This window comes from Streptomyces sp. NPDC007872, from assembly GCF_042868165.1.
Lineage (GTDB): Bacteria > Actinomycetota > Actinomycetes > Streptomycetales > Streptomycetaceae > Streptomyces.
Map to the genome: position 1 here is coordinate 1 of NZ_JBIAEA010000005.1, position 57,092 is coordinate 57,092.

General features: G+C 73.0%; 43 protein-coding genes, 8 tRNA genes and 1 riboswitch. Of the genes, 20 read left to right on the forward strand and 31 right to left on the reverse strand.

Features of this window, described 5'->3' with window-relative positions; translation table 11 throughout:
• Positions 1-320: 320 nt before the first annotated feature.
• Positions 321-887 carry a MarR family transcriptional regulator gene (locus tag ACFYNX_RS18590; protein WP_356549087.1) on the reverse strand — a complete coding sequence of 189 codons (567 nt, stop codon included), beginning with the start codon at positions 885-887 and terminating at the stop codon, positions 321-323.
• Between the two features lie 154 nt (positions 888-1,041).
• Here ACFYNX_RS18590 and ACFYNX_RS18595 point away from each other — a divergent pair, with 154 nt between their 5' ends.
• A complete protein-coding gene (locus ACFYNX_RS18595) occupies positions 1,042-2,328 on the forward strand; it encodes an MFS transporter (RefSeq protein WP_365544334.1) in 1,287 nt (428 codons plus the stop codon).
• Here ACFYNX_RS18595 and ACFYNX_RS18600 read toward each other — a convergent pair.
• On the reverse strand, positions 2,325-3,956 hold the full coding sequence (locus ACFYNX_RS18600) for a SpoIIE family protein phosphatase (protein WP_388662598.1): 1,632 nt from the start codon (positions 3,954-3,956) through the stop codon (positions 2,325-2,327). The two genes, ACFYNX_RS18595 and ACFYNX_RS18600, sit on opposite strands and share 4 nt — an antisense overlap.
• Before the next feature lie 106 nt (positions 3,957-4,062).
• Positions 4,063-5,427, reverse strand: coding sequence for an NAD(P)/FAD-dependent oxidoreductase (locus ACFYNX_RS18605; protein WP_365544338.1), 1,365 nt, complete (start codon positions 5,425-5,427; stop codon positions 4,063-4,065).
• Between the two features lie 353 nt (positions 5,428-5,780).
• Here ACFYNX_RS18605 and ACFYNX_RS18610 point away from each other — a divergent pair, with 353 nt between their 5' ends.
• A complete protein-coding gene (locus ACFYNX_RS18610) occupies positions 5,781-6,569 on the forward strand; it encodes a TetR/AcrR family transcriptional regulator (protein WP_388662600.1) in 789 nt (262 codons plus the stop codon).
• Positions 6,570-6,775: 206 nt separating this feature from the next.
• Positions 6,776-9,085, forward strand: coding sequence for a sigma-70 family RNA polymerase sigma factor (locus ACFYNX_RS18615; RefSeq protein WP_388662602.1), 2,310 nt, complete (start codon positions 6,776-6,778; stop codon positions 9,083-9,085).
• Here the strand turns inward: ACFYNX_RS18615 and ACFYNX_RS18620 are convergent.
• Together ACFYNX_RS18620 and ACFYNX_RS18625 are read right to left on the reverse strand one after the other, a co-directional pair.
• The gene (locus tag ACFYNX_RS18620) at positions 9,072-12,485 is read right to left on the reverse strand and encodes an ATP-binding protein (RefSeq protein ID WP_388662604.1); all 3,414 of its coding nucleotides are present in this window, start codon (positions 12,483-12,485) and stop codon (positions 9,072-9,074) included. The two genes, ACFYNX_RS18615 and ACFYNX_RS18620, sit on opposite strands and share 14 nt — an antisense overlap.
• 180 nt (positions 12,486-12,665) lie before the next feature.
• Positions 12,666-14,852: an asparagine synthase-related protein gene (locus ACFYNX_RS18625; RefSeq protein ID WP_388663384.1), complete on the reverse strand. Its 2,187-nt coding sequence runs from the start codon at positions 14,850-14,852 to the stop codon at positions 12,666-12,668.
• Positions 14,853-15,421: 569 nt separating this feature from the next.
• Here ACFYNX_RS18625 and ACFYNX_RS18630 point away from each other — a divergent pair.
• From ACFYNX_RS18630 to ACFYNX_RS18645, 4 genes are all read left to right on the forward strand, one after another.
• A complete protein-coding gene (locus tag ACFYNX_RS18630; RefSeq protein ID WP_388662606.1) occupies positions 15,422-16,864 on the forward strand; it encodes an MFS transporter in 1,443 nt (480 codons plus the stop codon).
• Positions 16,865-17,037: 173 nt separating this feature from the next.
• Entirely contained in the window at positions 17,038-18,222 is a 1,185-nt protein-coding gene (gene lhgO, locus ACFYNX_RS18635; protein WP_388662608.1) for an L-2-hydroxyglutarate oxidase, read from the forward strand.
• A 204-nt stretch (positions 18,223-18,426) separates the two neighbouring features.
• A complete protein-coding gene (gene trmB, locus ACFYNX_RS18640; RefSeq protein ID WP_388662610.1) occupies positions 18,427-19,224 on the forward strand; it encodes a tRNA (guanosine(46)-N7)-methyltransferase TrmB in 798 nt (265 codons plus the stop codon).
• 67 nt (positions 19,225-19,291) lie between these two features.
• Positions 19,292-20,728, forward strand: coding sequence for a PrsW family glutamic-type intramembrane protease (locus tag ACFYNX_RS18645; protein WP_388662612.1), 1,437 nt, complete (start codon positions 19,292-19,294; stop codon positions 20,726-20,728).
• 178 nt (positions 20,729-20,906) lie between these two features.
• Here ACFYNX_RS18645 and ACFYNX_RS18650 read toward each other — a convergent pair whose 3' ends face one another.
• The 6 genes from ACFYNX_RS18650 to ACFYNX_RS18675 all read right to left on the reverse strand — a co-directional run bounded on the left by ACFYNX_RS18650 (position 20,907) and on the right by ACFYNX_RS18675 (position 26,413).
• On the reverse strand, positions 20,907-21,860 hold the full coding sequence (locus ACFYNX_RS18650) for an aldo/keto reductase (RefSeq protein ID WP_388662614.1): 954 nt from the start codon (positions 21,858-21,860) through the stop codon (positions 20,907-20,909).
• Between the two features lie 87 nt (positions 21,861-21,947).
• Positions 21,948-23,093 carry a M23 family metallopeptidase gene (locus tag ACFYNX_RS18655; RefSeq protein WP_365544360.1) on the reverse strand — a complete coding sequence of 382 codons (1,146 nt, stop codon included), beginning with the start codon at positions 23,091-23,093 and terminating at the stop codon, positions 21,948-21,950.
• Positions 23,094-23,104: 11 nt separating this feature from the next.
• Positions 23,105-23,255: riboswitch (cyclic di-AMP (ydaO/yuaA leader) on the reverse strand.
• Positions 23,256-23,564: 309 nt separating this feature from the next.
• A complete protein-coding gene (locus tag ACFYNX_RS18660) occupies positions 23,565-24,749 on the reverse strand; it encodes a PP2C family protein-serine/threonine phosphatase (protein WP_388662616.1) in 1,185 nt (394 codons plus the stop codon).
• A 170-nt stretch (positions 24,750-24,919) separates the two neighbouring features.
• Positions 24,920-25,660: a MerR family transcriptional regulator gene (locus tag ACFYNX_RS18665; RefSeq protein ID WP_388662618.1), complete on the reverse strand. Its 741-nt coding sequence runs from the start codon at positions 25,658-25,660 to the stop codon at positions 24,920-24,922.
• Between the two features lie 111 nt (positions 25,661-25,771).
• Positions 25,772-25,845 (reverse strand) — tRNA-Met (locus ACFYNX_RS18670).
• 76 nt (positions 25,846-25,921) lie between these two features.
• The gene (locus ACFYNX_RS18675) at positions 25,922-26,413 is read right to left on the reverse strand and encodes a rhodanese-like domain-containing protein (protein ID WP_388662620.1); all 492 of its coding nucleotides are present in this window, start codon (positions 26,411-26,413) and stop codon (positions 25,922-25,924) included.
• A gap of 255 nt (positions 26,414-26,668) precedes the next feature.
• Between ACFYNX_RS18675 and ACFYNX_RS18680 the strand changes: the two genes are divergently transcribed.
• Positions 26,669-27,631, forward strand: coding sequence for a sigma-70 family RNA polymerase sigma factor (locus tag ACFYNX_RS18680; RefSeq protein WP_388663386.1), 963 nt, complete (start codon positions 26,669-26,671; stop codon positions 27,629-27,631).
• A 36-nt stretch (positions 27,632-27,667) separates the two neighbouring features.
• On the opposite strand, the gene ACFYNX_RS18685 is transcribed toward ACFYNX_RS18680, so the two are convergent.
• Positions 27,668-28,252, reverse strand: a complete 585-nt coding sequence (locus ACFYNX_RS18685; RefSeq protein WP_125661897.1) for a phosphatase PAP2 family protein — start codon at positions 28,250-28,252, stop codon at positions 27,668-27,670.
• Positions 28,249-29,616, reverse strand: coding sequence for a diacylglycerol/lipid kinase family protein (locus tag ACFYNX_RS18690; protein WP_388662622.1), 1,368 nt, complete (start codon positions 29,614-29,616; stop codon positions 28,249-28,251). The genes ACFYNX_RS18685 and ACFYNX_RS18690 overlap by 4 nt, the downstream gene beginning before the upstream one ends.
• 363 nt (positions 29,617-29,979) lie before the next feature.
• Between ACFYNX_RS18690 and ACFYNX_RS18695 the strand changes: the two genes are divergently transcribed.
• Positions 29,980-30,576, forward strand: a complete 597-nt coding sequence (locus ACFYNX_RS18695) for a dihydrofolate reductase family protein (RefSeq protein WP_388662624.1) — start codon at positions 29,980-29,982, stop codon at positions 30,574-30,576.
• A 140-nt stretch (positions 30,577-30,716) separates the two neighbouring features.
• Here the strand turns inward: ACFYNX_RS18695 and ACFYNX_RS18700 are convergent.
• The 4 genes from ACFYNX_RS18700 to ACFYNX_RS18715 all read right to left on the reverse strand — a co-directional run bounded on the left by ACFYNX_RS18700 (position 30,717) and on the right by ACFYNX_RS18715 (position 34,826).
• A tRNA-Lys gene (locus ACFYNX_RS18700) sits at positions 30,717-30,790 on the reverse strand.
• A gap of 213 nt (positions 30,791-31,003) precedes the next feature.
• Entirely contained in the window at positions 31,004-33,334 is a 2,331-nt protein-coding gene (locus ACFYNX_RS18705) for a DEAD/DEAH box helicase (protein ID WP_388662626.1), read from the reverse strand.
• Positions 33,335-33,533: 199 nt separating this feature from the next.
• Entirely contained in the window at positions 33,534-34,247 is a 714-nt protein-coding gene (locus ACFYNX_RS18710) for a hypothetical protein (protein ID WP_388662627.1), read from the reverse strand.
• A 228-nt stretch (positions 34,248-34,475) separates the two neighbouring features.
• A complete protein-coding gene (locus ACFYNX_RS18715; RefSeq protein ID WP_053648331.1) occupies positions 34,476-34,826 on the reverse strand; it encodes a metallopeptidase family protein in 351 nt (116 codons plus the stop codon).
• A gap of 105 nt (positions 34,827-34,931) precedes the next feature.
• Here ACFYNX_RS18715 and ACFYNX_RS18720 point away from each other — a divergent pair.
• The 3 genes from ACFYNX_RS18720 to ACFYNX_RS18730 all read left to right on the forward strand — a co-directional run bounded on the left by ACFYNX_RS18720 (position 34,932) and on the right by ACFYNX_RS18730 (position 35,214).
• Positions 34,932-35,004 (forward strand) — tRNA-Glu (locus ACFYNX_RS18720).
• A gap of 40 nt (positions 35,005-35,044) precedes the next feature.
• A tRNA-Asp gene (locus ACFYNX_RS18725) sits at positions 35,045-35,118 on the forward strand.
• A 22-nt stretch (positions 35,119-35,140) separates the two neighbouring features.
• Positions 35,141-35,214: transfer RNA gene (locus tag ACFYNX_RS18730), tRNA-Phe, on the forward strand.
• Between the two features lie 135 nt (positions 35,215-35,349).
• Here ACFYNX_RS18730 and ACFYNX_RS18735 read toward each other — a convergent pair.
• From ACFYNX_RS18735 to ACFYNX_RS18745, 3 genes are all read right to left on the reverse strand, one after another.
• Positions 35,350-36,192, reverse strand: a complete 843-nt coding sequence (locus ACFYNX_RS18735) for a cytochrome c biogenesis CcdA family protein (protein WP_388662629.1) — start codon at positions 36,190-36,192, stop codon at positions 35,350-35,352.
• Positions 36,189-37,118 carry a DsbA family protein gene (locus tag ACFYNX_RS18740; RefSeq protein WP_388662631.1) on the reverse strand — a complete coding sequence of 310 codons (930 nt, stop codon included), beginning with the start codon at positions 37,116-37,118 and terminating at the stop codon, positions 36,189-36,191. The genes ACFYNX_RS18735 and ACFYNX_RS18740 overlap by 4 nt, the downstream gene beginning before the upstream one ends.
• Positions 37,119-37,182: 64 nt before the next feature.
• Complete coding sequence (locus ACFYNX_RS18745) at positions 37,183-37,569, reverse strand: hypothetical protein (protein WP_388662633.1); 387 nt, start codon at positions 37,567-37,569, stop codon at positions 37,183-37,185.
• Between the two features lie 175 nt (positions 37,570-37,744).
• Here ACFYNX_RS18745 and hrpA point away from each other — a divergent pair, with 175 nt between their 5' ends.
• The 3 genes from hrpA (at position 37,745) to ACFYNX_RS18760 (ending at position 42,272) form a co-directional block, all read left to right on the forward strand.
• On the forward strand, positions 37,745-41,683 hold the full coding sequence (hrpA, locus tag ACFYNX_RS18750; protein WP_388662635.1) for an ATP-dependent RNA helicase HrpA: 3,939 nt from the start codon (positions 37,745-37,747) through the stop codon (positions 41,681-41,683).
• 144 nt (positions 41,684-41,827) lie between these two features.
• Positions 41,828-41,901, forward strand: a tRNA-Asp gene (locus tag ACFYNX_RS18755).
• Positions 41,902-42,029: 128 nt separating this feature from the next.
• The gene (locus ACFYNX_RS18760) at positions 42,030-42,272 is read left to right on the forward strand and encodes a DUF6274 family protein (protein WP_388662637.1); all 243 of its coding nucleotides are present in this window, start codon (positions 42,030-42,032) and stop codon (positions 42,270-42,272) included.
• Positions 42,273-42,601: 329 nt separating this feature from the next.
• Here the strand turns inward: ACFYNX_RS18760 and bldC are convergent, their stop codons facing one another.
• Both bldC and ACFYNX_RS18770 read right to left on the reverse strand, forming a co-directional pair.
• A complete protein-coding gene (gene bldC, locus ACFYNX_RS18765) occupies positions 42,602-42,808 on the reverse strand; it encodes a developmental transcriptional regulator BldC (RefSeq protein WP_003949541.1) in 207 nt (68 codons plus the stop codon).
• Positions 42,809-43,520: 712 nt separating this feature from the next.
• Positions 43,521-44,414 (reverse strand): hypothetical protein, encoded by an 894-nt coding sequence (locus ACFYNX_RS18770; protein ID WP_388662639.1) that lies wholly within the window; start codon positions 44,412-44,414, stop codon positions 43,521-43,523.
• 155 nt (positions 44,415-44,569) lie between these two features.
• Here ACFYNX_RS18770 and ACFYNX_RS18775 point away from each other — a divergent pair, with 155 nt between their 5' ends.
• Both ACFYNX_RS18775 and ACFYNX_RS18780 read left to right on the forward strand, forming a co-directional pair.
• A complete protein-coding gene (locus ACFYNX_RS18775) occupies positions 44,570-45,670 on the forward strand; it encodes a Leu/Phe/Val dehydrogenase (protein WP_388662641.1) in 1,101 nt (366 codons plus the stop codon).
• A 288-nt stretch (positions 45,671-45,958) separates the two neighbouring features.
• Positions 45,959-46,213 carry a DUF3073 domain-containing protein gene (locus ACFYNX_RS18780; protein ID WP_053648317.1) on the forward strand — a complete coding sequence of 85 codons (255 nt, stop codon included), beginning with the start codon at positions 45,959-45,961 and terminating at the stop codon, positions 46,211-46,213.
• A 147-nt stretch (positions 46,214-46,360) separates the two neighbouring features.
• Here the strand turns inward: ACFYNX_RS18780 and purM are convergent, their stop codons facing one another.
• The 9 genes from purM to purS all read right to left on the reverse strand — a co-directional run bounded on the left by purM (position 46,361) and on the right by purS (position 55,805).
• Positions 46,361-47,440 (reverse strand): phosphoribosylformylglycinamidine cyclo-ligase, encoded by a 1,080-nt coding sequence (gene purM / locus ACFYNX_RS18785; RefSeq protein WP_125660834.1) that lies wholly within the window; start codon positions 47,438-47,440, stop codon positions 46,361-46,363.
• 59 nt (positions 47,441-47,499) lie between these two features.
• A complete protein-coding gene (gene purF, locus ACFYNX_RS18790) occupies positions 47,500-49,026 on the reverse strand; it encodes an amidophosphoribosyltransferase (RefSeq protein WP_356548641.1) in 1,527 nt (508 codons plus the stop codon).
• A 230-nt stretch (positions 49,027-49,256) separates the two neighbouring features.
• Complete coding sequence (locus tag ACFYNX_RS18795; protein ID WP_388662644.1) at positions 49,257-50,084, reverse strand: META domain-containing protein; 828 nt, start codon at positions 50,082-50,084, stop codon at positions 49,257-49,259.
• A gap of 120 nt (positions 50,085-50,204) precedes the next feature.
• Positions 50,205-50,993, reverse strand: a complete 789-nt coding sequence (locus tag ACFYNX_RS18800; protein ID WP_365544409.1) for a sterol carrier family protein — start codon at positions 50,991-50,993, stop codon at positions 50,205-50,207.
• 41 nt (positions 50,994-51,034) lie between these two features.
• Positions 51,035-51,874, reverse strand: a complete 840-nt coding sequence (locus ACFYNX_RS18805; protein ID WP_388662646.1) for a M23 family metallopeptidase — start codon at positions 51,872-51,874, stop codon at positions 51,035-51,037.
• A 66-nt stretch (positions 51,875-51,940) separates the two neighbouring features.
• Entirely contained in the window at positions 51,941-52,450 is a 510-nt protein-coding gene (locus tag ACFYNX_RS18810; protein WP_388662648.1) for an ArsR/SmtB family transcription factor, read from the reverse strand.
• A 147-nt stretch (positions 52,451-52,597) separates the two neighbouring features.
• Positions 52,598-54,883, reverse strand: coding sequence for a phosphoribosylformylglycinamidine synthase subunit PurL (gene purL, locus ACFYNX_RS18815; RefSeq protein WP_388662650.1), 2,286 nt, complete (start codon positions 54,881-54,883; stop codon positions 52,598-52,600).
• Positions 54,883-55,563, reverse strand: a complete 681-nt coding sequence (gene purQ, locus ACFYNX_RS18820) for a phosphoribosylformylglycinamidine synthase subunit PurQ (protein ID WP_125660856.1) — start codon at positions 55,561-55,563, stop codon at positions 54,883-54,885. The genes purL and purQ overlap by 1 nt, the downstream gene beginning before the upstream one ends.
• Positions 55,560-55,805 carry a phosphoribosylformylglycinamidine synthase subunit PurS gene (gene purS, locus ACFYNX_RS18825; RefSeq protein WP_015035032.1) on the reverse strand — a complete coding sequence of 82 codons (246 nt, stop codon included), beginning with the start codon at positions 55,803-55,805 and terminating at the stop codon, positions 55,560-55,562. Before purS ends, purQ begins: the two co-directional genes overlap by 4 nt.
• 356 nt (positions 55,806-56,161) lie before the next feature.
• Between purS and ACFYNX_RS18830 the strand changes: the two genes are divergently transcribed.
• The 3 genes from ACFYNX_RS18830 (at position 56,162) to ACFYNX_RS18840 (ending at position 57,047) form a co-directional block, all read left to right on the forward strand.
• Positions 56,162-56,536, forward strand: coding sequence for an Lsr2 family protein (locus ACFYNX_RS18830; protein ID WP_388662652.1), 375 nt, complete (start codon positions 56,162-56,164; stop codon positions 56,534-56,536).
• A gap of 286 nt (positions 56,537-56,822) precedes the next feature.
• Positions 56,823-56,894 (forward strand) — tRNA-Gly (locus ACFYNX_RS18835).
• Positions 56,895-56,974: 80 nt separating this feature from the next.
• A tRNA-Gly gene (locus ACFYNX_RS18840) sits at positions 56,975-57,047 on the forward strand.
• Positions 57,048-57,092: the final 45 nt, after the last annotated feature.

The following is a 57,092-nucleotide window of genomic DNA, read 5'->3' on the forward strand; positions in this document are numbered from 1 at the left end:
GGGCCCTTCCGGCGGTTCCGACTCTATCAGATCCTTTCGGCGTCTGATTCCCGGTCAGCGGGAGTTGTCTTTCCGGCTGTTGGGCCGTTCCGACGTCTCAAACTCTAGCGGATTTCCCCGGCGGCTCATAATCGAGTCTTTCGAAATGAATTTCGGCATGCCGAAATTCTTCCCGGGAGGGAGATCGTGCTGAGTAGAGGTGCCGCATCAGCGGCGGGAGTGGCTGTCGCAGAACCGTTCCGGCTCCGTGACAACTCGGAGAACACTACGCATCCGGGAAGGGTGTGTCAACCCCCTCCCGTACCCCCGGCCCCACGGCCTCAATCGAGGTCCGTCAGCCGGCCGCCGGCGTCGGGCTGGGTGTGCTCCACGCGGCGGAGGAGGCGGATGAGCACGTCGCCGAGGACGCCCTTCTCCTCCGTGCTGAGGTCCTGGAGGAGGTCCTCCTCGAAGGCCGTGGCCATGCGCATGGCCTCCAGCCACTTCGTGCGGCCCTCGTCGGTGAGCTCGACGATCACGCGGACCCGGTTGTTCTCGTCGCGGTCGCGGGTGACCAGGCCCTCTCCCGCCATGCGGTCGATGCGGTGGGTCATCGCGGCCGGGGTGAGGCCCAGGCGCTTGGCCAGCTCGCCGGGGCCGAGCCGGTAGGGCTCCCCGGAGAGGACCAGCGTCTTGAGGACCTCCCACTCGGCGTTGCTGATGCCGAGGTCGGCGAGCTGGCGTCCGTACGCCACGTTCATCCGGCGGTTCAGCCGGCCGAGGGCGGAGACGACCTTCTCGACCTGGGGGTCGAGGTCACGGAACTCGCGCTGGTAGGCGGCGATCTGCTCGTCGAGGCTCGGCTCCTGGAGGGCCTGCGGGCCGGATCGCTCGGGTTTCTCGGACATGCGGCGAGTATCCCACGGGCTCCGTTGGCGTTGAAGTCCTTCCATGTGTACTGTTGAGACGTTAACTTTAGCTTTTAAGTCTTCAGGGTTCAGGGCTACAGGCCTGAACCCGCGACCGAAGTGGGTGAGTGTGACCAAGGCGAGGGGCGCGGAGATGCGCCGGATTCAGGCAGGCAGCGCGCTGAGCGCGTTCGGACTCGGCTTCACCGTGCCGTACCTCTATGTGTACGTGGCGCAGGTGCGGGATCTGGGCGCGGCGACGGCGGGCATCGTCCTCGCCGTCTTCGCCATGGCCGCGCTCGTGGTGCTGCCCTTCAGCGGGCGGGCCATCGACCGGCGCGGGCCCGTGCCCGTGCTGCTCGTGGCCTCGGTCGTCGCCGCCGTGGGCGCGGTGGGGATGGGCTTCGCCTCCAGCGTGCCGGCGGCCGTGGGGGCCGCGGCGCTGCTCGGCGCCGGTACGGCCGTCCTCCAGCCGGCCCTCGCCACGATGATCGTCTGGTGCTCGACGCCCGTCGGGCGCACCCGGGCGTTCGCCATGCAGTTCTTCCTGCAGAACCTGGGCCTCGGCGTCGGCGGTCTGATCGGCGGCCAGCTCGTCGACACCAGCCGGCCGGGCAGCTTCATCCTGCTGTTCTCGATCGAGGCCGCGATGTTCCTGGTGCTCGCCGGGATCGTCGGGACCGTCCGGATGCCGGGCTCCCCCGCGCTCCAGGACGCCCGCCCGTCCGGCGCCGGCAAGGGCGGCGGCGTGCGCGCGCTGCTCGGGCACAAGGCGATGGTGCAGCTCTGCGTCCTCGGCTTCGTCCTCTTCTTCGCCTGCTACGGACAGTTCGAGTCGGGCCTCGCCGCGTACGGCACCGAGGCCGCCGGCATCCAGCCGTCCGCGCTCGGCCTCGCGCTCGCCGCCAACACGGCGGTGATCGTGCTGGCCCAGTTCCTGGTCCTCAAGTTCGTCGAGCGCCGCCGGCGGACCCGGGTCATCGCGGCCGTGGGCCTGATCTGGACCCTGGCGTGGATCATCGCCGGGTACGCGGGCCTCGGGCACGGCAGCCAGACCATGGCGACGGCGGCCTTCGTCTCCACGTACGCCCTCTTCGGGCTCGGCGAGGCGATGCTGTCGCCGACCGTGGCCCCGCTGGTGGCCGACCTGGCGCCGGAGTCGATGGTCGGCTCGTACAACTCGGCCTTCGCCCTGGTGAAGCAGCTCGCGCTGGCCGTCGGTCCGGCCGTGGGCGGGCCCATGGGGGCCGCGCTGCACGGGCCGTACATCGTGACCTTCGTCCTCTTCTCGCTCGGGATCACCTTCCTCGCCGTCCGGCTCGGCAGGCAGCTCACACCCGAGCAGAACCAGCCCTCCCTGGCCCTCCGGCCGTCGAAGGTCGTCGTCCGGCACGAGCCGGCCGAACCGGTCGAGCAGGACGTGCCGGTCAGGGCGTCCTAGTCCCTCAGGGCGAACTCGCACCAGACCGCTTTGCCGCCGCCCGGTGTGCGGCGGCTCCCCCAGGACGAGGCGATCGTCGCGATGATCGAGATCCCGCGACCCGCCTCGTCCTCCGTCTCCGCCCTGCGGCGGCGCGGCAGGTGGTCGTCCCCGTCGGTCACCTCGATGATCAGGCGCCGGTCGGTGCGGCGCAGCCGCAGGCGCATGGGCGGGGTGCCGTGCTGGAGGGAGTTCCCCACCAGTTCGCTGGTGGCCAGGACCCCCAGGTCGCGCAGTTCGACCGGGAAGCGCCAACTGGAGAGGACGCCGGAGGCGAAGGCACGCGCGCGGGGGGCCGCCTCGACCCCGCCGAGCAGTTCCAGGGCGGCGTTGTGGAACAGCTCCGCGTCCGTCCCCTCCCGGGAGGGGTGCTGGACGACCAGGACTGCGACGTCGTCGTCGTGGTCGGCGGTCACCCCCAGGGAGCGCAGGAGCCGGTCGCAGACCACCTGCGGGGTGCCGCTGGCGCCGGAGAGGGCGCGGGCCAGCGCGGCGACGCCCTCGTCGATGTCCTCGCGGCGCCGCTCCACCAGGCCGTCGGTGTAGAGGACGGCGGTGGAACCGGGCGGCAGGGCGATGGTTCCCGAGGTGTGGAGCCAGCCGCCGGTGCCGAGCGGCGGGCCCGTGGGGTCGTCGGCCTGGCGGACGGTGCCGTCCTCGTCCCGTACGAGGATCGGGAGGTGGCCGGCGGAGGCGTAGACCAGCTTGCCCTCGTTGGGGTCGTGGATCGCGTACACGCAGGTGGCGATCTGGCTGGCGTCGATCTCGGCGGCGAGGCCGTCGAGGAGCTGGAGGACCTCGTGCGGGGGCAGGTCCAGGCGCGCGTACGCCCGGACGGCGGTGCGGAGCTGGCCCATGACGGCGGCGGCGCGGACGCCGCGGCCCATCACGTCGCCGATGACGAGCGCGGTGCGGCCGGCGCCGAGGGTGATCACGTCGTACCAGTCTCCGCCGACGGCCGCGTCGGTGCCGCCGGGCTGGTAGGTGGCGGCGATCCGCAGGTCGTCGGGCTGCTCCAGCTCCTGCGGGAGCAGGGAGCGCTGGAGGGTGACGGCGGTCTGGCGGTGCTTGCGCTCGCTGGCGCGGAGCCGCTCGGCGGCCTCGGCGTGGTCGGTGACGTCCGCGGCGTGGACGAGGACGGCGCCGCCGTCGAGGCGGGGGCTGCCGACGGGCAGGCAGGTGACCGTGTACGAGCCGCCGCCCCGGGTGCGGCGGGACTTGACCGTACGTGGCTTGCCGCTGCGCAGGACCTGGTCCATGAGGGGCAGCAGGCCCAGCTCCTCGGCCTCCGGGCAGGTGTCGGCGACGGTGGCGCCGGGGGTGCGGGGACCGAAGGCGGCGGCGTACGCCTCGTTCACGTACGCGATGCGGTGCTCCGGGCCGTACACGAGCGCGGCCAGGCCGGGGAGGCGGCCGAGGAGCTCCCGTACGGAGAAGTCCTCCAGGGAGGGGACGTCCTCGGCGACGTCGGCCGGCCGCTCCGGCTGCTGCCCGTGCTCACCGCGGGCGGCGGGCACGGAGCCTTCGGTGCCCCGCGCCGTGCGGCGCTGTGTGCCGGGGAGCCGGGCGCTCCAACGGGTGAAGTTCACGGATCTGTATGCCTCGTGGTGTCGGTGCCGTGCAGAGTCACGCTGTGCAGGTGTGAGTCCACCTATGGTCACACGTCCGGTGCGGACGTGTGCACTGACAGTGATGTCAGGACGACGGCTTGTCGTCGTCGCCGGGTGGCGGGGAGGCGGCGAGTTCGAATTCGGCGCGGGGGTGCTCCAGGGAGCCGAGGGAGACGATCTCCCGTTTGAACAGGCCGGACAAGGTCCATTCGGCCAGGACGCGGGCCTTCCGGTTGAAGGTGGGGACCCGGCTCAGATGGTAGGCCCGGTGCATGAACCACGCCGGGTATCCCTTGAGTTTGCGTCCGTAGACGTGGGCGACGCCCTTGTGGAGGCCGAGGGAGGCGACGGATCCCGCGTACGCGTGCGCGTACTCCTTGAGCGGCTGCCCGCGCAGGGAGGCGGTGATGTTCTCTGCGAGGACCCGGGCCTGGCGGACGGCGTGCTGGGCGTTGGGCGCGCACTCCCCGCCGGGTTCGCCGGAGGTGACGTCGGGGACGGCGGCGGCGTCGCCGGCGGCCCAGGCGTGTGCGACCCCCTCGACGGAGAGCCGGGCGGTGCAGCGGATCCGGCCGCGCGCGTCCAGCGGCAGGTCGGTGGCGGCGAGGAGGGGGGCGGGCCGCACCCCGGCGGTCCAGACGACGGTGCGGGTGGGGAGCCGGGTGCCGTCGCTGAGCACGGCGACCCGGTCCTCGCAGGAGTCGAGGCGGGTCCCCAGGCGCACGTCGACGTTCCGGGCGCGCAGCTCGCGGACGGCGTACCGGCCCATCGTCCCGCCGACCTCGGGGAGGATCCGGTCGGCGGCCTCGACGAGGACCCAGCGCAGGTCGGCGGGTTTGATGTTGTGGTAGTACCGCGCGGTGTAGCGGGCCATGTCCTCCAGCTCGGCGAGGGCCTCCACGCCCGCGTAGCCGCCGCCGACGAAGACGAAGGTGAGGGCGGCGTCGCGGATCGCGGGGTCGCGGGTGGAGGAGGCGATGTCCATCTGCTCGATGACGTGGTTGCGCAGGCCGATGGCCTCCTCGACGGTCTTGAAGCCGATGCCGTGCTCGGCCAGGCCGGGGACCGGGAGGGTGCGGGAGACGGAGCCGGGCGCGATGACCAGCTCGTCGTAGGCGAGCTCGACGGGGCCCGTGCCCTCCTCGTCGGTGGCGAGGGTGGAGAGGGTCGCGGTCCGCCGGGCGTGGTCGACGGACCGGACCTCGCCGATGAGGATCCGGCAGCGGTCGAGGACGCGGCGCAGCGGTACGACGACGTGGCGCGGGGAGATGGAGCCGGCCGCGGCCTCGGGCAGGAACGGCTGGTACGTCATGTACGGCTCGGGGGTGACCACGACGATCTCGGCGGCGCCGGATCGGAGTTCCGCCCTGAGCTGCCGCTGGAGGCGCAGCGCGGTGTACATGCCGACGTATCCACCGCCGACCACGAGAATGCGCGCAGGTTCGGTCACTGTCCCATGACGCACTCCCGCCCGTTGTTTGTCCACAGGCTCGACGAATTGTGTGACCGGAGGGGTGTGGAGGCGCGGGGTGACGCGCGCGGGCGGCGGGCCGTGATCCGCCCAGGTCACGGAGGCCGGGCCGGGTGCGGCGGGGGGTGGGAAAGGGGAGTGAACCGGGCCTTGCTCCGATCGGGGGGCGCACCGTGCGGAACACCCCCTTCTGAATTGACTCCGACTCAACTATGTTCGTACTTCGTCGGGGTGTCGGGTGGGAGCGCGTGGACCGAAGCGCTCGTCGGCCGGAACCCCCGTGTCAGGGCGGGGAGTCTCCGGGGGGAGACATCATGAGCGGGGGAACGCTTATGCAGATGCAGGATTCACACTGGCAGCCGGGCGCCGGGGCGCTGGCCGTCGACGACGCGCGGGCCGCGGGAGCCGTGGGCTCCGAGCGCGGCGGCGCGCTGTCGGCGGGCGGCAGGTCCGCGCCGCTGCGGGTGGACGCGCAGCGCAATCTGGAGCACGTCCTGCGGGCCGCGCGCGAGGTGTTCGGCGAGCTCGGCTACGGGGCTCCGATGGAGGACGTCGCGCGCCGCGCGCGCGTGGGGGTCGGCACCGTCTACCGGCGCTTCCCCAGCAAGGACGTGCTGGTGCGCCGGATAGCCGAGGAGGAGACCGCCCGGCTGACCGAGCAGGCGCGGACCGCGCTCGGCCAGGAGGACGAGCCGTGGTCGGCGCTCTCCCGGTTCCTGCGGACCTCGGTGGCCTCGGGCGCGGGGCGGCTCCTGCCGCCGCAGGTGCTGCGGGTGGGCGTGGACGACTCCGTGCTGCCGGCCGTCGCCGGGGACGCGGACGACGCGGCCCGGGTGCCGTACCAGCGGGGCGTCGACGGGCAGGCGGACGCGCGGGTGGTCGCGCCGCGCGGCGTGCCGGCGGACGAGCGGGACGACGCGGGGGCCGCCGAGCTCCTGGAGGTCGTCGGGCGTCTGGTCGACCGGGCGCGGGAGGCGGGCGAGCTGCGGACGGACGTGACCGTGGCGGACGTCCTCCTCGTCATCGCCACCGCCGCGCCGGCCCTGCCGGACGCGGTGCAGCAGGCGGCGGCTTCGGCGCGGCTCCTGGACATCCTCCTGGAGGGCCTGCGGTCCCGGTAGGGACGGCCGCTCCTTCTCCTTCGCCGACGCGTGCCCGGTGGTCCGGGCGGACCGTCGAGCATGCCACGAACGCGTGAGCGGTTGCGCCCGGATACGGGAAGTCGCCCCGGACGAGTGGTAAGTGGACGGGCCGCTTCGGCGTGCCCGCGCTCTGTGGCAGGCTTGGCCGGTGTTCGGTTCTGAGCATGCGTACGGGGGCTTCCGCGATGAGCGGTGAGGGTCGGGACGAGCCACTGGGAAACGGCGGCACCGCGGAGGCCGGGGGTCTGCCCGCCCGGCAGGTGCCGAGCCAGGGCGGACCGGTGGGTTCCTCCGGTGCGGGCGGTGTCTCTTCGGCCGGGCCACCGGGGGCGCCGGGTTCTTCCGGGTACGGCGAGTCGCCCGGACACGGCGGTCCGCCCAGGTACGGCGATTCACCCGGGTACGGCGAGTCGCTCGACGCGGGCGTTCCGCAGCAGCGTGAAGGGAAGTCCGCCGGGGCGGGGGCCGGGGAAGGCGTCGGGACCGTCGCGGGGGCGGGCACCGGGGCCGGAGCGGCCGGGACCGGGCAAGGCGGAGCCGGCTTCGCGGAGGGCGACGGCTTCACGGAGGGCGGGTCCCCGGAGAACGGGTCCGCGGAGGACGGGTTCGCGGGAGCCGATGGGGACGCCGGAACCGATGGGGACGCCGGGGACGACGGAGTCCTTCCGCCGCCACTCGACCTGCCGCCCTCCGACGCCGATCTCGTCCAGCTCATGCGGGACGGCGACGACTCGGCGTACGAGGAGCTGTTCCGCCGCCACTCCGGGGCCGTGCGCCGGTACGCCAGGACCTGCTGCCGCGACGCGCACACCGCCGACGACCTCACCGCCGAGGTGTTCGCCCGCACCCTCCAGGCCGTACGGGGCGGGGCCGGGCCCGAACAGGCGGTGCGCGCCTACCTCATGACCACCGTCCGGCGGGTCGCGGCGAACTGGGCCAGGACGCAGAAGCGGGAGCACCTCGTCGAGGACTTCGCGGTGTTCGCGGCGGAGGCCGCCCGCTCCTCCGAGGTCTCCGACCAGGACACGACGGACCTCGGCGCGGACGTCCTGGCCATGCACGAGGCCGAGCAGTCGCTCGCCCTGCAGGCCTTCCGCTCGCTGCCCGAGCGGTGGCAGGCCGTGCTGTGGCACACCACCGTCGAGGAGGAGTCGCCGAGCGAGGTCGCCCCGCTCTTCGGACTCACCGCCAACGCCACGGCCGTGCTCGCCAGCCGGGCGCGCGAGGGGCTCAAGCAGGCCTACCTCCAGGCCCACGTCAGCCAGTCCCTGACGGCGGGCGGCGACTGCGCCCGGTACGCGGACCGGCTCGGCGCCTACGCGCGCGGCGGGCTGCGGATGCGGGCCGAACGCGGCCTGCGCAAGCACCTGGAGGAGTGCGCCAAGTGCCGGCTCGCCGCCGGTGAGCTGGCGCACGTGAACGCCGGGATCCCCGCGCTGCTGCCGGTCGCCGTCATCGGCTGGTTCGCCGCCGGGTACTCGTTCAAGGCGGCCGGGGCCGTCGCGGGCGGCACCGCCGCCGCGGCCGGGGCGGGCGCGGCGGCCGCCGCCTCCGGGTCCTCGGGGGGCGCCGCACCGGGCGGTGCCGCCGCCGAGGGGCTCGGCACCCCGGCCAAGGCCGGGATCGCGGCGGCCGTGGCCGTCGCCGCGGCCGCCGGGCTCGTCTGGGCCATGGCCGGGGACCCGGAGCCCGTGGCCGCGCCCAAGCCCTCGCAGCCGGTCGTCACCCCGGTGGTGCCGCAGGAGCCCCCGCCACCGCCGAAGCCCGTACCGCCGTCCCCGCCCGTGAAGGCCGAGGCCCCGGCGCCCGCGCCGACGACCGCGCCCGCCCCGGAGAAGCCCGCCTCGGAGAAGCCCGCCCCGGAGCCGGGGCCGGTTCCGGCGTCGGCGCCCTCTCCGGAGCCGGAACCGACGCCTCCCCCGTCGCCGTCCCCGGAGCCGACGCCGAGGCCCGCGCCGCCGGCCAGTCCGAAGCAGACGCCGAAGCCCGCCCCGAAACCGACCCAGAAGCCGGCGCCGACGCCCGAGCCGCCGCCGAGCCCCGCGCCCGCGCCGCCGACCGTCTACCAGGTCGACGAGCTGGACTACGGGATCTTCGGCGACGGCACCAAGCCCGAGGTGTCCCTGGCGGAGAGCGGCTTCCTGTGGCAGCGCAAGGGCCTCTCCGCCGGCGGCACCCGGTACGCGTACGGGGTGAGCGTCCACGCGCCGTCCTCCGTGGTCATCGACCTCAACCGGCGGTGCACGAGCTACGACGCGATGGTCGGCGTCGACGACCTGAGCGCCCTGTTCGGCGTCGGCGGCGTCCGCTTCTCCGTCTACGGGGACGGGGAGCGGCTCTGGCGGTCCGGCGTGGTCGAGGCGGGCGACCCGCCGGTCCCGGTGCACGTCGACATCACCGGCCGCTCCAGGCTCCGGCTCGTGGTCGAGGAGACCGGCCCGCTGGGACGGGCCGCGATCGCGGACTGGGCGCAGTCCCGGATCAGTTGCTCCTGATCCCGTCGGGGGAGTCCTTTGGGGGGTCCTCGGGAATGTCCCGGGAAAGCCCCTCGGGAAGATCCTCGGAAAGGCTCTCGGGAAGATCCCCGAGGAGCTCCCCGGGAAGGTCCCGCACGAGGGACAGGACCCCGTCGAGGTCCAGGCCCTCGCCCGCCGTCCGGGCGGCGGCGAGACCCGGTGCGCCGAGGGCGGCGAGCGAGCGGGCCGTCACCGCCTCGGCCTCCTCCAGCTCCGGCACCGCGCGGGGCAGTTCGCGGCGCCAGGAGTCGACGGCGGCCAGGACCGTGGCGGCGGGGGCGGGTTCGTCCGCCAGGGACAGGGCGACGGCGAGCCCCTGACCGAGCGTCGCGGCGATGAGGTCGGCGCACCGGGCGTCCCGCGCGGCGCGCAGCGCGGACGCGGCGGAGGCGACGGCCGCGGCGCCCACGCCCCCGTACGCCTCGACGCGGGCGGCGAGTCCGATGACCGCGGCGGTGAAGTGCGGCGGCGGGTTGCCGGCCTCGACCAGGTGGCTCGCCTCCTCCGCGTGGGCGCAGGCCGTGTCGATCTCGCCCCGGTGCAGGGCGATGGCGGAACTCAGGAAGGCGATGAAGGGCCGGGCGTCCTTGACGCGGTGGCGGTCGGCCTCCGCCGAGGCCTCGGCGAGGCCCTTGCCGGCGGCGTCCATGTCGCCGGAGCGGTAGGCGATCTCGGCGAGCCGGGCGAGGAGGAAGGGGCTCTCGGCGTGGGCGCCCACCTCGCGGGCGAGGCGGAGCGCCTCCTCGTAGTCCGCCCCGGCCTCCTCGTACCGGCCGCGCATCATGTACGCCTCGGCCGCCGCGCTCGCGATCTGCGCCCCCATCCAGCGGTCGCCGACCCGGCGGGCGAGGGTGCGGAGTTCGGCCAGGTCCTCGTCCACGTCGGCGAGGGTGCCGGGCATGTCGACGACCATGTGGGTGCGGAACATGAGGGTGACGCCGACCTCCCAGTCGCCGCCGTGGCGGCGGCAGTTGGCGAGGGCGGTGTCGAGGAGGGCGCGGAGTCGGTCCGGTTCCTCGGTGGGGATCTCGCCGAGGGCCTCGGTGAACGGCCAGAGCAGGCCGGGGAAGCGGGCGGCCTCGGGGCCGGGCTCGTCCCCGAACGCGGCCCGCACCCGCCGGACCAGGGCGAGGGTCCCGGGGTCGTCGCGGAGCTCCGCGACGGTGTGGTTCTCGATCGCGAGGAAGAAGTACAGCATCCGCAGGCGCATCCGCGGCCAGTACCGCGGGTCGGCCGGGTCCTCCGGGTCGTCGCCGAGGGCGACCGCGCGCTCGGCCCAGGCCAGGCCCTCGGGGCGGTGGTTGCGCAGCCACCAGAACCAGCCCATGGCGAAGACGAGCCGGAGGGCGGCGGTCTCGTCGGGGGCGGTGACGAGGGTGCGGTGGAGGGCGGCGCGGATGTTGTCCAGGTCGCGTTCGAGCCGGTCGATCCAGGGGAGCTGCTCGCCGGAGCGCAGCTTGGGTTCGGCGGTCTCCGCGAGGGCGGTGAAGTGGGCGGTGTGGGCGGCCTCGGCGGCGGCGAGCGGGTCGGGGGTCTCGGCGGCGCGCTCGGTCGCGTACTCGTGGATGGTCTCCAGGAGGCGGTAGCGCATCTCGCCGTCCTCGGTGGGGGCGGCGACGACGAGGGACTTGTCGACCAGGGCGCCCAGGGTGTCGGCGGCGTGCGGGGAGAGGGCCTCGGCGGCGGCGAGGTCCCAGCCGCCGGCGAAGACCGAGACCTGCCGGAGGAGGGTGCGCTCGTCCGGTTCGAGCAGGTCCCAGGACCAGTCGACGACCGCGCGGAGGGTCTGCTGGCGGGGCAGGACGGTGCGGGAGCCGGAGGTGAGGAGGCGGAAGCGGTCGTCGAGGCGGTCCGCGATCTGGCGGGGGGTGAGGAGGCGGAGGCGGGCCGCGGCCAGCTCGATGGCGAGCGGCAGGCCGTCGAGGCGGCGGCAGATCTCGGCGACGGCCGCGTCGGCGTCCCCGGCGGGCCCCTCTCCCGGAGGCACGTTCTCCGTGGGCACGTCTCCCGTGGGCACGTCTCCCGTGAGGTCGAAGGAGGGGCGTACGGCGCGGGCGCGTTCGACGAAGAGGCGGTGGGCGGGGTGGGGCGGGAGGGGTTCGACGGGGCGGACCGTCTCGCCGGGGACGCCGAGGGGTTCGCGGCTGGTGGCGAGGATCCGGAGCCGGGGGCAGTGGGTGAGGAGGGTCTCGGCGAGGGCGGCGGCCGCGTCGATCACGTGCTCGCAGTTGTCGAGGACGAGGAGGAGGGGCCGGTCGGCGAGCTGCTCCACGAGGTGGGCGGTGGGGTCGCTCTGGAGGGGGGCGCCGTCGCGGGCGATCAGGCTGGTCTCTCGGAGGCGGAGGGCGGAGAGGACGGCGCCGGGGACGGCCCCGGGGTCGTCGAGCGGGGCCAGCTCGGCGATCCAGGGGGCGGGGCCCCCGGCCCGCAGCGCGGCCTCCTCGGCGAGCCGCGTCTTGCCGCTTCCGCCGGGTCCGGTGAGCGTGACGAGCCGGGAGGCGGCGAGGTCGGCCCGGAGCGCGCCGAGCTCGGGCTCCCGCCCGACGAAGGAGGTGAGGCGGGGGCGGATGTTGCCGGCGGGCCCTTCGGCCGGGACGGGTCCCCCGGCCGGGGCGGGGGGCGCGGCCGGTGAGGTCGATGCGGTCGGTGTGGTCGCTGCGGTCGGGCCCGCGAGGAGTTCGCGGTGGAGGGCGGTGAGTTCGGGTCCGGGGTCGGTGCCGAGGGCGTCCGCGAGGGTGCGGCGGGCCGTCTCGTACGCGGCGAGGGCGTCGGCGTGGCGACCCTCGGCCCGCAGGGCGCGGACGAGGTGGGCGTGGAAGGCCTCGTCGTACGGGTACGCGGTGGTGAGTTCGGTCAGTTCCGGTACGAGTCCGTCGGTGGCGCCCCGGCGCAGGTCCGCCTCGACGCGGCGGCGCAGGGCGGCGAGCCGCTGGGCCTCGGGCCGGACGCCCGCCGGGTCGGGCAGGTCGGCGAGGGCGGGGCCGCGGAAGAGGCCGAGGGCCTCCCGGAGGAGGGCGGCGGCGGTGTCGGGGTCGCCGGCGTCGAGGCGGGCGCCCGCTTCGGCGGTCCGGCGCTCGAAGACGTACAGGTCGATGTCGTCGGGTCCGGCGGCGAGCCGGTAGCCGGGACCGGGGGTGGAGGCGACGGCCTCCCTGCCGAGGACCCGGCGGAGGCGGCCGACCAGGGCCTGGAGGGCGGCGGGCGCGTCCTGCGGCGGGTCGTCCCCGTACACGTCGTCGGCGAGCTCGCCGACGGAGACGGGCCGCCCGCCGCGCAGCGCGAGCGCGGCGAGGAGCGCGCGCAGCCGGGCACCGCCGAGGGGCAGGGGGGTGCCGTCGGGCCGAAGGGCCTCGGTGGTGCCGAGGATGAGATACCGCACCGGTTCATTGTGACCGCGGGCCCGCGCGGACGCCTCGGGGTTTACCCGGGCTCGCCCCGGAGACGGACGGACGTCAGAACGCGGCCGTGTCCAGGGTGAAGCCCAGGGGCGCCGGGATCGGGACGGGCGTCCCTGTTCGTGGACGGACTCGTGGTCGTGCCGGAGGTCTCCTGCGAGCCCTCACGCCGGAAGCGACCGCGACGCCGGGATCAAAGGACCCTGGACCGCGCGGTGGGCGCGCGGTTCCGTGGTGCTGGTCCAGCAGGAGCCGCGGCGGGCGAGGAGGCGGTGGAGCCAGAGTTCAGTGGAGACGAGGTCGGCGAGGCCGTCGAGGGGGACGGGGGCGCCGTCGGCGGCGGCGCGCAGGGCCTCGCGGACCGTGCGGGCCTCGATCAGGCCCGCGTCCGCGAGGAGCGGCGCGTCGAAGAGGGCCAGGAGCTGGGGGAGGGCGGCGCGCAGGCCCGCGCGGGCGGCGGCCGCCGGGACGGCCGGATGGGGGGCGCCCCAGCCCGGCGGCAGGTCGTGGACGCCGGCGCCGGTCAGGACCGTGCGCAGGATGCCGGCGCGGGCGTCCGGCTGGACCCGGAGGGATTCGGGGAGGGAACGGCAGGCCCGTACGACCTGGTTGTCGAGGAAGGGGGCGTGCAGCCGCTGGCCGCGGATCTCGGCGGCCTGCTCCAGGACGCGGTGGTCGGCGGCGGCGCGGACGAGGGCCGCACGCGCGCGTGCCTCGCCGGGACGCTGGACGGAGGACGGGAGGGTCGCCGCCCGGTTCAGGCGAACCGATACCTCCGCCAGCGCCTCCCCCGTCAGCCAGCGCGCCGCCGGGCCCGGGCGCGACCAGGCGAGGGCGGAGAGGGAGGCCTCCAGGGGGCCGAAGCCGTCGGGGGCGGTGCGGTTGGCCTCCAGGACCCGCCGGGCCGCCGTCTCCAGCCCCGTGCGGTACGGGGTGCGGGCCAGCTTGCGGGCCGCCCGGTACACGGTCAGCGGCACCAGGAGAGCGCCCGCCGAAGGACCCGAGGCCTTGGCGAGCGCGGTGACGGGACGCACCAGGGAGCGGCGTCTGCGGTCCATCAGGAGGTCGGCGAGGCGGGCCGGGTGCGCGTCCAGGACCTGCTTGGCGCCCATGCCGGTGAAGTGGTCGGCGCTGCCGCCCGCGAGCCGCCGCCGGTGCCGTTCGGCCGTGACGAGCGCGGGCCCCGGCTCGTCGGTGAGCGGCCCGTCCAGGGCGGCGTACGGCAGGGCCTCCTCGCCGGCCGCGACGACCACGTGGTGCAGGCGCGGGTCGGCGGCCAGCTCCCGGGCCCGCTTCAGCTCGTCCGCGCGGCCGGAACCCGCGCGCGTGGCCAGGTCGTTGAAGGTGACGGCGAGCAGCCGTTCCCCCGCGCCCGTGCCGTGGCCGGTGATCGTGCCCGGCACCCCCGGGAGCCCGGCCGCCAGGAGGGCGAGGGTGCCGGAGGCGCTGCCGCCGGACAGATCGGCGCCGATGCCGGGGGCCGGGCCCGCGCCCCGGGCGGCGCGCCGGTCGGCGGGCCCCATGCCGGGGACCGGGCCGGGGTCGGGGAGCGGGGCCTCGGGCGCGTGCCGGGGGGCGGTGAGCCGGGCGCGCACGGCCTCGACCAGGGCGTCCCTGACCCCTTCGACGGCCTGCCGGGGGTCGGACTCGGGGGCCGCGACCGCGAGCGAGGCGACCTGTTCGTACCCGGTGATCTCGCGCGAGCCCTCCCGCAGGATCAGCGCGTGGCCGGGCGGCACCCGGCGGACGCCCTCGTAGGGGGTGGAGTCGCGCAGCGCCTCCGGGGTCTCGGGACAGGCGAGCAGGGCGCCCAGGTGACCGATGTCGAGCTGGGCCTCGACGAGGTCGGCGAGCGGCAGGGCGGCGGTGGCGTACGCGGTGCCGCCCTGCCACGGGGTGTGGAAGACCGGCCGGGCCCCCGCGAGGTCACCCGTGACGGTGACGCGGCGACCGGCCTTGACGACGGCGGTGTAGCTTCCCGGCCAGGCCGTGAGGTGCCGCAGGGCGCCCCCGCGCGCGGTGAGCAGTGCCCTGCGCAGTTCGTCGTCGCCGGCGGCGCAGCAGCCGAGGACGGCGATGTGGGTGCGGTCGTCGACGGCCACCACCCGGACCTCGTCGGGACGCCAGTCGCCGACCGCCCAGAGCGGGTCGGGGCCGCCCCACAGGAGCTGTGCGCCCACCGGTTGCACCGTGCGCCCCTCGGCCGCCGTCATCCGGTCCGTACCGTAGGGGTCGTACGCGTCGTGGACCGCCGGGCCCGTGCCGTACGGGCCGTTCGCCGCTCCCGCCCGTGCTCCCCCGGTCGTTGCGAAGCTCGCGGCGACACTGCTCCAGCCCACCAGCCATCGCATCGGCGCCTCCACGTCCGTTTCGGTGGGAGACATGCTGCCACGACAACGGCGCACGGGGCGGTGTCCGGGTGCACGCGCGCGAAAGCCGAATGCGCCCCTGGCATGGGCCAGTTGGACACCGGCGACATTCGGCCGAATATCGACCGCGCACGAAGGTTTATGAGGCGCGCGGGAACGAACAGGAGCGGCCCGTTCTGCACGGACCGCCGGCCGACCGGGAGGCGTTTCCGCCTCCCGGCGCCGTCCGCCGCCCGCGGGGAATGGGGCGGCGGTGTCCCCCAGCCCACTGGTCCGGGACTCCGACCCCGGCCGAATGGGCCGACCCACGCGCTATCGATGGAAGCGCTCCCCCGCCGGCCGGACGAGAGCGCACGGCCGGGCGCACGGCCACACGGCCGGAGCACGCGTCGCCCCGACGGCCCCCCGCGCCGATTGGTCACACAACAATCTCGCCATACGGAACAGCGCCCCTTAACGGTAGGGATGCGGCGAACTACGCTGTGCTCACGAATGCCGCACGCCTATGCCCGGCGTCGTGGCGGCCGTCTGTGCTGTCGAGGGGTGGCGTCATGTCCAGGGAGCAACGCGGGCCGAACGAAAAGCTCGGCACGGTTCTCGCCCTCGCGGGAATCAGCAACGCCGGGCTCGCCCGGCGCGTCAACGACCTCGGTGCGCAGCGGGGGCTGACGCTCCGCTACGACAAGACCTCGGTCGCCCGGTGGGTGTCCAAGGGCATGGTGCCGCAGGGCGCCGCCCCGCACCTGATCGCCGCCGCGATCGGGCAGAAGCTCGGCCGGCCCGTGCCGCTGCACGAGATAGGGCTCGCCGACGCCGATCCGGCGCCCGAGGTGGGCCTCGCCTTCCCGCGCGACGTGGGCGAGGCGGTCCGCTCGGCCACCGACCTGTACCGGCTCGACCTCGCCGGGCGGCGGGCCGGCGGAGGCGGCATCTGGCAGTCGCTCGCCGGGTCGTTCGCGGTGAGCGCCTACGCCACGCCCGCGTCCCGCTGGCTGATAACCCCGGCCGACCCGTCGGTGGAGCGGCAACTCCCGCGCCCGGGGGCCGGCGTCCCGGTGGCGCCCGCGCCGGAGCACGTGCGCGTGGGCCACAGCGACGTCGCCAAACTCCGCGAGGCCGCCGAGGACGCGCGCCGCTGGGACTCCAAGTACGGCGGCGGGGACTGGCGTTCGTCCATGGTCCCCGAGTGCTTACGGGTGGACGCGGCCCCGCTGCTGCTCGGCTCGTACTCGGACGAGGTCGGCCGGGCCCTGTTCGGCGCGATCGCCGAACTCACCCGGCTCGCCGGCTGGATGGCCTTCGACACCGGGCAGCAGGAGGCCGCCCAGCGCTACTACATCCAGGCCCTGCGGCTCGCCCGGGCCGCCGCCGACGTGCCCCTCGGCGGCTACGTGCTCGCGTCCATGTCCCTCCAGGCCACCTACCGGGGCTTCGCCGACGAGGGCGTGGACCTCGCCCAGGCGGCCCTGGAGCGCAACCGGGGGCTCGCCACCGCCCGCACCATGTCCTTCTTCCGGCTCGTCGAGGCACGCGCGCACGCGAAGGCCGGGGACGGTACGGCCGCCGCGGCCGCGCTCAAGTCCGCCGAGGGGTGGCTGGAGCGGTCGCGGGCGGGCGACTCCGACCCGACCTGGCTGGGCTTCTACTCGTACGACCGGTTCTGCGCCGACGCCGCCGAGTGCTACCGGGACCTGCGGATGCCGCGCGAGGTGCGCCGCTTCACCGAACAGGCGCTGTCCCGGCCGACGGAGGAGTTCGTCCGCTCGCACGGCCTGCGGCTCGTCGTGTCCGCCGTCGCCGAACTGGAGTCCGGCAACCTGGACGCGGCCTGCGCGGCCGGCACGCGCGCGGTGGAGGTGGCGGGGCGGATCTCGTCGGCGCGGACGACCGAGTACGTACGGGACCTGCTGCACCGGCTCGAACCGTACGGGAACGAGCCGCGCGTCATGGAGCTGCGGGAGCGCGCCCGGCCGCTGCTCGTCACTCCGGCGTGAGACCGGCGAGGGCCCGGACGGGCACCCACCCCCGGTCGGACACGCGCCCCAGGCCGGGCATCCACCCCCGGTTGAACACCCGCCTCCGGGTGAACCGCGTCTCATGAGGCCGCGCGAGGTTTCACGGCGTTGTCAGTGGGCCAGTGCAGTATCGGGGGTGGGAGGTGGGGCCGGTGTTCGACTGTGACGTGCTGGTGATCGGCGGCGGGATCGTCGGTCTGTCGACGGCGTACGCGCTGACGCGTGCCGCCCCCGGCACCCGGGTCACGGTCCTGGAGAAGGAGCACGCCCTCGCGCGCCACCAGACCGGGCGCAACAGCGGGGTGATCCACAGCGGGATCTACTACCGGCCGGGGTCCCTCAAGGCGCGCTTCGCGGTCGAGGGCGCGGCCGAGATGGTCAAGTTCTGCGCGGAATGGGGCATTCCGTACGAGGTGACGGGGAAGCTCGTCGTCGCCACCGCGCGCGAGGAGCTGCCCCGGCTGCACGCGCTCGTGCAGCGCGGCCGGGAGAACGGCATCCCGGTGCGGGAACTGGGTCCGGCGCAGATCAGCGAGTACGAGCCACGGGTGCGGGGGCTCGCCGCGATCCACGTCGGCACGACCGGGATCTGCGACTACGGGGCGGTGGCGGAGCGGCTCGCCGAGGCCTCCGGGGCGCGGATCCTGTACGGCGCGGAGGCCGCCGTGATCGACCGGCGGCCCTGGGGGGTCGCCGTGCGGACGGCGGACGGGCGGGTGGTCCGGGCGCGGGTCCTGGTGAACTGCGCGGGGCTGTACTGCGACCGGGTCGCGCGGCTCGCGGGCGACGACCCGGGGATGCGGATCGTCCCCTTCCGGGGGGAGTACTACGAGCTGGCGGATCCGTCGCTGGTGCGGGGCCTGGTCTATCCGGTGCCGGACCCGGCGTTCCCGTTCCTCGGGGTGCACCTGACGCGGGGCATCGACGGCAGGGTCCACATCGGGCCGAACGCGGTCCCGGCGCTCGCCCGCGAGGGGTACGGCTGGTCCGTCGTCCGCCCGCGCGAGCTGGGCGCCACCCTGGCCTGGCCCGGCGCGTGGGCCATCGCCCGGGAGCACTGGCGGTACGGGGCGGGCGAACTGCACCGCTCGCTCTCGAAGCGGGCCTTCACGGAGGCGGTGCGGCGGCTCCTGCCGGTGGTGGAGGAGTCCGACCTGCGCCGGGCCGCGCCGGGCGTGCGGGCGCAGGCGGTGTTGCGGGACGGGACGCTCGTCGACGACTTCCTGATCCGGGAGGCGGCGCGCACGGTCCACGTCCTGAACGCGCCCTCGCCGGCGGCGACGGCCTCGCTGCCGATCGGGCGGGAGGTGGCGGGGCGGGCGCTGGCGTTCCTGTAGCCACCGGACGGGGCCTGGCCACCGGACGCGGCCTGGCCATCGGACGGGGCCTGGCCACCGGACAGGGCCTGGCCACCGCACAGGGCCTGGCCACCGCACAGGGCCTGGCCACCGGTCGCGCGCTCCTCCGGGGGCCGGGGCCCGGCGGGCCGTCGTCGTGCCCGCCCGCGCCCGTCCGCCCCCACCCGTAGAATCGGCCGCATTGTGTCTGAGCAGCCTGAGAACAGCCCGCGTCCCGTCGCCGACCCCGCCTCCCAGCCCGTCGCGCGGCGGGGCAGTCAAAGGTTCGCCCCCGGAGAGGGACCCCTGCCCGATCCCGCCGGTTCGCACCACGAGCGGCGGATCCGGAGCTTCCAGCCGCGGCGCAGCCGGGTGACCGCCGGGCAGGCCGAGGCGATGCTGAAGCGGTGGCCCGATTGGGGCCTCGACATCGACGGCAAGCGGGTCCTGGACCTGGACGAGATGTTCGGCGGGCTCCCGGTCGTCCTGGAGATCGGCTTCGGGATGGGCGAGGCGACGGCGCAGATGGCGGCCGCCGACCCCGGCACCGGGATCCTCGCCGTGGACGTGCACACCCCCGGCCAGGGCAATCTGCTCGGCCTCGCCGACCGCAACGGCCTCACCAACGTCCGGGTGGCCAACGGCGACGCGATCATCCTGCTCCGCGAGATGCTCGCCGGCGACTCCCTCGACGGCTGTCGGGTGTACTTCCCGGACCCGTGGCCCAAGGCCCGCCACCACAAGCGGCGGCTGATCCAGCCCGAGTTCCTCGGCCTCCTCGCGACCCGGCTCAGGCCCGGTGCCGTCCTGCACTGCGCCACCGACTGGGAGGAGTACGCCGAGCAGATGCTGGAGGTGCTCACCGCGCACCCGGACTTCGAGAACACGCAGGCCGACGGCGGTTACGCGCCCCGTCCCGGCTTCCGTCCCCTCACCCGCTTCGAGGGCCAGGGGCTCGACAAGGGGCACGTCGTCCACGACCTCCTCTTCCGGAGGAAGTAGCACCGCGGGGCAGGTCGGCCCGTAAGTGCGTCGCCCTCCGTCCGTGCCGGTCGTTAGGGTCGCTCACGTGTCGAACCCCGCCCCCGCCGAAGCCGGTCCCGATCACGGACGCGGTCCCGATCACGGACCCGTACCCGATCACGGACGCGGCCCCGCGCCCGATCACGGCCCCGGTCCCGTACCCGATCACGGCCCCGGGGCCGAAGCCGCTCCCGTCCCCCACCGGGACACGGAGGAGCCGGCCTTCCCCGCCGCCGCCGACCGCTCCCAGTGGCGCTACCGGCCGCGCCGGGCCTTCTGGCGCAGCCGGCTGGTCCGGGCGATATGCCTGGTCACCGTGCTCGCGATCTGCGCCCTGGTCATCCTGGCGATGGTCCGCGAGCAGACGGGCACGCAGGGCTTCCTCGTCGGCCTGGCCCTCGCCGTGCTCCCCGTACCGCTGCTGATGGCGGCCTTCCGCTGGCTCGACCGGGTCGAACCCGGACCGTGGAAGAACCTCCTCTTCGCCTTCGCGTGGGGCGCCTTCGCCGCCGCGCTCGTCGCGATCCTGGCGAACTCCTTCGCGGTCCGCTGGATCGCCACGGCCACCGCCGACCCGGACTCCGCCGACCACCTCGGCGCCACCGTCATCGCGCCGGTGGTGGAGGAGAGCGCCAAGGCCGCCGCGATCCTGCTGCTCTTCCTCTTCCGCCGCCGGAACTTCGGCGGTCTCGTCGACGGGGTGGTGATCGCCGGTTTCACCGCGACCGGCTTCGCCTTCACCGAGAACATCCTCTACCTCGGCAACGCCTTCGGCGAGGACCAGGAGGTCGGCGCCACCGGCATCGGCATGATGACCGCCGGGACCTTCTTCGTCCGGGTCGTGATGTCGCCCTTCGCGCACCCGCTGTTCACCGTGCTCACCGGCATCGGCTTCGGCCTCGCCGCACTGGCCCCGCGCGGGAAGCGACTGCGGAAGGTGCTGCTTCCGCTCGCCGGGCTGCTGCTCGCCATGGGCATGCACGCCGCCTGGAACGGCTCGGCCACCTTCGGCGGCCCCTGGGCCTTCTACGCGGTGTACGGGGCGCTCATGATGCCGGCCTTCGGCCTGCTGACCTGGCTGGCGGTGTGGAGCCGGCAGCGGGAGCTGCGCACGCTCTCCGGGGAGCTCCCGGCGTACGCGGCGGCCGGCTGGCTCTCCCCCGACGAGCCGCTCGCGCTCTCCTCGATGCGGGCCCGGCAGCTCGCCCGCTCCTACGCCGCCCGGACGTACGGCAAGCGGGGCGCGCGGGCCGTCGGCGAGTACGAGTCCTTCGCGACGACCCTCGCGTTCCTGCGGGACCGGGCCCGGCGCGGCACCGCCGGGCCCGACTTCACGGCCCGCGAGCAGGAGCTGCTCCACCACCTGTGGCAGCGCCGGGCGGTCGCCTCGCCCGCGCTGACGTACGCGGCCCGGGCGACGGGCCGGGCGTGGACGCCGCCGCAGTACCTGGACTACGGCGGCTACAACCCCTACCGCGGTTAGGGCCTGTCCGGCGGATCAGGGTCGGGTAGGCCGCGGCGTCTGGTGCGGTGCCTCACAAGGCGCCGGAGCGGCTCGATAGCGGAGCTATCGGGACGTTTCGGCAACGCGGCGAGGTGCCGTGCCAGGCGTCGCGGCCCCGGCCATGATCCGCCGGACGGGCCCTAGGGCCCGTCCGGCGTCAGTCCCGGATCGCCGACGCCTCGGTCAGGAGGGTCAGCTCCTCCTCCGTGAGTTCCAGGTCGGCGGAGGCGACCAGGGCCGGGAGCTGTTCGACCGTACGGGCCGAGGCGATCGGCGCGACGACGGTGGGCCGGGAGGCGAGCCAGGCGAGGGCGACGGTGGCGGGCTCGGCGCCGTGCGCCCCGGCGACCGCGTCGAGCGCGGAGAGCACGGCCCGGCCCCGCCCGGTGTCCAGGTGCTTGCCGGCCCCGGCGGCGCGGGCGCTGTCGACGCTGGTGCCGGGGCGGTACTTGCCGGTGAGGAAGCCGGAGGCGAGGCCGTAGTACGGGACGGCGGCGAGCCCCGCCTGCTCGGCGGTCTCCAGGAGCGGGCCCTCGTAGGTCTCGCGGGAGACCAGGTTGTAGTGCGGCTGGAGGGCCACGTAGCGGGCGAGGCCCTCGGCCTCGGCGAAGTCCAGGGAGGCGCGGAGCCGCTCGGGGGAGATGTTGGAGGCGGCGACGGCCCGGACCTTGCCGTCCCTCACCAACTGGTCGAGGGCGGTGACGATCTCCTCGACGGGGACGGACTCGTCGTCGAAGTGCGTGTAGTACAGGTCGATGCGGTCGGTGCCGAGGCGGCGCAGGGACTCCTCGGCGGCGGCCTTGATCGTGGGGGCGGAGAGCCCCTTGAACCGGGGGTGGGCGCCGGCCTTGGTGGCGACGACGACGTCGTCGCGGTTGCCGCGGGAGGCGAGCCAGCGGCCGATGACGGTCTCGGACTCGCCGCCCTCGTTGCCCTCGGCCCAGGCCGAGTAGACGTCGGCGGAGTCGACGAAGTTGCCGCCCGCGGCGGCGTAGGCGTCGAGGACGGCGAAGGACTGCGCCTCGTCGGCGGTCCAGCCGAAGACGTTGCCGCCGAGGGCGAGCGGGAAGACGTGGAGGTCGGACGTGCCCAGCGTACGGAGAGAGGTCATGGGGTGATCAACGGTCTCCGCCGCCGGGCCTATTCCGCACGACTCCCGGGCGGTTCTCGTGCGGTTCCCGGGCGGCTCCCGGGAGGGTCAGACCGTCAGGCCCTTGGAGCGCAGCCAGGCCGCCGGGTCGACGCCGTCGCCGCCGCCGGGGTGGACCTCCAGGTGGAGGTGGGCGCCGGAGACGTTCCCGGTGGCGCCGACGCGGCCGATCGTCTCGCCGGTGCCCACGGTCTGGCCCGCGGAGACCGTCATGGAGGAGAGGTGGCAGTACCAGACCTCGGTGCCGTCCTCCAGCTCCAGGACGATCCGGTAGCCGTAGGAGCCGGACCAGCCCGCCGACTTCACCGTGGCGCCGTGGACCGCCTTGAGCGGGGTGCCGGTGGGGGCCGCGAAGTCGAGGCCGGTGTGGTAGCCGGAGGACCACATCGAGCCGGACTGCATGTAGGTGGCGGTGAGCGTGTACGAGGAGAGGGGCATCGAGTAGCTGGCCGCGAGCGCGGCGAGGCGCTCGGCCTCGGCCTTCGCGCGGGCTTCCGCCTCCGCCTTGGCCTTGGCCTCCGCCTCGGCCTTCGCCTTGGCCTGTGCCTTGGCCTCGGCAGCGGCCTTCTCCGCGGCGTCGGCCTTGGCCTTCGCCTCGGCGGCGGCCTTCTCGGCGGCCGCCTTCTCCGCCGCGGCCTTCTCGGCGGCGTCGGCGGAGGCCTGCTGCTGCTCGGCCTGCTGGAGGATGCGGGCGCGCAGGGCCTCGCCGGCGTCGGCGGTGCCCGGGGCGTCCGCGGTCGTCAGGCTCGCCCGCGTGACCTGCCCGGTCCGCGCGGCCCGGTCGTCGGTCTCGGTGGTGTACGTGGCGGAGGTCAGCGGGTTCGGGTTGGCGCGGTCCGCGGGGACCGTCTCCCGCTCCTCCCGGTCGGGCAGGAGCGCGCCGACGCCGGGGAGGTCGTGGGCGTCGGGCAGGTTCAGGTCCGGAAGGTCCGGGAGCGATATGGCCACCGGCGGCTTGTCCTGCGCGGTGGCGAGGCCGCCCGCACCGACGGCCGCGATGACGCCGACGCCGAGGACGGTGGAGGAACGGGCGAAGTTGGAGCGCTGCTTGACGACCCGGTGCCGGCCGCCGGAGCGGTTCTGGGAGCGGAGGGAGTCCTCGGTGGGGTTCCACTCGGTGTCCGGGACGGAGGGAGCCGCACCGCCGCCGAAGGCATCGAAGGGGGCTTCGGGGGCAGGGGTGTTGGACGCCACGGAGGCGCGCTCCTTTCCTTCCTTCTCGCCTACCGGGTTAGCTGACGGGTTCGGAGCAGGAAGGTCTCCTACGGGCCCGGTCGCACGGGTGGGTGCGAAGGGCTCGATTCACCCCAAATGGTGGTTCCCCGGTTCCCTTTCGGGATTCGGCGCATGCGCACGGTGCCGTCTCTTGCGACGGCTGGGACGACCGCGCTGCGTTATCGAACGTTAATAGACAGGGGGTCCCGTTTCCAAGCCGTTCCCCTTGATCATTCAGTGAATTGACAGGGAATGGTCCGACTTGACCCCCCTTCAGCGGGACGGGCTCCGAGGATGGCAAAACCCCCGCAACCTGACGGTACGTCAATTGTTATCGCAGGGAGACCTTCCGACTACCCGTGGTGACGGGGGGTACGGGGCGGTCGTGACGGGGCCCGCGTGCGGTCAGTGGCGGGGCCCGCGGGCGGTCGTGGCGGGGGTGCGGGGCGGTCAGTGGTGGGGCCTCCCGGGCGGGACCACCGGCATCGTCCGGCGCCGCTCCGGCTGCCCCGCCGCCGGGCGGCTCAGCGCGAGCAGCGCCATGTCGTCCGTCGCCCCGCCGCCCGTGTGGAGCCGTACGTCGTCCACGAGCGCGTCGAGCACCTCCTCGGGTCCGGGGAAGATCCGCCCGGCCAGCCGCTCCGCCGGGTCGTAGAAGACGCCCTGCGCGTTCCGCGCCTCCGAGAGGCCGTCGGTGTAGAAGAGCAGCGTCGTGCCCGGCGGGTACGGCCGGGCCTCGGCGCGGTCCGGCCACGACGCGAGGTCCCCCATGCCCAGGGGCAGCGCCGGCCGGCTCGGATCGACCGGCTCGACCCGGCCGTCCCCGTGCAGCACCAGCGGGGGCGGGTGCCCCCGGTTGACGACCCGTACGAAGCCGTCGAAGGTGCCGCTGCCGTCGGAGCGCGGGATCTCGGCCAGGACGGCGGTGGTGAACCCCTCGACGGCGTCGAGGCTGTCCCGGCGGGTGCCCTCCCGGTCCAGCGCCCGTTCGAGCCGCTCCGCCACGCCCTCCAGGGTCCGCTCCTGCTCGGCCGCCTCCCGGAAGGCCCCGATGACGACGGCGACCGCCTCGACCGCTTCGAGGCCCTTGCCCCGTACGTCCCCGACCACGAGCCGCACCCCGTGCGGGGTGTCCTGCACGGCGAAGAGGTCGCCGCCGATGAACGCGTCCGCCTGCGCCGCCTCGTAACGGGCCGCGCACCGCAGCCCGCCGATCCGCTCGGCGGGCGTCGGCAGCACCGCCTTCTGCGCGGTCTCCGCGATGACCCGCGCCGAGGCGAGCCGCTCGCCGCTGCGGCGCACCACCCGGTTGATGAGGAGGGCGAGCCCGGAGACGGTGAACACGGTCAGGGTCTCGGCGACCGCCGGGGCGCGGGTGACGTCGTCGCTGAAGAGGTAGAGGCCGACCGAGGCGAGGACGGCGGCGATCCCGGTGAGGAGGGTCGTGAGCAGGGAGAAGAAGGGCGCGGCGACCAGCGGGGCGGCGGCGAGCATCGGGGAGGCGGTGTACGGGGCGGGGGTCGTCACGTCGAAGAGGACGCCGCCCACGATGATCAGCGGCGGCAGCGCGCGGATGAACCGCCGGGCGCCCCGGTACCCGGGACGGCCCTCACCGCCCCGCCTCCCGCGACCCACCGCTCCTAGGGGGTGCCCCACCTGTTCTCTCCCGCCGGTCCGCCCGCCCGCGGCCCGTACCGCGCCCTTCCAGAGTGGCCGCCACCCCGGCGGACGGCGACTCCGCACGGCCGACCGGTGTACGGGGGGCCGGCGTAGAGGGGTGGGGCCGGGGGCCCGGGGAACGGCACCTACATGTTCCGCTCGGCGTAGACCGCCAGCGCGTCCCGGACGAGGACCGCGGTCCCCTCGCCGTACCGGTCGTAGTTCTTGGTGAAGCGGGGGTCGTCGACGTACATCCGGCCGAGACCGATCACGTACTCCTTGGTCGGCGCCGTGGTGGTCGACAGCCAGGCGACCTGCCGCCGCGCGAGGGCCTGCACCTCGTCGCTGTCGGCGGCCAGGCCGTCCCGCGCCGCCTTCCCGAAGTCACGGGTGATGCCCGCCTGCTCCTCGACGAACGCCCGCTTCTGCTCCCCGTCCAGCGAGCGCCACCACCGGTCGCCCTGCTCGTACGCCTCGCGGCCCCAGCGGTGGGTGACCTCCTCCTCGTACTTCGTGTGGTCGAAACCGTCGAACATCTCGTCTGCCATGAGTTCCTCTCCGTCCTCGGTCTTCTGGAGAGTGGTCCGCACCGACATGATCTGACGTCCGATGCGCTCGCGCTCCTGCTCCAGGAGGGCGAGATGGGTGCGCAGGGCGGCGGTGGTGTCCCGCTGACCCGCGAGGACCTCGGCGATGGCGGGCAGCGAGAGCCCCAGCTCGCGCAGCAGCAGGATCCGCTGCAGCCGCACGAGCGCCGCCTGGTCGTAGTACCGGTAACCGTTCGCGCCGATCCGGCTCGGCTCCAGCAGTCCGCGCTCCCCGTAGTGCCGGAGGGTGCGGCTGGTGGTGCCGGCCTTCTTGGCGATCTCCTGGATCGACCACTCCATGACGAGAACGCTAGATCTTGACGTTGCGTCAAGGTCAACCGGAAACGTCCTGGGAAACGACGAAGGCCCGGATCCGAGTGCATCGGATCCGGGCCTTCGTTCGCTACTGAGTAGCGGGGACAGGATTTGAACCTGCGACCTCTGGGTTATGAGCCCAGCGAGCTACCGAGCTGCTCCACCCCGCGTCGGTAAACACGACTGTACGGCATGACCGGGGCGATCCTGAAATCGGTTTCCGCAGGCCCTGCTCCGGCCCCTGTCTCAGCAGCCGCAGTCGTCGGCGTCGACCGGGGCCGTCAGGGGGTCGGCGGCCTTCTCCGCGGGCCCTTCCCACGTCTCGTACGCGAAGCCCTCCCGCACCCAGTACTCGAAGCCACCGAGCATCTCCTTGACCGGGAAGCCCCGCTCCGCGAGGGCGAGCGCGGCGCGGGTGGCGCCGTTGCAGCCGGGACCCCAGCAGTACGTGACGACCGGCACGGACCGGTCGAGCAGCGCCTCGGCCTGCTCCGGAATGAGCACGGTCGGCAGGTGAACGGCTCCGGGGACGTGCCCCTGGTCCCAGGAGGCGGTGGACCGCGTGTCGACCAGGACGAAGCCGGGGTCGGTGCCCTCGGCCGCGGCGGTGGCGAGAACCGAGGCCACGTCGGAGACGTCGGCGTGGAAGGCGAGGCTCGCGGAGAAGTACGCGGCAGCGGCGGCGGGCGAGGCCGGCGGGGTGCGAAGTACGGGATTGACCTGCGGTGTCGTCGTCATGCTGATCAAATTAGGGCCGAAGAGCACCGCGCTGAAGTGGCGAATCACGGCGATCGACGGCTTCGGCCGGTGATTCCCGGGTGTTCGGGGAGGGAGGGCGGGGATCTCACGCGATGACCCTCAGGCCTGCCCCTCCTTGTCACATCGGCGCGATCCGATCCGTCATGCAGGCATGACGGCACGCGAGGGGGAGACCGGGCAGTGGGCGTGAACGGGGACGTGGGCCTGAACGGGGACGTGGAGGAGGGCGCGGGCATGGACGTGGGCATGGACGTGGGTGTGGGCGTGGGCGCCGACGCGTGGGGCGACGAAGAGCTCCTGGCCCGGCGCTTCGACGCCGACCGGGGCCATCTGCGGGCGGTGGCGTACCGGATGCTGGGCTCGCTGAGCGAGGCCGAGGACGCCGTCCAGGAGACCTGGCTCAAGCTCAGCCGCGCCGACGTCTCCGGGGTGCGGAACCTCAGCGGCTGGCTGACCACCGTCACCGGCCGCGTCTGCCTGGACATGCTGCGCTCGCGCGGCTCCCGCCGCGAGTCCCCGCTGGAGTACTACGTCCCCGACCCGGTGGTCCGGGCCGGGGACACCGCCGACTCCGCCGGTGCCGGCGATCCGGAGCGCGCGGCCGAACTCGGCGAGTCCGTCGGCCTCGCGCTCCTCGTCGTCCTGGAGGCGCTGTCGCCGGCCGAACGGCTCGCGTTCGTGCTGCACGACATGTTCGCCGTCTCCTTCGACGAGATCGCGGAGGTGGTGGACCGCAGCCCGGCCGCGACCCGCCAGCTCGCCAGCCGTGCCCGCCGCCGGGTGCGGGACGCCTCCCCGGGCCCCGCCCCGGACCCGCGCCGCCGCCGGGAGATCGCGGACGCCTTCCTCACCGCGGCGAACGGCGGCGACTTCGACGGCCTGCTCGCGGTCCTCGACCCGGACGTGGTGCTGCGCGCGGACGGCGGCCGCCTCATGGCCGGCGCATCCAAGCTGGTGCGGGGCGCCGAGACCGTCGTCGCACAGGCCCTCGCGTACTCCAGGTTCCGCAAGGCGGTGCTGCGGGTCGTGGCCAACGGCGAGCCCGCCGTCCTGTCGGTCGTCGACGGGCGCCCGACCGCACTCATGGTGTTCACGGTCGCCGGAGACCGGATCGTCCAGCTCCACATCCTTGCGGACCCGGAGCGGCTCGCGACGCTCGACCTCACGGAGGAGGAACTGTCACGGGCGGCGTACTGACCCCCCGGCCCTCCCGGCCCTCCCGGCCCTCGGTCGCTACCGTCCTCGGCGGCGGGCCAGGGAGGCGCCGGCCGTCAGGGAGACGGCGGCGCTGGCGACGCCGAGGACGGCGCCCGCGGCGACGTCGCCCGGATAGTGCACACCGGTGTGGACGCGGGAGTACCCCACCGTTGACGCCAGGAGACCGAGGGGCACGGCGGCGGCGGGCAGCACCACCCCCACGGCCGTGGCGAAGGCGACCGCCGACGCGGTGTGCCCCGAGGGGAACGAGGCCGAGTCGGGCATGGGGACGTGCCGGCCCGCCACCACCCGGGCCGCCTCCCGGTCCGGCCGCGGTCTGCGGACGAGCCGCTTGCCCAGCAGGTTCGCCGTGGCCGAGGCCACCGCGATCGCCCCGACCCCGGCGAGCGCGGCCCGGCGCGGCCGCCCGGGGAAGAGGGCGAGCACGGCCGCCACGGAGAGGGAGATCTTGGAGTGGTCGGCCGTCCTGGAGAGCCGGCGGAGGGCCGTGTCCAGGGTGGGCGTGGGGGTGGCGGCCACGGCGGCGTACACGGCACCGTCGACGGACCGGAGATCGTGCAGGACCGCCTGAGCGGTCTCGGTGGGCGTGTCGTGGGTCATGCGCCGCTCCTGGAAGGTCGTTGGGGATGGTGGGTGTGGAAGGCGAGTTCGGTGATGCGCCGCCAGTCGAGGGGCGGCGGCGGGGGCGTGATGCCCGGCCGGTCGCGGGGCACGAGCACCCGCAGGGCGCGGTGGCGCAGGGTGCAGACGACCGGGGTGGGCAGGGTCAGGGCCTCGCCGTCGACGGCGACGGAGATGGGGCCGTCGCCGCTGTCGCAGGTGACCTCGACCCTACGGGCCGTCAGGACGTTCAGGGCGGCCGCCTGGGTCCCCCGCACCGCCAGCTCGGCGGCCTGCATCGCCCCCTCCACCCGGACGCCGATCACACCGAGTTCGCCCCCGTCGAGACGGGGTCTTCGGGCCGGGTCGGCACTGAGCGGATCGGGCGTGGCGTACGGGTTGTTGCTGACCAGGAGCGCCTGCTGCGCGTCGAGCAGGGCGCCGTCGACGGTCGCGTCGACGCGGTCGCCGTCACCGCCCTGGAGCAGGTCGGGCAGGGCGTCGAGGGCGGTGCCGGCCTTCGCGTCGCGGTACTCGGGGTGGTGGACCACGTCCGCGTACACCCCGAAGGAGACGGTGTTGACGAAGGCCCGGCCGGCGACCGAGCCGAGGTCGACCCGGAGCTCCTCGCCGTCGGTCAGGGCGTTCAGGCAGGTCGACGGGTCGGTGCGGTCGAGCCCGAGGTCCAGGGCGAAGTGGTTGCGGGTGCCGGCCGAGATGACGAGGAACGGCAGGTCGTGCTCGGCGGCCACGGCGGCGACCAGCGCCTGCGTGCCGTCGCCGCCGGCCACGCCGAGCAGGTCGGCGCCCTCGGCCACGGCCCGCTCGGCGAGTGCGGTGACGTCGTTGTCGGCGGACGGGTCGAGGAGGATCACCCGGGCGCCCAGCTCCTCGGCGCGCTCGACGAGCCCGAAGCGCTCGACCTTTCCGCCCCCGGACTTCGGGTTCATGATCAGGACGGGCTTCTCGGGCCGGGCCGCGGGCTCGCCCCGCATCGTCCCGGCCCCGTCCTCCTCGGGACGGCGCAGGGCGGACCGGGCGCAGAGCAGGGCCACGCCCCAGAGCGCGAGGGCCACCAGGGCGTTCACCCAGACTCCCCCGACGACGTACAGGGTGAGGACCGTGGCGGGCGCGGCCACCGCGAGCAGCGCGCCGAGCGCCCGCAGCGGTCCCCGGTGTGCGAGGAACCACCAGATGCCCACGGCCGACAGGGCGAGCCCCGCGAGCCCGCCCACCAGGATCAGGACCCCGCCGCCGCCCAGCGCTATCAGCAGCACCACGACCGCGCTCACCGCCGCGAGCAGCGCACAGCGCGCCAGCCGTCGGGCCGTCCTCGCCGGACCAGCGGTTCCGCTCGCCGCCACCGTCCCCACCTCCACGTTCCGCCTCCACCTTTCCCCACCCCTCCGTGCCCCGCGCCCCGGACGAAGCCGTTCGGCGGAAGGGGTCCGCGGAGGAAAGATCTTCCGGAAGCGATGACTTCCCGGCCTCCGGTCCGTCTTCCCTCTCGTACCCCGCGGCTTTCCTACCCCGAGGCGGGGAAGGCACCCGGAAAGCCCGGCGAATCAGGGAAGACCCAGGGGGACCCGGAGGGTCCGGGCACCTCGGCTCCCCGGGAAAACCCGGAACTCCCGACGGTCGGGAACCAGGAACCGGCAACCGGCAACCGACCGCAGGAACAGCACGAAACACCAGCACCACCGAATCCCAGGAAGAGGATCGACTCCATGCGCATCGTCATCAGCGAGTTCATCAGCCTCGACGGCGTCGTCCAGGCGCCGGGCGGCCCGGAGGAGGACACCGACGGCGGTTTCGCCCACGGCGGCTGGTCGCACCCCTTCTTCGACCCGGAGGTGGTGGGCGGCGCGTTCGCCGGGGCCACGGAGCGGGCGGACGCCCTGCTCTTCGGCCGCCGCACCTGGCGGACGATGGCGAACGCCTGGCCGGAGCGGGCCGGCGATCCCTTCGCCGACCGGATGAACGCGCTCCCGAAGTACGTCGTCTCGAACACTCTCGGCGAGGCCGACCTCGGCTGGCACAACACCCGGCTCATCCACGGCGACAAGGCCCTGGACCGCCTCCGCGAACTCCACGAGGCCCCCGGCGGCGACCTCCTCGTCCTGGGCAGCCCCACCCTCGTCCGCACGCTCCTGGCCGAGGACCTGGTCGACGAACTCCGCCTGATCGTCATGCCGGTGCTCCTCGGCGGCGGAAAGTCGATCTTCCCCGGGGACGGCGTCCTGCGCACCCTCGCACCGGTCTCCACCACGACCAGCCCCCACGGCGCGAACGTCTGCGTCTACCGCCGCCCGGAAACCCACTGACCGGGCAGCCACCACCCGGAACCCGGCGTCCGGAAACCCCCGGTCCGGAACCCTCGGCCCGGAAACGCCGAAGCGCCCCGCCGGTCGGAACCGGTCGGGGCGCTTCTCGGCGAGTCGGAGAGACCCCTCCTCGCCTTCGGTAGGCCGTGTGGGACTCGAACCCACAACCAACGGATTAAAAGTCCGCTGCTCTGACCAATTGAGCTAACGGCCCGTGGACAAGCACACCCGTGCAGCATAGCCCGAGAGATCCCCGGAGCCGATCGGGTATCCGACACCGGGCGCGCTGCGGGTCGGCCGGAGGGGGTGGGGTGGCGTCCGTCGGGTGAGGGGCCGGCCGTACGGGACGGGGGCCGCCCGTACGGAACAGGGGCCTGTACGGGCACCGAAGTGCTCGTACAGGCCCCTGTCAGGGTGCTACGCGAGATCAGCCGTTGCGCTTCCAGCGCGGCTTGTCGTCGCGGCGGCCGAAGGAGCCGCCGGCCGGGCCGGAGCCGCGGTGGTCGTCGCGGCGGCCGTACGGGCGGTCGCCGCCCGAGCGGAAGCCGCCGGCCGGGCGGTCGTCACGACGGTCGCGGTTGAACGGACGGTCGCTGCCGCGGTGGCCGCCGGAGGGGCGGTCGTCACGGCGGTCGAAGGAACGGCCACCGCGGTCGTCGCGGTTGAAGCCGCCCGACGGACGGTCGTCACGACGGAAGCCGCCGGACGGACGGTCGTTGTCACGACGCTCGAAGGAACGGCCACCACGGTCGTCGCGGTTGAAGCCGCCCGACGGACGGTCGTCACGACGGAAACCGCCGGACGGACGGTCGTTGTCACGACGCTCGAAGGAACGGCCACCACGGTCGTCACGGTTGAAGCCGCCCGACGGACGGTCGTCACGACGGAAACCACCCGACGGACGGTCGTTGTCACGACGCTCGAAGGAACGGCCACCACGGTCGTCACGGTTGAAGCCGCCCGACGGACGGTCGTCACGACGGAAACCACCCGACGGACGGTCGTTGTCACGACGGAAGCCGCCGCGGTCGCCACCGCGGTCGTCACGACGGAAACCGCCGCGGTCGCCACCGCGGTCGCGGCGCTCGAAGTTGCCCCGCTCGTCGCGGAAGGACGGGCGCTCCTCGCGGCGCTGCTGCTCCTCGGCCTTCGCGGCGCGCTCGGCCTCGACGGCCGCCGCCGCGACCTCGGCCTCGGCGGCCTCGGTCACCTCGGCCACGGCCGCCTCCGGGTCCTCGCCGCGCTCGCGGGCGGCGCGGGCCACCAGGCGGTCGGCCTCCTCGCGGAGTTCGACGGCACGGCGCTGGAGGCGCTCGAGCTGCTTGGTGAGGTCGACGACCTCGCGCTCGGCCTGCTTGGCGGAGTTGTTCGCGGAGTCGGCCTGGACCTCGGTCAGCGAACGGGCGCCGGTGATCTCGGCGACCTCCGGGTCGAAGGCGCCGGCCCCGCCGACGATGTGGCGCGAGGCGTCGACGCCCGCGTCCTCCATCAGGCGGAAGATCTGGCGGCGCTGGTGCGGCAGGGCCAGGGAGACCACGACGCCGGAGCGGCCGGCACGGGCGGTGCGGCCCGAGCGGTGCAGGTAGTCCTTGTGGTCGCCGGCCGGGTCCACGTTCAGGACCAGGTCGATGCCGTCGACGTGGATGCCGCGGGCGGCGACGTCGGTCGCGACGAGCGCGTTGACGTAACCGTCCTTGAAGTCGGCCAGGGTCCGCGTACGGGCGCCCTGGGTCATGCCGCCGTGCAGCGCGTCGGCCTTCACGCCCGACTCGCGGAGCTGCTCGGCGATGCGGTCGGCACCGAGCTGGGTGCGGACGAAGATGATCGTGCGGCCCTTGCGGGCGGCGATCGCCGCGGTGACCGGGGCCTTGTCCTTCGGCTTCACGACGAGGACGTGGTGGGTCATGGTCGTGACGGCGCCGGCGGACGGGTCGACCTCGTGCGTGACGGGGTTCACCAGGTACCGCTTGACCAGGCTGTCGATCTCGTTCTCCAGGGTGGCGGAGAAGAGGAGGCGCTGGCCGCCCTCGGGGATCTGGTCGAGCAGCTCGGTGACCTCGGGCATGAAGCCCAGGTCGGCCATCTGGTCGGCCTCGTCGAGGACCGCGATCTTCACGGCCTCCAGGGAGCAGGCGCCGCGGTTGATGACGTCGCGGAGACGGCCCGGGGTGGCGACGAGGATGTCGACGCCGCGCTCCAGGGCGTAGATCTGGTTGCCCATGGACGTACCGCCGCAGACGACCTTCATCTTGAGGCCGAGCACGTCGCCGTAGGGCTGGAGGGCGTCCGCGACCTGCATCGCGAGCTCACGGGTCGGGGTGAGGATGACGCCGCGGGGCTTCTTCTTGTCGGTGTGGCCGCCCGCCAGGGTGGCGAGGAGCGGCAGACCGAAGGAGAGGGTCTTGCCGGAGCCGGTGCGGCCGCGGCCGAGAATGTCCTTGCCGGCCAGGGCGTCCGGGATGGTCGCCGCCTGGATCGGGAAGGGGGTGGTCACGCCGTTCTGCGCGAGCTTGCGCACGACGCCCTCCGGCAGACCGAGGTCCGCGAAGGTGGTCGTGGGCTCGGCGGGCTCCTCGGACTCCTCGTCGAAGTCGTCGCCCTCGATCTCGTCGGCCAGGATCTCGGCCTCGGCCTCGGCGAGGGTGTCGGCCTCGACGAGCGCCTGGGCCTCGGCCTCGACGGTCTCGGTGGCCCCTACGGCCTCGACGATCTCGTCGTTCTCGGGCATGACGGCGTGGTCAGAACTGAAAATGGACATGCGAAATGCGAAACCTTCCGGAGTCTCGGCACGCGCCCGTCAACTCCGTGTTTTCGCAAATCGACCGCCTCAATGCGGTCCAGCCACGGCTAGGGAGAGTACGCGCCACACGGCGCTCTTCTGTGTCGGCGCCGGGCAATGGGATCAAACGATCTACCACCATACGCACCCTCCCCCACCTATGGCAAATCGGACTCCCTCATACCGGTCCCACCTGCGGAGACGCCACCGGTTCCGAGGACGCGTCCGCGCCCTCCCCCTCCGCCCCCGCGGCCCGCACGGCGCCCATCTGGACGTCGGGGCCGGGCGCCGGCGGATCGGTGGGGTCCGAGGTCGGCTCGGGCGTCGGCTCCGGGGTCGGGACGGGCGGCTCCGGCGTGGGCTCGACGGGCGGCTGCGTCGGCTCCGGCGTGGGCGTGCCCCCGTCGCCGCCCGGTCCTCCGGTCCCGCCACCGCCGCTGCCGCCGTCGTTTCCGCCGCCGCCCGTGCTCCCGCCCCCGCTTCCGCCGTTCCCGCCGCCGGTGCCGCCCGTGCCGCCGCTCGGCTCCTGGTGGCCGCCGCCGGTCGGCTGCGGCTTCGCCGTGCCCGCGGAAGGACCGACGCCCGGCACGAGCGGGCCCTCCGTGGGCCGCGCGCTGCCGGACGGCGAGCCGCTCGGCACGGGGGTCTCCTTGCCCGACCCGGTCACGTCCGGCCCGTCCCCGTCCGGCCGGCCGTTCCAGGAGCCGCCGCCCCCGTCCGGGAGCCCCGTGCCGCCTTCGGACTCGGCCGCCACGCCCCGCTTCCCCCCGGACGCGCCGGGCCCCGGCTTCGCCCCGTCGTCGCTCACACTCATACAGCCGCTCAGGCCGGCGCAGGCCGCGACGGTCAGCGCGGTGGCGACCCATCTCACCGGGGTGGGCAAATGGCGCACGGGGGGCACCTCCAGGACACAACGGGCAGGAACGGAACGCGTCGCACTGCCCAACTCCCCCGGCCCCACAAGGGACACGGGCCCCCGCACGAGGGAAACGGAACCCACGCCCCCGCCCGGCCCGCAGCACTTTCCGGCCACGACCGCCAGCCGCACCCTCACCCGCCGACCCGGCGCTCCGGTGACCCGCCGACCCCGCGACCCCGCGACCCCGCGACCCCGCGACCGTCAGCCGTACCCCAGCGCGTGCAGCCGTTCGTCGTCGATGCCGAAGTGGTGGGCGATCTCGTGCACCACCGTGATCTCGGTCTCCGCGACCACGTCCTCGCGCGACTCGCACATCCGCAGCGTCGGCCCCCGGTAGATCGTGATCCGGTCCGGGAGGACCCCGGCGTACCACTCGCCCCGCTCGGTCAGCGGCGTCCCCTCGTAGAGCCCGAGCAGCTCGGGATCGTCGGAGGGCGGCTCGTCCTCCACGAACACGGCGACGTTGTCCATCAGCCGCGTCAGCTCCGGCGGGATCCGGTCCAGGGCTTCGGCGACGAGTTCCTCGAACTCCTCGCGCGTCATCTCCAGCACGCACCCATTCTCCCCCGGGCGGAAACCGTTTTGGCGATAGCGGCCGGCATCCCATATGCTTCTCACGTCCCCGACGCGCTGACGAAGCGCCCAGGTGAGCCCCTAGCCCTCATCGTCTAGTGGCCCAGGACGCCGCCCTTTCAAGGCGGTAGCACGGGTTCGAATCCCGTTGGGGGCACGTTTCAAACGTGTGCGAGACTTGTCTCGCCACCACACGAGGTCCTGTGGAGCAGTTGGTTAGCTCGCCACCCTGTCAAGGTGGAGGTCGCGGGTTCAAGTCCCGTCAGGATCGCCGAGACCGGAAACGGTCTCGTGGCTGGGTAGCTCAGTTGGTACGAGCGATCGCCTGAAAAGCGATAGGTCGCCGGTTCGACCCCGGCCCCAGCCACAGACAGAAGGCCCCGTTCGAAAGAACGGGGCCTTCGTCGTGTCCGAGGGGACACCCGGGGAGCCCCCGGAGCGCCCGGGGAAGCCCGAAGAGGCGGCGGTACGGGGAAGGGGCCCGCGCCCCTCCCCGTCCCCGTCACACCTCCTCGCGCTCCTCCGTACGGCTCCCCCGCCGGCCCCGCACCGCGAGCGCCGCCGCCACCACGGCCACGACCGCGACGAGCAGCGCCCAGTCCGGCACCGCCCGGCCCAGGGAGGCCACCCGCTCCTCCACGGCGAACGAGTCGTCCACCGACAGCAGGCCCGGCAGCGCGGTCGTCCCGTCGAAGACTAGGAACAGCGTGCCCAGGGCGACGAAGAAGAGGCCCGAGAGCACCGAGGTCGAGTGGAGCGTGAGCCGGCCGACCCGCAGGGGCCGTCCGCGCAGCCAGCGCCGCCGCCCCAGGTCGTACCGCTCCCAGAGCAGCGCCAGGACGAACAGCGGCACCGCCATCCCGAGCGCGTACACCGCGAGGAGCAGCCCCCCGTACGCCGGGCTGCCGCTCAGCGCCGCCACCGTCAGGACGCTGCCGAGGATCGGGCCCGCGCAGAAGCCCGCGAGGCCGTAGACCAGGCCCAGAGCGTAGACGGAGAGCGCCGAGGTGGGCCGGATGCGGCCGCTCGCCTCCGCGATCCGTCGGGAGGCGAAGCCCAGGCCGAGGATCTGGAGGACGCCGAGCCCGACGATCAGCCAGCCGCCGGCCGTGACGAGCAGGTCCCGGTGGCCGTAGAAGAACCGGCCCGCGAAGGAGCCGGCCGCGCCGAGCGGGACGAGGGTGGTCGCCAGGCCCGCGTAGAGGACGCCGGTCCTGGCGACCAACTTCGCGCGCGTGTCGATGGAATACGCGAAGAAGGCCGGCAGGAGCAGGGCGCTGCACGGGCTGAGCAGGGCGAGCAGCCCGCCGAGGAAGGCGGCGAAGTAACCGATGCCGGAGGTCACCGCCCGGCCTCGGAACCGGTCTCGGACCCGGCCCTGGACCCGGGCTCGACCCCGGCCCCGGCCTCGGCCCCGGAACCAGCGTCGGACCCGGCCCCGGAACCCGACCCGGACCCGGACCCGGTCCCGGAAGGCTTCACCGGCTTCTTCGTGTCCTTCGCCGTCCTCGCCGCCGCCTCGATCGCCTCCGTGAAGGTCTCCAGGGGCTGCGCGCCCGCGATCGGGCGTCCGTTGACGAGGAAGGACGGGGTCGAGGTGGCGCCGAGCGCGTACCCCTGCTCCTGGTCCTCGGCGACGGCCGCGCGGGCCGCCGCGCCCTCCGTGTCCTTCGCGAACCGGGCCGCGTCGGGGACGCCCGCCTCCTTCGCGAGGGCGGCGAGCCGGTCCTTCCCGAAGCCCTTCTCCTTGGCGCCCTCCGCGTAGGCGGCCCCGTGGAACTCCCAGAACCGGCCCTGCTGCCCGGCCGCCCAGGAGGCGCGGGCGACGGCCTCGGACTCCTCGCCGAAGATCGGGAAGTTCCGCCACTCGATGCGCAGGGTCCCGTTCTTCACGTACTTCTCCACCAGGACCGGCTCGGTGTCCCGGGCGAACTTCCCGCAGTAACCGCACTTGAAGTCGGCGTACTCGATGAGCACCACGGGCGCGTCGGCCCGGCCCAGGGCGAGCCCGTCGGAGGCCTCGCGGCGGGCGTACGCCTCCAGCTCGGGGTAGACGCCGGCGGCCGGGCCGGCGGAGACCTCCGCGACGGCGGACGAACCGGAGGCGCCGGGGGACGCGGGCTTGGTGGCGGTGTACGAGACGACGCCGAGCAGCGCGGCGGCGACCGCCACCCCGGCGACGATCACGACCGGCTTGACCTTGGAAGAGGCCCTGGAAGAGGCCTTGGAGGAGGCCTGGGAAGAAGCCTTGGGGGAGGTGGATGCGGACATGCGGAAGCACTCCTGGAACAGGCTGGAACAGAAGGAAGGAGAACGGCAGAAGGCGGCCGTCCGCCTACACCCTCAGGACCGACAGCTCCACCGGCGACGGCGGTACGAGGTCGGGCGGCTCCCGCCCCGGCGCCGTCGGCCGGGCGCCGGCCGCGACCACGGTCCGCGCCCCGCCCGGCACCCGGTCGGCGGCGAGCGCGGGCAGCAGCTCCGCGAAGCCGTGCGCGCGCGGCGGTACGGCGGGACCGTCGGCCCCCGCCTCGGCGGGACGGCCCGGATCGCAACCGGGCACGGCGGCCCCGGGAGCGGACACCACGGACGTCACGGACACCGCAGGGCCGGCAGAAGCGGCGGAGACGGCCCGCTCCCCCTGGACCCCCCACACCAGCAGCCCCAGCACCACTCCCAGGAGCGCGGCGAACGCCGCCGGCGCGCGGGCGGTGCAGAACATGCGAAACCTCTCCGGTCCGGTCGACGTGCCCGAAATAGTACGCACCCCGCTCCCGCACGCGGCCGTACCCCGCCCCGCACGCGGCCGCATCCCGCCCCCCTCCACGAGGCCGCACCCCGCCCCTCCGTAAATCGGTTCGCCGCTTCTCGTCCACAGGTGCGATCCTGGATTCCGTATGTCTACTTCCTTCGCCGCCCTCCAGTCCGTCCTGGCCGGGGTCTCGCTGCGGGACTCCCACCGGCTCGGCCGCCGTCTCGAAGGCGCCCGCCGCATCCGCAAGCCCGAGGCCCGCGCGGCCGTCCTGGACGAGATCGCCGCAGAGGCGGCCAAGGCCAAGGAACGCGTCGACGCGCGCGCCGCGCGCGTGCCCGCCGTCACGTACCCCGAACAGCTCCCCGTCTCGCAGAAGAAGGACGAGATCCTGGAGGCGATACGCGACCACCAGGTCGTGATCGTCGCCGGTGAGACGGGCTCCGGGAAGACCACCCAGATCCCGAAGATCTGTCTGGAGCTGGGCCGGGGCGTCCGGGGCATGATCGGGCACACCCAGCCCCGCCGGATCGCCGCCCGCACGGTCGCCGAGCGGGTCGCCGAGGAGCTGAGGACCCCGCTGGGCGAGGCCGTCGGCTGGAAGGTCCGGTTCACCGACCAGGTGAACCCCGAGGCGACCTTCGTGAAGCTGATGACGGACGGCATCCTGCTCGCCGAGATCCAGACGGACCGCGAGCTGCGCGCGTACGACACGATCATCATCGACGAGGCCCACGAGCGGTCCCTCAACATCGACTTCCTGCTCGGCTACCTGGCCCAGCTCCTGCCCAAGCGCCCCGACCTCAAGGTCGTGATCACCTCCGCGACCATCGACCCGGAGCGCTTCTCCCGTCACTTCGGGGACGCCCCGATCGTCGAGGTCAGCGGGCGCACGTATCCCGTCGAGGTCCGCTACCGCCCCCTCCTCGAAGAGGACTCCGAGGAGTCCGACCGCGACCAGATCACCGCGATCTGCGACGCCGTCGACGAACTCCAGGGCGAGGGGCCGGGCGACGTCCTGGTCTTCCTCTCCGGCGAGCGGGAGATCCGCGACACGGCGGACGCCCTCCTCAAGCGGAAGCTGCGCAACACCGAGGTCCTCCCCCTCTACGCGCGCCTGTCGCACGCCGAGCAGCACCGTGTCTTCCAGGCCCACTCCGGCCGCCGGATCGTCCTCGCCACCAACGTCGCCGAGACGTCCCTGACCGTCCCCGGCATCAAGTACGTGATCGACCCGGGCACCGCCCGCATCTCGCGCTACTCGCACCGGACCAAGGTGCAGCGGCTGCCGATCGAGCCCGTCAGCCAGGCCAGCGCCAACCAGCGCAAGGGCCGCTGCGGCCGTACGTCCGACGGCATCTGCGTCCGGCTGTACTCGGAGGACGACTTCCTGTCCCGTCCCGAGTTCACGGACGCCGAGATCCTCCGTACGAACCTGGCCTCCGTCATCCTCCAGATGACCGCCGCCGGGCTCGGCGACATCGAGAAGTTCCCCTTCATCGACCCGCCGGACCACCGCAACATCCGGGACGGCGTGCAGCTCCTCCAGGAGCTGGGCGCGATCGACCCGGCCGAGAAGGACCCGAAGAAGCGGCTCACCCAGCAGGGCCGGAAGCTGTCCCAGTTGCCCGTGGACCCCCGGCTCGCCCGGATGGTCCTGGAGGCGGACCGGAACGGCTGCGTCCGTGAGGTCATGGTGATCGCGGCGGCGCTCTCCATCCAGGACCCGCGCGAGCGGCCGGCGGAAAAGCAGGCGCAGGCCGACCAGCAGCACGCCCGGTTCAAGGACGAGACGAGCGACTTCCTCGCGTACCTGAACCTGTGGCGGTACGTCCGCGAGCAGCAGAAGGAGCGGGGCTCCAGCTCCTTCCGCCGCATGTGCAAGCAGGAGTACCTGAACTTCCTGCGGATCCGCGAGTGGCAGGACATCTACGCCCAGTTGCGGACGGTCGCGAAGCAGATGGGGATCCAGCCCAACGAGGAGGACGCGCCGGAGCAGTCCGTGCACGTGTCCCTCCTGGCGGGCCTGCTGTCCCACATCGGCCTGAAGGACGTGAAGGACGGGGCCAGGAACGACTACCTCGGCGCCCGCAGCGCCAAGTTCGCGATCTTCCCCGGCTCCGCGCTCTTCAAGAAGCCCCCGCGCTTCGTCATGTCCGCCGAGCTGGTGGAGACCTCGCGCCTCTGGGCCCGGGTGAACGCCCGGATCGAGCCCGAGTGGATCGAGCCGCTCGCCCAGCACCTGGTGAAGAAGACGTACAGCGAACCGCACTGGGAGAAGGACCAGGCGGCCGTGATGGCGTTCGAGAAGGTGACGCTGTACGGCGTCCCGATCGTCGCCGACCGGAAGGTGAACTACGGGCGGATCGACCCGGAGGTCTCCCGGGACCTGTTCATCCGGAACGCGCTCGTCGAGGGCGACTGGCGCACCCACCACAAGTTCTTCGCCGACAACCGCAAGCTGCTCACCGAGGTCGAGGAGCTGGAGCACCGGGCCCGGCGTCGGGACATCCTCGTCGACGACGAGACGCTCTTCGACTTCTACGACAAGCGCGTCCCCGAGCACGTCGTCTCCGGCGCCCACTTCGACTCCTGGTGGAAGCACAAGCGCCACGAGGAACCCGAGTTCCTCGACTTCGAGCGCGAGATGCTCATCAACGAGAAGGCGGAGGCGGTCACCAAGGACGACTACCCGGACTCGTGGCGGCAGGGCCCGCTCAAGTTCCGGGTGACGTACCAGTTCGAGCCGGGCGCGGACGCGGACGGCGTGACCGTCCACATACCCCTCCAGGTGCTCAACCAGGTGACGGACGAGGGCTTCGAGTGGCAGATCCCGGGTCTGCGGGCGGAGGTCGTCACGGAGCTGATCCGCTCCCTGCCGAAGCCGATCCGCCGCCACTACGTCCCGGCGCCCAACTTCGCCTCCCGCTTCCTCGACTCGGTCGTGCCCGTGCAGGAGCCGCTGGCGACGGCGCTGGCGCGCGAGCTCCAGCGGATGGTCGGCGTCCCGCTGACGGCCGAGGACTTCGACTGGGCGAAGGTGCCCGAGCACCTCAAGGTGACGTTCCGGATCGTCGACGAGCGGCGCCGGAAGCTGGCCGAGGCCAAGGACCTGGAGACGCTGCGGCTCACGCTGCGCCCCAAGGCCCGCCAGGCGCTCTCCAAGGCCGCCGCGGCGGCCACGGCCGGCCCGGACGGCTCCGGGCCCTCCCTGGAGCGCTCGGGGCTCAAGGACTGGACGATCGGCACGCTGACGAAGGTCTTCGAGACCCGTCGGGCCGGCCAGCCGGTCAAGGCGTACCCGGCGCTCGTCGACGAGGGCGACGGCGTGGCCGTGCGGCTCTTCGACACGGAGGCCGAGCAGGCGCTCGCGATGTGGCGGGGCACCCGGAAGCTGATCATGCTGAACATCCCGGTGAATCCGGCGAAGTTCGCCTCGGACAAGCTGACCAACCAGCAGAAGCTGGCCCTGTCCTCGAACCCGCACGGCTCGATCCAGGCCCTCTTCGACGACTGCGCGACCGCCGCCGCCGACAAGCTGATCGCGGACCACGGCGGCCCGGCCTGGGACGAGGAGTCCTTCCGCAAGCTGTACGACAAGGTCCGCGCGGACCTGGTGGACACGACGGTGCGGACGGTGGGCCAGGTCCAGCAGATCCTGGCGGCCTGGCAGGCCTGCGAGCGGCGTCTGAAGGCCACGAGCAGCCCGGCGCTCCTCCCGAACCTCCAGGACGTGCGGGCGCAGCTCGACCGGCTCGTACCGGCCGGCTTCGTCACCCGTACGGGGCTGAAGCGGCTCCCGGACCTGATGCGCTATCTGGTGGCGGTGGACCGGCGGCTCCAGCAGATGCCCACCGGGGTCCAGCGGGACACCACCCGGATGGAGAAGGTCCGGGAGATGCAGGACGAGTACGCCTGGCTGCTCGAACAGCTCCCCCAGGGGCGGCCGGTGCCGTCCGAGGTCACCGACATCCGCTGGATGATCGAGGAACTGCGGGTGAGCTACTTCGCGCACGCCCTGGGGACGGCGTACCCGGTCTCGGACAAGCGGATCGTGAAGGCGATCGACGCGATGGTCCCGTGACGGGGCCCTCGTGCCGCCGGGTCCGGAGACCGGGCCCGGCGGCCGTGTCCCGTAGCGGGTGCCTCGCGTTCGGTGAGTTCGACCGGACCCGCTGACCTGCTGTACAGTCTCTCTCGCAGCCGCTTGAAGAAGCGCTGCGAGCAAGGTCCTGTGGAGCAGTTGGTTAGCTCGCCACCCTGTCAAGGTGGAGGTCGCGGGTTCAAGTCCCGTCAGGATCGCCTCGAGAACGAAGGCCCGCATCGTGAGATGCGGGCCTTCGTTGCGTTCCCGTGTCTTGACGGGGCCCCGCGCCCGCCGGTACTCCGGTCTTCAGGGAATCGGGGGCCCCGACTGGAGGTGGTCGCGCATGGCCGCGGCGTCCGCAGCACGGCACGACACACGAGCACTGCTGCGCGCCCATCTGGCGGCCGCGTCGCGGTACGGGCACCTCACGCGCCACTGCGTGGTCTGCCACCGCCTGTTGAGGCTCGCCATGGAGGTAACGGAAGCGGCGGAGATCCCGGATGCCCTGGAGACCCCGGATGCCCTGGAGATCCCGGAGGGCCCGGAAGCCTCCGCGGTGGAGGACGAAGGTCCCGTCGACCCGTGACCAACGGCGGGCCGGGCGCCCTCCCGGGAGTGGCAGCCTTGACCTTGGCAAGGGATCGCGCGTGTGACGGGTGTCACTGAAAGAGTTTCAGAAACCCCTTCACTTACACCCTCCCTACACCAGTCCGATTTAATCGGTGCAATTGCACGATCACCGGCCGGGCGGCGCCGGGCACAAAAAGATCGCGCTGGACCCGGCGGAGTCCAGCGCGATCGTTTGACGAAGACCTGTTGGGGCAGGCGTCCGCCGGCAGAGCTAGGGGTGGGCCGCCGGATTGGGGGATCCGGAAGGGCCCGGTGTTACGGGGTACTGCGGGGTGTCACGCGACCTCAGGCCTCGCTGCGCTGCTGCGGAATGCCCGCCAGCAGCGCGCGGACCTCGGCCTCGCGGTACCGGCGGTGCCCACCCAGGGTGCGGATGGACGTGAGCTTGCCCGCCTTGGCCCAACGGGTCACCGTCTTCGGGTCCACACGGAACATCGTGGCGACCTCGGCAGGGGTCAGCAGCGGCTCGGCATCAGGGGTGCGAGCGGTCATGAGCGGCCTCCTCGGGAGAACCGAACCAATCTCGGTTCTTTCCTCTAAATTCTGCACCTTGACCCGCGTTGCCCGAAATGGCAGAAGCGGGCCGAGTCGGTTATAGGACGAACGGCTTGTCCTCGGCACTACAACTACACCATCCGTCCAGCCACGTCGGCCAAACCGATGGAATTGCCCTCGCAGGTGTTCATCAGCGGCGGAAGTCGATGGACCATGCCATAACGGACAGTCACGCGTCTGTGACGATCAGTCACAGGGCGATCAGGAGTCCTCAGACCCCCCATAGAGTGCAATGCTGAGCGTTCCGCCCAAAGTTGGGCGGAAGGAACCCTCCCCGGACTCCTTGTCCTATTTTGGCACGAGGATGGGTGATCGGCGCAAGGGTGCGTTAAGTGCTGTCCGTCACGCTTGAGCCAAAGGCCCGGATCGGGACCAACGTCCCCACCGGGCGGGAGCCGAAGGACCCGTGGACCGGAGGAGGGGGCGCGGAGGAGCTCCGGAGCCGTCGGCTCCTGAGGCCTCGAAGATCATTTACACCGGTCGGACATGTCTTGTCGATACCGACCTGACGAAGATGCCCGACTGATGTCAGTTCGCACACGGAGGCTTCCGGCCACGGTTGCCGATTCCCGACGCCCGTACCCCTTCGAAGGGGCCGCATCCCTTCGGCCGTACGCCTCCCGGGAGAGCCGGATCCGCCGAAGGGGCGTCAGTTCGCGAACCGCAGGTCCCTGATCGCCCGCCAGCGCTCGGCCAGGCGTCCGTAAGCGTCGCTCGCCGCCTCCCCGTCCCCCGCCCGCAACGCGGCGAGTCCCGCCGCCAGCTCGGCCGCCGACCGCTCCTCCGCCAGCCACTCCTCCGACACCACGTGCACCAGGCCGCCGAAGTCCAGCTCCACCAGGGCGCGCGGATGGAACTCCTCCAGCCAGCGCCCCACCTCGATCAGACCCTCCGTCATGGGACCGTCGTCGATCGACTCCCGCAGCGCCCGCAGGGCCCGCGCGAGCCGGCGCCGCGCCTGGGCCATCGTCGTCCGGTACCGCAGCACCGGCGCCCGCCCCGCCCCGGCGCCCTCCGTTCCGTCTCCCTCCGTTCCGGTCCCCTCCTTCGGGGCTCCCGGCTCGTACTGCCGGTCCTCGTCGCCGAAGAGGGCGAACCAGCGCACCGGCACCTGCCAGACCGCCGTGCGGATCCACGGCCGCGCGTCCGGGTTCCGCGCCAGCCAGCGCTCGTGGTCCGCCGCCACCTGGGCGCGCACCACCGGCGGCAGCATCGCGTCGAGCACCGGCCCCGGGTACCCCTCCGCCACCAGCTCCTCCAGGGCCAGCCAGCCGCGCAGCCGGGTCCGCCACGGGCAGATCACCACCGCCCCGTCCAGGTGCGCGACGAAGGCCTCGCCGCTCTCGTGGACCGGCACCGGGACCGGGGGCGTCGGCAGCAGGTCCGCGAGCGACCGGCGCAGTTCCTCCTGCGCCCCCGGGGTGCGGGGCCGCCGCGCGTACCGGGCCCAGTGGGACCGCTCCGGCTCGGGGAACGCGGCCAGCGGCTCGTACACCCGCAGATAGGACGCGTAGGGGACGAGGACCGAGGAGGCGACCGACATGCCGCGATCCTTCCACGGCGGTACTCCCCGAGGGGGTGATCCTGCGCACGGCGGCTGATCTACGCCCTGGTAGCGCTTACCCTCTTGCCGAACCGGTCCCTCCCCCACCCGCAGGGAGGGCCGAACCCGCCGCTTCGTACTTGGGAGTCACCACCGTGACCGATGTGACCGGCGTTCCTGTCGATCCCGCAGACGTGCTGCACACCCTCTTCCGCTCGGAACAGGGTGGCCACGAGCAAGTCGTGCTCTGCCAGGACCGCGCCACCGGCCTCAAGGCCGTCATCGCCCTCCACAACACCGCTCTGGGCCCGGCCCTCGGCGGCACCCGCTTCTACCCGTACGCCACCGAGGCCGAGGCGATCGCCGACGCGCTCAACCTGGCGCGCGGCATGTCGTACAAGAACGCCCTGGCCGGCCTCGACCACGGCGGCGGCAAGGCCGTCATCATCGGCGACCCGGAGCAGATCAAGACGGAGGAGCTCCTCCTCGCCTACGGGCGCTTCGTCGCCTCCCTCGGCGGCCGGTACGTCACGGCCTGCGACGTCGGCACCTACGTCGCCGACATGGACGTCGTCGCCCGCGAGAACCGGTGGACCACCGGCCGCTCCCCCGAGAACGGCGGCGCCGGCGACTCCTCCGTCCTCACCGCCTTCGGCGTCTTCCAGGGCATGCGCGCCTCCGCGCAGACCCTGTGGGGCGACCCCACGCTGCGCGGCCGCAAGGTCGGCGTCGCCGGGGTCGGCAAGGTCGGCCACTACCTCGTCGAGCACCTCCTGGAGGACGGCGCCGAGGTGTACGTGACCGACGTGCGCGAGGAGTCGGTGCGCCGGATCACCGACAAGCACCCGCAGGTGAAGGTGGTCGCCGACACCGACGCGCTGATCCGCGTCGAGGGCCTGGACGTCTACGCGCCCTGCGCGCTCGGCGGCGCCCTGAACGACGACACCGTGCCGGTCCTCACCGCGAAGATCGTCTGCGGCGCGGCGAACAACCAGCTCGCCCACCTCGGCGTCGAGAAGGACCTGGAGGAGCGCGGGATCCTCTACGCGCCCGACTACGTGGTCAACGCCGGTGGCGTGATCCAGGTCGCGGACGAGCTGCACGGCTTCGACTTCGACCGGTGCAGGGCGAAGGCGACGAGGATCTTCGACACCACCCTCGCGATCTTCGCACGTGCGAAGGAGGACGGGATTCCGCCGGCCGCGGCGGCCGACCGGATCGCCGAGCAGCGGATGGCGGAGGCCCGGCGCGGCTGAGCCGGGCCGGAAACGGCCCGCCGCGACAGGGACGCGGGGAGACTTCCCTCACCCTTCCCGGCGGGTCGTACCCCCAGAAGAGGTTAAAATCGCGACTGACCAGCGAGGAAAGGGCACCTCGAAGGTTCTGTACCGGGGTATGTGATGCGCACGGCGTACCGTAGACCCACGGAAACAGGTACCGTTGAAGCCCTACGGACCGGTCTCTCTGTCGAGAGTCCGTTCCGCATCATGAACGCGTGTCAAGACTCTGGGGCCATCGAGCCCCGTCACCGAGGGGGTCGAGCCATGGGGCGCGGCCGGGCAAAGGCCAAGCAGACCAAGGTCGCCCGCCAGCTGAAGTACAGCAGCGGCGGGACGGACCTGACGCGTCTGGCCAATGAGCTGGGCGCTTCGACTTCGAGCCAGCCGCCGAATGGCGAGCCGTTCGAGGACGACGACGAGGAAGACGACCCGTACGCCCAGTACGCGGATCTCTACAACACGGACGACGAGGACGAGGACGACCAGTCCGGCCCCTCCTCGTCCCCGCGTCGCGCTTGACCTTCTGAACCACCGAAACCCGGTCCGGTACACCCGGCCGGGTTTCTGTGCTGTCCGCGTACGCATGGCCGTACGCGTATGGAACCGGTGGCGGAGACGGCGATCGGGGGCGCCCCTGAGGACGCCCCCGACCCATGACTCCCGCGGTCAGTTCGCGTAGTCCCCGACCAGCTCGGCGCCGGTGGCGCGGTCGCCGCGCTCGGTGATCTCGCCCGCGACCCAGGACTCGACCCCGCGGTCCGCCAGGGTGGCCAGAGCCGCGTCCACGGACTCGGCCGGCACGACGGCCATCATGCCGACGCCCATGTTCAGGGTCTTCTCCAGCTCCAGGCGCTCCACCTGTCCGGCCTTGCCGACCAGGTCGAAGATCGCGCCCGGCGCCCAGGTCGACCGGTCGACGGTGGCGTGCAGGCCGTCCGGGATCACTCGGGCCAGGTTGGCCGCAAGACCGCCGCCCGTGATGTGGCTGAAGGCGTGCACGTCCGTGGTCCGGGTGAGGGCCAGGCAGTCGAGCGAGTAGATCTTCGTGGGCTCCAGGAGCTCCTCGCCCAGGGTCCGGCCGAGCTCCTCGACCCGCTGGTCGAGGGTCATGCCGGCGCGGTCGAAGACCACGTGCCGCACGAGCGAGTACCCGTTGGAGTGAAGGCCGGAGGAGGCCATGGCGATGACCGCGTCACCCGTGCGGATGCGGTCCGCGCCGAGCAGCCGGTCGTACTCCACGACGCCCGTGCCCGCGCCGGCGACGTCGAAGTCGTCCGGGCCGAGGAGGCCCGGGTGCTCCGCGGTCTCGCCGCCGACCAGGGCGCAGCCGGCCAGGACGCAGCCCTCGGCGATGCCCTTGACGATCGCCGCGACCCGCTCCGGGTGGACCTTGCCCACGCAGATGTAGTCGGTCATGAAGAGCGGCTCGGCGCCGCAGACGACGATGTCGTCCATGACCATCGCGACCAGGTCGTGGCCGATGGTGTCGTACACGCCCATCTGGCGGGCGATGTCGACCTTCGTGCCGACGCCGTCGGTCGCGGAGGCGAGCAACGGGCGCTCGTAGCGCTTGAGGGCGGAGGCGTCGAAGAGGCCGGCGAACCCGCCGAGGCCGCCGAGGACCTCGGGGCGCCGGGTCTTCTTCACCCACTCCTTCATCAACTCGACCGCGCGGTCGCCCGCCTCGATGTCGACGCCCGCGGACGCGTAGCTGGCGCCGCCTTCGGCACTGAGGGACTCAGACATGCTGGGAACTTTCGTGTCGTACCGCGGTTGCAGCGGTTGCGGCGGTTTGCGGCGGGGTCTTACGGGCGACGGAGCGCGTCGGAGGCCGCGGTGGCGGCCGGGCCGGCGGCCAGCTCGGTCTCCAGGAGCTGCTTGCCGAGCAGCTCGGGGTCCGGCAGCTCCATCGGGTACTCGCCGTCGAAGCAGGCGCGGCAGAGGTTCGGCTTCTGGATCGTGGTCGCCTCGACCATCCCCTCCAGGGAGATGTACGAGAGCGAGTCCGCGCCCAGCGACTTGCCGATCTCGTCGACCGACATGCCGTTGGCGATCAGCTCCGCGCGGGTCGCGAAGTCGATGCCGAAGAAGCAGGGCCACTTGACCGGCGGGGAGGAGATCCGGATGTGGACCTCGGCGGCGCCGGCCTCGCGGAGCATCCGGACCAGGGCCCGCTGGGTGTTGCCGCGGACGATCGAGTCGTCGACGACCACGAGCTTCTTCCCCTTGATGACTTCCTTGAGGGGGTTCAGCTTCAGCCGGATGCCCAACTGGCGGATGGTCTGGGAGGGCTGGATGAAGGTGCGCCCGACGTAGGCGTTCTTCACCAGGCCGGCGCCGAAGGGGATGCCCGAGGCCTCGGCGTAGCCGATGGCGGCCGGGGTGCCCGACTCCGGGGTCGCTATCACCAGGTCGGCCTCGACGGGCGCCTCCTTCGCGAGGCGGCGGCCCATCTCCACGCGGGAGAGGTACACGTTCCGGCCGGCGATGTCGGTGTCCGGGCGGGCCAGGTACACGTACTCGAAGACACAGCCCTTGGGCTTCGCTTCCGCGAATCGAGAGGTACGGATGCCGTTCTCGTCGATCGCGATCAGCTCGCCCGGCTCGACCTCGCGGACGTAGCTGGCGCCGCAGATGTCGAGGGCGGCGGACTCGGAGGCAACCACCCAGCCGCGCTCCAGACGGCCGAGGACCAGCGGGCGGATGCCCTGCGGGTCGCGGGCCGCGTAGAGCGTGTGCTCGTCCATGAAGACGAGGGAGAAGGCGCCCCGGACCTCGGGGAGGACCTTCGCGGCGGCCTGCTCGATGGTGAGCGGCGCGCCGTCCTCGTCGACCTGGCCCGCGAGGAGCGCGGTGACCAGGTCGGTGTCGTTGGTGGCGGCGACCTGGGTCGCGCGCCCTTCCTTCTTGGGCAGGTCGGCGACCATTTCGGCGAGCTGCGCCGTGTTCACCAGGTTGCCGTTGTGGCCGAGCGCGATCGAGCCGCGGGCGGTTGCCCGGAACGTCGGCTGCGCGTTCTCCCACACGGAGGCCCCGGTGGTCGAGTAGCGGGCGTGACCGACCGCGATGTGACCTTGGAGGGAACCGAGAGAGGTCTCGTCGAAGACCTGGGACACGAGGCCCATGTCCTTGAAGACGAGGATCTGGGAGCCGTTGCTGACCGCGATTCCCGCGGATTCCTGGCCCCGATGCTGGAGGGCGTAGAGCCCGAAGTACGTGAGCTTTGCGACCTCTTCACCCGGAGCCCAGACCCCGAAGACGCCGCAAGCGTCCTGAGGGCCCTTCTCGCCGGGAAGCAGGTCGTGATTGAGTCGACCGTCACCACGTGGCACGTTTCCGAGTGTAGACGGGCTCGACCACTGGTCCGAATTGAGGAAATCCGGGGTCGGCTCCGCTCGTGCGATCACACGAAATGATCATCTCGTGCTTGGAGGGGGCTACAAACCAGGCGGGGGAAGGGATTCCGGCTCCGGAGCCGTGGAGAGCGGACGCTCGTACCAGGCCCGGAGCCGTCCCGCGATGTGACGGAGTTCGCAGCCGGAGCGGGTCCGGCCGCCGGACGCTACGCGCGTCCGGCCGGTTCGGCGGTGGCGGTGAGGCCCTCGCCCGAGGCGTCGGTGAGCGTCAGGGTCCGGTGGTCGATCCGGTAGGTGAGCGGCCCGTCGAGGAGCTCGTACAGCCTGGTCTCCAGCTTCATCTGCGGGCCCGTGCACATCATCCGGGTGGTGGCCGCCGGACCCTCGACGGTGAGGGTCGTGGCGTCGGCCTTCGCGGTCGCGGAGAAGTTGTTGCAGCCCAGGTTGCCGGTGACCTTGCCGTCCTCGCCCAGGACGATCCGCGCCTTGCCCTCGCTGCCGGCGGGCAGCGAGGAGGCCGTCTTCCCCGAGAGCAGGCCGTCGACCTTCCACGCGGTGCCGCGCAGCGGGGCGGGCCGCTCGGCGGTGAGCGCGAGGACGTTCCGCCCGTCGGGCGAGGTCAGGGTCAGCCTGTCGTTCCTCAGCGTGCCCTTCAGCTCCCCGGAGAAGGCCTTGACCAGCTCCTTCTCGAAGCGCATCCGGTCCTCGGAACAGGCGATCTCGGTCATCGGGCCCGGGGTGGCGGTGAGAGTGTCGCCCTTCACGGCGACGGTGGCGTTGAAGGTGTTGCAGCCGCCTCGGCCGACGACCCGACCGTCCTTCTCGAACGCGACGCCCGCGTCGTCCGGGGCGTCGGACGCGCTCCCGCCGACGGTGACCTTGTCGACGGTCCAGTGCGTGCCGGTGAGCGGGAGGTCCGGGGAGACCGTGCCCGCACCGGACCCGGGTCCCCGACCTCCCTCCGTACCGCAGGCGGTGAGCAGGAGGGCCGGGAGGAGGGGGACCAGGGCGACGAGTGCTCGTGGCTTCGACATGGAGATGGGACGGACGACCGGACGAGTCGGTTCCACGGGCCCCCGCCGTCCCGTGCGGACGACCGGGCAAGCCGGGCCCACGGATCCCGCCGCCCCGTACGGGCACGCGGCGGTCGGCCGTCAGCCCATCAGGGGCAGCAGGTCCGCCAGGTCGGCGCGCTCGCCGCTCGCGCTCACCAGGGCCGCGTCCAGCTCCGCCGCCCACTCCACGCGCCCGGCCGCGAGCCGGATCCAGGTGAGGGGATCCGTCTCGACCACGTTGGGCGGGGTGCCCCGGGTGTGCCGGGGGCCCTCGACGCACTGGACGACGGCGTACGGCGGGACCCGGACCTCGACCGCCCCGCCCGGCGCCTTCGCCGCGAGCGCGTCCGCGAGCAGACGGGTGCAGGCGGCGAGGGCCTGCCGGTCGTACGGGATGCCGGCGCCGGTCGCCTCGTTCAGGTCGTCGGTGTGGACGACGAGTTCGACGGTCCGGGTGACGAGGAAGTCCCCGAGCGTCATGGCCCCGAAGCTCAGCGGCAGGAGCCGCTCGTCGGCCGCGCCCGCCACCGCCTCCTCGTACTCGTCCTGTACGCGTGCGTAGAGCCCGTGCAGGTCGGAGGCGTCGATCCCGCGCGTGTGCGCGTCGATCCGTCCGGCTGCCGACGCGGTCCTGGACGGCCAGTCGAGCAGGGTCAGTTCCCGCGCGGCCGGCGCGGGCGCGGCGAGCAACTGCGGCACGGAGTCGAGCATCCACGCGACGTGCGCCGCCAGGTCCCGTACGGTCCACTCCCCGAGCCGGGTCGGCCCGTCGAGCTGCACGGGCGTGAACGCCTCGACGGCGTCCCGCACGTGCCGGAACTGGGTGAGGACGGCGGCCCGGGTCTTGACCGGGTCGTAGCTGCGGGTGCGCTTCTTGGCCGGTGGCATGGGGCGAGGGTAGTCGGCGGCGGGCGCGTCACGGGCGATGGTCAGGCCGCCGGGCGGGCCGAGCCCGGTATCGCCTCGAACGTCTCCTTGTTCTTCGGGACGCCGACGCCGCGCCAGGTGAAGGGCACGCCCCTGGCCGTGTCCAGGTCGGGGCCGTTCATGAGGTGGAAGTGCACGTGCGGTTCGGTGGAGTTGCCCGAGTTTCCGCACCGGGCGAGCCGCTGGCCGGCCGTCACCCGGTCGCCCGCCCGGACGGTGAGCGAACCCCGCCGGAGGCGGGCGTACACCGCGTAGGTGCCGTTCCCGAGGTCGAGTATCAGGTGGTTCCCGACGATCCGCCGGGCTCCCGCGAGGACGCGGGCGATGCCCTCGAAGACCAGCAGATAGAGGAAGGCGGGCAGCGAGTTGCGGCTGAGGTGGTCGCGCTGGCCGTCCTCGGCGTGCACGACGGTCGCGTCGGCCACCGCGAACAGCGGGGCGCCGAAGGCCGGGAAGTCCTCGCTCCGGCGGACCACCGGCCACAGCCACGCGAAGGAGGGGCGGGGCCGCTCTCCGTCTTCCGCCTCCGCCAGGATGTCGATGGCGTACGTCTGGCCGTACTGGTGGGTGCCGTGGCTGGGCGTCCGGTCCGCCGGGCTGTTGAGCGCCGTCCAGCGCCCCGCGACCGGCGGGTCCACCTCGACCGGGGGCCGCACCGCCGCCCCGACCTGCTTTCCGGTGTGCCGGGCGAGCGCGATCCCGACCGCCACGGCGGCGATCAGCGGCAGCCAGCTCACGGCGTACGAGTAGGGCAGTCCGACGGTGAACGAGACGATCGCCTGGACGAAGAACAGCAGCCAGAGCGTGCGGTGGAGCAGCACAGCGGACGTGCGCGTGAACATGAGCGTTCCCCCTGGACGATCGTGGTCGACGGCTGTGGTCGGAGGACCGACGGCTGCGGTGAAGGGCTACGGTTGGGCCGCCGTGAAGGCCACCAGGAGCGGGACGACCCGGGCCGCCGGAACCTCGTGGCGGCCGCGTCCGGTCGTGTGGAGCCAGCCCGCGGCGGTGAGTTGGCGCAGGTGGTGGTAGATCTGGCCGGTCGTGCCCGTCTCCGGGAGTTCGGCCAGCTCGGCGGCGGTGCGGCGGCCGCCGAGTATCTCCCGCAGCAGCCGGAGCCGTACGGGATGGCCGAGCGCGGCGAAGGAGTCCGCGGTCTCGGCCCAGTCGTCGTCGAGCAGCCGCTCGGTGAACGCGCCGAACTGCCACTCGTACCGCTCCTCGGTGGGCAGCCGGACCGAGCCCGTGAACAGCACTCCGCCGTCGGCGCCCCGCGGGCCCGCCTCGGCCAGTTCGGCCTTGAGCCCCTCCAGGGCCCAGAAGTCCCCTCCGGCGGTCTCGGGGCGCTCGGGGGGCTCCATGCCCTCCAGCGCCGCGATGCGCCGCTCCAGCTCGGTGAACCGCTCTTCCAGCTCCATGCGTACAGATTACGTAACTACGTAACTCCGTGCAAGAGTGAATCGGAGGAGAACGACGAAGCCCCCGCCCGGACCCGAAGGTCCGGACGGGGGCTCCCGTACGTACTGCTCCTGCTCTGGGGAAGCGATCAGGCTCTGAGGAGGCGATCAGGCCAGCAGGCCCGGAATCGTCGCCTCGTGGGCCGTCCGCAGTTCCTCCAGGGAGAGCGCGAACTCGCCCTGCACGTCGACCGCGTCGCCGTCGACGACACCGATCCGGGTCGCCGGCAGACCCCGCGCACCGCACATGTCGGTGAAGCGGAGCTCCTCGCTGCGCGGGACGGCGACGACCGCGCGGCCCGCCGACTCGCTGAAGAGGAAGGTGAAGGCGTCCAGGCCCTCGGGGACGACCAGGCGAGCACCCTTGCCGCCGCGCAGGCAGGACTCGACGACCGCCTGCACCAGACCGCCGTCGGAGAGGTCGTGCGCCGCGTCGACCATGCCGTCGCGGGAGGCCGAGATCAGGATCTCGCCGAGCAGCTTCTCCCGGTCGAGGTCCACGGTCGGCGGCAGGCCGCCGAGGTGCTGGTGGATCACCTCGGACCAGGCCGAACCGCCGAACTCCTCCTTGGTGTCGCCAAGGAGGTAGAGGAGCTGGCCCTCTTCCGCGAAGGCGATCGGGGTGCGGCGGTTGACGTCGTCGATCACGCCGAGGACGGCGACGACGGGCGTCGGATGGATCGCCACGTCACCGGTCTGGTTGTAGAGCGAGACGTTGCCGCCGGTCACCGGGGTGCCGAGCTGGAGGCAGCCGTCCGCGAGACCGCGGGTGGCCTCGGCGAACTGCCACATCACGGCCGGGTCCTCGGGCGAACCGAAGTTCAGGCAGTCCGAGATGGCGAGCGGCTTGGCGCCGGAGGCGGCGACGTTGCGGTACGCCTCCGCGAGCGCGAGCTGCGCGCCCGTGTACGGGTCGAGCTTGGCGTACCGGCCGTTGCCGTCGGTCGCCATGGCCACGCCGAGGTTGGTCTCCTCGTCGATGCGGACCATGCCCGCGTCCTCGGGCTGCGCGAGGACCGTGTTGCCCTGCACGAACCGGTCGTACTGGTCCGTGATCCAGGACTTCGAGGCCTGGTTCGGGGAGGAGACGAGCCTGAGGACCTGGTCCTTCAGCTCCTCGCCGTTCCGCGGCCGGGGCAGCTTGCCGGCGTCGTCGGCCTGGAGGGCGTCCTGCCAGTCCGGGCGCGCGAACGGCCGGTGGTAGGTCGGGCCCTCGTGGGCGACGGAACGCGGCGGCACGTCGACGATCTGCTCGCCGTGCCAGAAGATCTCCAGGCGCTCGCCCTCGGTCACCTCACCGATGACGGTGGCGATGACGTCCCACTTCTCGCAGATCTCCAGGAAGCGCTCGACGTGCTCGGGCTCGACGATCGCGCACATGCGCTCCTGCGACTCGCTCATGAGGATCTCCTCGGGCGAGAGCGTCGCGTCGCGCAGGTGCACCAGGTCGAGGTCGACCCGCATGCCGCCGGAACCGGCGGAGGCCAGCTCGGAGGTGGCGCAGGAGAGTCCGGCGCCGCCGAGGTCCTGGATGCCCGCGACCAGCTTCTCCTTGAAGATCTCCAGGGTGCACTCGATGAGGAGCTTCTCCTGGAAGGGGTCGCCGACCTGGACGGCGGGGCGCTTGGTGGGCTTCGTGTCGTCGAAGGTCTCGGACGCGAGGACCGAGACGCCGCCGATGCCGTCGCCGCCCGTGCGGGCGCCGTACAGGATCACCTTGTTGCCGGGGCCGGAGGCCTTGGCGAGGTGGATGTCCTCGTGCTTCATCACGCCGATGCAGCCGGCGTTGACCAGCGGGTTGCCCTGGTAGCAGGAGTCGAAGACGACCTCGCCGCCGATGTTGGGCAGGCCGAGGCAGTTGCCGTAGCCGCCGATGCCGGCGACGACACCGGGCAGCACGCGCTTGGTGTCGGGGTGGTCGGCCGCGCCGAAGCGCAGCGGGTCGACGACCGCGACCGGGCGGGCGCCCATGGCGAGGATGTCGCGGACGATGCCGCCCACGCCGGTGGCCGCGCCCTGGTAGGGCTCGATGTACGAGGGGTGGTTGTGCGACTCGACCTTGAAGGTGACCGCGTACCCCTGGCCGACGTCGACGACGCCCGCGTTCTCGCCGATGCCGACGAGCATGGCGTCGTTGGCGGGGGCCTTCTCGCCGAACTGCTTCAGGTGGACCTTGCTGCTCTTGTACGAACAGTGCTCCGACCACATGACGGAGTACATGGCGAGCTCGGCGCCGGTGGGACGGCGGCCGAGGATCTCGCGGATGCGCGCGTACTCGTCCTCCTTGAGGCCGAGCTCCTTCCAGGGCTGCTCGCTGTCCGGCGTCTCGCTCGCGTGCTTGACGGTGTCGAAGGCGCGGGGATACGGGGGTCGTCCCCCGGAAGAAGACAGCATCAGGCGTTGACCAGCTTCTTGAGGATCGAGGTGAAGAAACCGAGGCCGTCCGTCTTGCCGGTGCCGACCAGCGGCTCGACGGCGTGCTCGGGGTGCGGCATGAGGCCGACCACGTTGCCGGCGGCGTTGGTGACGCCCGCGATGTCGCGCAGCGAGCCGTTGGGGTTGACGTCCAGGTAGCGGAAGGCCACCCGCCCCTCGGCCTCCAGCTCGTCGAGCACGCGCTCGTCGGCGACGTAACGGCCGTCCATGTTCTTGAGCGGGACCTCGATCTCCTGGCCCGCGGTGTAGTCCGAGGTCCAGGCGGTCTCCGCGTTCTCCACCCGCAGCTTCTGGTCGCGGCAGATGAAGTGGAGGTGGTTGTTGCGCAGCATCGCACCCGGCAGCAGGTGGGCCTCGGTGAGGATCTGGAAGCCGTTGCAGATGCCGAGGACGGGCATGCCCGCCTTCGCCTGCTCGATGATCGTCTCCATCACCGGCGAGAAGCGGGAGATGGCTCCGGCCCGCAGGTAGTCGCCGTAGGAGAAGCCGCCGGCCAGGACCACGGCGTCGACCTGCTTGAGGTCCTTGTCGCGGTGCCAGAGCGAGACGGGCTCGGCGCCCGCCAGGCGGGCGGCGCGCAGCGCGTCCTGGTCGTCGAGCGTTCCGGGGAACGTGACGACGCCGATGCGTGCGGTCACGACTCCACCTTCACGACGAAGTCTTCGATCACGGTGTTGGCGAGGAAGGTTTCGGCCATCTCATGGATGCGGGCGAGGGCGGCGTCGTCGACCGGTCCCTCCACCTCCAGCTCGAAGCGCTTCCCCTGACGGACGTCGGCGATTCCGGCGAATCCCAGGCGGGGCAGTGCACGCTGCACCGCCTGCCCCTGGGGGTCGAGGATCTCCGGCTTGAGCATGACGTCGACTACGACGCGTGCCACTGGCACTCCCGGTGGTGTGTTGCGTGGGCGGTTCCTTCAGCGTACCTGCCTCCAAATTCTACGCGGGTAGAGATCTGAAGGATCCTACAAAAGGCGGGCTCCCCGAGCTCTCCGCGTCCGCGCCCGGGCCGACCCCTCCACGGCAAAATTCACGTGAAATATTGCGGACCGCATTGCACCGGGACACGCTGAAACAATTGGCGGGGCTTCACAATGCGACACCTGCCGCTGTAGAAAGGTTTCCAGAAGAAAACAGCATTGTTCCGGCACAGCCGAACGGTCGGCATCGTCGCACGTCAGGGGCGCCACAAGCACCCCCGGGCGACCTCGGCGGCCGCAGGAAAGGACCGATATCCGTGGCTCAGCGTGTGGTGGTCACCCTCTCCGATGACATCGAGGGCGGAGAAGCAGCGGAAACGGTCGCGTTCGGCCTCGACGGGAAGATGTACGAGATCGACCTGAATGCTGCCAATGCAAAGAAACTCCGCAAGGCCCTCGCGCCCTACCTCGCGGCCGGTCGCAAGATCCCCGCGCGGATCGGCGCGGGCGCCGGCGCCGGTCCGGGTGCCGTCGGCGGCCGGGGCGGGACCGCGGCCGCGGCGTACACGCACACCGACCTCGCCCCCGCCCCGGCGGCGGTCCGCGCCTGGGCCCAGTCCAACAAGATGGACGTGCCCGCCCGGGGCCGGATCCCCAAGCGGGTCTACGAGGCGTTCCGCGAGGCGAGCTGAACCGGGACGCGCTTCGGGGCGGGGCGGGGCGCTCCGAGTCGGGGCGTCCGTCGCCGTGAGGGCGGGGGCCACTGCCGCGGGTACGGGGCGTCCGCCGCCGTGAGGACGGGGTGCTCGTCGTCGCGGAGGCAGGGTGTCCGTCGCCGTGAGGACGGGGTGTCCGCCGTCGCGGAGGCAGGGTGCCCGTCGCCTCGGGCCGAGCCGATTTGCATTGCACCCCGGGTGATCGGCTAGAGTCTGGATCACGCCGAGGGGCGAGGCCGAAAGGCACCGACCCGAGCAGCGTGCGGGTGTAGTTCAGTAGCAGAACAGCCCCCTTCCAGGGGGAAGGCGCAGTGTGCAATTCCTGTCACCCGCTCTGCATCGCATGACTGGTCACTCTTGTGGATCAGGTACAGTGGTGCTCGCACCGCCCGGTGAAAGCCGGTCGGGAGCAATGCGGACGTGGCTCAGTTGGTAGAGCATCACCTTGCCAAGGTGAGGGTCGCGAGTTCGAATCTCGTCGTCCGCTCAGGAATGGAAGGCCCCGGTTCTCAGGAACCGGGGCCTTCGTCGT

Excerpts from the sequence above, each read along its gene's own strand:
- ACFYNX_RS18590 (WP_356549087.1), bottom strand. The coding sequence starts at position 887 with ATGTCCGAGAAACCCGAGCGATCCGGCCCGCAGGCCCTCCAGGAGCCG.
- ACFYNX_RS18595 (WP_365544334.1), top strand. The coding sequence starts at position 1,042 with ATGCGCCGGATTCAGGCAGGCAGCGCGCTGAGCGCGTTCGGACTCGGC.
- ACFYNX_RS18610 (WP_388662600.1), top strand. The coding sequence starts at position 5,781 with ATGCAGATGCAGGATTCACACTGGCAGCCGGGCGCCGGGGCGCTGGCC.
- ACFYNX_RS18615 (WP_388662602.1), top strand. The coding sequence starts at position 6,776 with ATGAGCGGTGAGGGTCGGGACGAGCCACTGGGAAACGGCGGCACCGCG.
- ACFYNX_RS18625 (WP_388663384.1), bottom strand. The coding sequence starts at position 14,852 with ATGCGATGGCTGGTGGGCTGGAGCAGTGTCGCCGCGAGCTTCGCAACG.
- ACFYNX_RS18630 (WP_388662606.1), top strand. The coding sequence starts at position 15,422 with ATGTCCAGGGAGCAACGCGGGCCGAACGAAAAGCTCGGCACGGTTCTC.
- ACFYNX_RS18650 (WP_388662614.1), bottom strand. The coding sequence starts at position 21,860 with ATGACCTCTCTCCGTACGCTGGGCACGTCCGACCTCCACGTCTTCCCG.
- ACFYNX_RS18665 (WP_388662618.1), bottom strand. The coding sequence starts at position 25,660 with ATGGAGTGGTCGATCCAGGAGATCGCCAAGAAGGCCGGCACCACCAGC.
- ACFYNX_RS18675 (WP_388662620.1), bottom strand. The coding sequence starts at position 26,413 with ATGACGACGACACCGCAGGTCAATCCCGTACTTCGCACCCCGCCGGCC.
- ACFYNX_RS18680 (WP_388663386.1), top strand. The coding sequence starts at position 26,669 with ATGGACGTGGGCATGGACGTGGGTGTGGGCGTGGGCGCCGACGCGTGG.
- ACFYNX_RS18685 (WP_125661897.1), bottom strand. The coding sequence starts at position 28,252 with ATGACCCACGACACGCCCACCGAGACCGCTCAGGCGGTCCTGCACGAT.
- ACFYNX_RS18695 (WP_388662624.1), top strand. The coding sequence starts at position 29,980 with ATGCGCATCGTCATCAGCGAGTTCATCAGCCTCGACGGCGTCGTCCAG.
- ACFYNX_RS18705 (WP_388662626.1), bottom strand. The coding sequence starts at position 33,334 with ATGTCCATTTTCAGTTCTGACCACGCCGTCATGCCCGAGAACGACGAG.
- ACFYNX_RS18740 (WP_388662631.1), bottom strand. The coding sequence starts at position 37,118 with ATGTCCGCATCCACCTCCCCCAAGGCTTCTTCCCAGGCCTCCTCCAAG.
- ACFYNX_RS18745 (WP_388662633.1), bottom strand. The coding sequence starts at position 37,569 with ATGTTCTGCACCGCCCGCGCGCCGGCGGCGTTCGCCGCGCTCCTGGGA.
- hrpA (WP_388662635.1), top strand. The coding sequence starts at position 37,745 with ATGTCTACTTCCTTCGCCGCCCTCCAGTCCGTCCTGGCCGGGGTCTCG.
- ACFYNX_RS18760 (WP_388662637.1), top strand. The coding sequence starts at position 42,030 with ATGGCCGCGGCGTCCGCAGCACGGCACGACACACGAGCACTGCTGCGC.
- bldC (WP_003949541.1), bottom strand. The coding sequence starts at position 42,808 with ATGACCGCTCGCACCCCTGATGCCGAGCCGCTGCTGACCCCTGCCGAG.
- ACFYNX_RS18770 (WP_388662639.1), bottom strand. The coding sequence starts at position 44,414 with ATGTCGGTCGCCTCCTCGGTCCTCGTCCCCTACGCGTCCTATCTGCGG.
- ACFYNX_RS18780 (WP_053648317.1), top strand. The coding sequence starts at position 45,959 with ATGGGGCGCGGCCGGGCAAAGGCCAAGCAGACCAAGGTCGCCCGCCAG.
- purM (WP_125660834.1), bottom strand. The coding sequence starts at position 47,440 with ATGTCTGAGTCCCTCAGTGCCGAAGGCGGCGCCAGCTACGCGTCCGCG.
- ACFYNX_RS18795 (WP_388662644.1), bottom strand. The coding sequence starts at position 50,084 with ATGTCGAAGCCACGAGCACTCGTCGCCCTGGTCCCCCTCCTCCCGGCC.
- ACFYNX_RS18800 (WP_365544409.1), bottom strand. The coding sequence starts at position 50,993 with ATGCCACCGGCCAAGAAGCGCACCCGCAGCTACGACCCGGTCAAGACC.
- ACFYNX_RS18805 (WP_388662646.1), bottom strand. The coding sequence starts at position 51,874 with ATGTTCACGCGCACGTCCGCTGTGCTGCTCCACCGCACGCTCTGGCTG.
- ACFYNX_RS18810 (WP_388662648.1), bottom strand. The coding sequence starts at position 52,450 with ATGGAGCTGGAAGAGCGGTTCACCGAGCTGGAGCGGCGCATCGCGGCG.
- purL (WP_388662650.1), bottom strand. The coding sequence starts at position 54,883 with ATGCTGTCTTCTTCCGGGGGACGACCCCCGTATCCCCGCGCCTTCGAC.